Here is a 57,671-nt window from a genome sequence, read left to right as displayed (position 1 = left end):
CAGGAATATCGCTACGATTTAATAGGGTTAAGATCCGCAGTGCATTATTCAGGGTCTTATCTGGGGTTTGATTGCCCGCACTGGTGGTGACGGCTAGTGGTACAAGCTCTGGGTGGGCTAGGGCTAAGATCAGGGCGATAGCATCGTCATGGCCGGGATCGCAATCCAGAATAATATGGCGAGTCATACAGTTACTCCTTTAAACCGCTGTGATGGAGGCTTAGAATAGCACGCTGGTTATCGGCTGCTAGCCTACGCTTAGTTTTAGGGGCAAAGTGTGAGCTTTTTCCTATTTTTATCAATAGGCTGCTACAATAGCCCCGCTTAAGTTGTTACTAAGATAAGTCTTGAGTCACGACAGTTTTCAGCATCGATAATTTTCAACAATGATAGTTTTCAGCAATGACAGGGAAATAAGTTATGCAGTCTTATTCAATTCCTCGACCTTTGGCACCAACTTCTCGCCCTTTGGCATTCGTAGCGGCCTTAATCGTCCTGCAATTAACCGCTTGTAGTCAGCCTAAACCTTTAACCGTGTTCGAAAATGATAAGGAATCCTTATTGCAGTTTGATAATGGCAAACTGCTCCAATTTAAGGAAAATCCGAGTCCACAGTATCGCCATATTCCCTGTGATTTACCCGCCGTCGAGACTGTGGTCACCAATAGTTCGGCCTTTGCGGCGTTAACTCAATCCGCTGAGGTGATCACTTGGGGCGACAGTTATGCTGGCGGTGATAGCCGGGAAGTAACGGAGCAGCTTAAGCAAGTTAAGCAAATCGTCCCAGTGAAGGACGGGTTTGCCGCGCTACGTCAAGATGGCACTGTGGTTTACTGGGGTAATGCGGGGAAATTCAGCCTAGATAAAGCGCTACAAAATCGCATGACCAATATTACCAAGTTGTTCGCCAACCAAGAGGCCATTGCCGCGCTCGATGCCAACGGTAAGGTACACACTTGGGGTTATGGCCCCTATGGCGGTAATAGCTTACATGTGCAGGATCAATTAGTTGATGTCGTCGATATCTTTGCTAAGGGACGCAGTTTTGTCGCCCTCAAAAAAGAAGATAGCGCGGTGATTTGGGGGCAGGTTGAAGAGTCGACCAATATGAAAAAATTGCTCCCGCAGCTTAAGGATGTAGTGAAGATCGAATATTTTCAAAGCACCTATGCTGCCTTAAAAAAGGATGGCTCTGTGGTGAGCTGGGGCTGGCGCAGTGATACCTATCCTATTCGCAGCGCCTTAAAGGATGTGGCGAGTATGACGGCAAACAATTGTGCCTTTGCGATTTTAAGTCCTACGGGGGATGCGCATTTTTGGGGTGATGGGATTAACTGTGGTGTCGATTGGATTAAAAAAACCGATATCACAGGGGTAAAAGAGATTATCAGCATCGGCTCAGGCTTTTTATTACTGCGGGATAAGGCCGTGCCACAAATAGTGGCCGACGATACTGACTACGCTTATATGTTTGGCTTTCACTATGCCCAAGAAATTCTTGATAAATATTGGCAGGAAGGCAGCGTCATTACTCGAGGGCCAGCCTCCTTTGTGTTTACGCGTCCCGATGGCAAAGTGGTGCCAGTCGGTTATCGCGCCAACCGTGAAAATGTGGAGAAGTTAATGGCGCGGATTCCGCGCCTGACTTGGTTAGGCCGGGGAGATGAGGGTTATGTCGGCATCAGTGAAAAGGGCGAATGGGTGTCTTGGTCGATGAATCTGGCGATGTTCGACAAGTCGCCCGTACAACCTGCGGACTCCTTAGTGATTAAGCCGCTGGATTTTACTCCCACTGCCCAGTGCGAAACCCCAGAGCAACGTCAGGCGATTTTGAGCAAGGAAAGGCCGCAGCGTAAAGTGACTTGGTCATTTGATTAAGGCATATTTTAGCTGGGTAAATTTACCGTCACCGCGCGGGTAAATGGCATATTTCACTGTTATTGTTGGTGTTGCGGTGATTATTGCTGTTAAAGTTGTATTTAACCTGTGTTTTAACTGTTTTCCCGTTAAATTCTTGGCTAGAATGCAGGATGTTTTCTATTCAATTTCATAATTCGCTCAGGTTAGCGATACAAGGATGATAAATATGAAATTAGCATTGAGTGCTCGGGTGGGTGTAATTCAAGGCATAAGTGTATTGCTGCTCTGTGGTTTAATGGGATCTGAGTCCGCACAAGCGACCTTAGATAAGCCCAGAGGCGGGGATTATACTTCCCATAGCCATGTATTGCCGGTATTTGGTCAGCAGTTAGGATTTAATCTCCCCAGTGGTTGGAAGCAAGCCCACTATGAAGAGCGTGATGGCGTGTTTATGGCAGAGTTTGTGCCTGAGCTCGAAGCGCTCAACCAATGGAGCACGCTGTTTTGTGTGCAGGGCTTTAAGGGCATGGCCGAAAGCGCCAGCCCCAAGCAGTTTTTAGATGCGATGGCCGAGGCTTATCAAGCCGCCTGTGACGGTGAGGTGGTTTATCAAAAACTGGGTGCTACTCAAGTGGATGGTCACGAAGGCTTTCAGGCCATTCTCGGGTGTACCACAATGCCGCATGTCCATGGCGCGACCCAGTTTAATCCGAGTGCCTTTACCTCAAATCCCCAGGGTGAAATTGGTTATTACACTGTGGTAAGTGGTAATAAAGATTTGTATTTGCTGCATAAATCGATGCGTGGCGATGTTTTTTCTGCGGATAAACCACCCTTACAAGCGGCCAACAGTGCCGACTTTATCTCCGCCCTCGGGCCCTTTTCATTGAAGTAGCTGATATCCTTAGTGCGAGAGTCATGGACTTTCATCCGTATAGACGTCTATAATGCGCGCTCAGTGCCTAATGGTGCTGGGCAACACCGCTCTTCAAATATGCTTATCTAGCTTGATTGGTAGCTTGATTTGAGAGTGGAAGCAGATTTTTAGTCAACCTTCTGAGGTGCTTGCGTGCTAAGGCCGCGAGATAATCGGGAAGCCAGTGGAATTCTGGCACTGCCCCCGCAACGGTAAATGGTGAGAAACGGCCGCATTGGATAGCTATGTTCAAGATGAACTCTATCGGCTCAATGTGTAAAGGTTGGTTTCGCGTTAGTCCTTCGATTGATTGGATTAATATAGCCTAAGTCCGGAGACCGGCCCTGAAGGTGTTTTTGAGATTTCGGTGGGCAGATCTCAAAATGCGATAGTAGTGTCCGTATTTATACTGGAGCAACGGTATCGTGGCGCCAATGCCCCGTTTTCCTTCTGGAGTTAAAGGTAAAATGGGAACACATCCAACAAAAATCGCGCTGCTGATCGGCAGCCTTTGCAGTTTTTCTGTTATCGCGCCCGCCGTGGCTGCCGATGAAACCAACACAGCCAAAGTCGATGAACATCTGGTCGTGATCGGCCGCACCGACAACAGCCCCCTCAATATTGCCGCCAATGTGAATGTGATTGACGCCGCAGCGATTGAAATGAGTGGCGCCACCAGTGTGACCGATGTTTTACGTGGCCAAAGTGGGATCCAAATTTCCGATAATAATATCGGCACTAGTTTTGCGATGCGTGGTTTTAGTGCCAGCTCGGCCGTTAATAACACTTTGATTTTACTCGATGGTCGCCGCCTAAATAATATTGATATCGCCGCCCCTAGCTTAAATGCAATCCCCCTAAATCTTGTTGAACGGATTGAGATTTTATCCGGCAGTGCGGGTGTGCTCTACGGCGATCAGGCTGTCGGTGGGGTGATCAACATTGTCACTAAATCGCCTGAGAATACCGGCGGCAGTGTGCAATTATCCGGTGGTAGCTTTAATACCTACGAAGGCCGTGGCGATGTGTCCGGCGCGATCAACAAGGATTGGCGCTATTTCTTGACCGGTAGCTACAACCAAGGCGACAACTATCGCCAGCATAATGCCAACGAAACCGGCTCTATCCTTGGCCGCATTCAATATAAAACCGCAACAGACTCTTTCTTCGTTGAAACCAGCTATTACGACGATGACCGTGAAAATCCGGGGGCGTTGACCAAAGATCTGTTCAACAAAGACCCACGTCAGTCTTCCAATAGCAGCGAATATGTCCATGAGATGACCACAGCGGCGCGCAGCGGTTATCAGCATCAGCTTAACCAGAACTGGGCGTTAGCGGTGGATCTGGATTACAGCGATACCTTAGTCAGCTCCGTTAATTGGGGCGCGGGTAGCCATAACACCCGCTCGCTGTTGATGTTTAGTCCCAAAGCTTTAGCTAACTACAACACTCGCCAAGGCGAGCTAAACCTAGTGACAGGCTTAGATATCAGCCGTGGTAAGGCCGATTACGATTCTATGGCGCGAAGCAATGTGCAGGACATGCAAAGTGCTTACCTGCAAGCCACTGTGCCATTAAGCCACACCTTAAGTTATGTGGTGGGCGGACGTTATGCGCGGGTGACCGATGAGTTAGTCGATGGCAATGTCTATCCAAATGGCATCGATTTAGATGAAGATGCGACCGCATTCGAGTTGGGCCTAAACTATCGTCCGAGCACGGAGCACAGATTGTATCTACGCGGTGATGAAAACTTCCGTTTCGCTAAGGTCGATGAGCAAGCCTACACCCCGAAAGATGTGTATGGCCTAAAGCCGCAGACGGGCCGCTCCTATGAGGCGGGTTGGGATTGGACTCTGGCTAGCCAAAGCCTGCGCGTGAGCTTATATCGCCTCGATTTAGAAGATGAAATAGTCTTCGATCCGAGCGCCGAAAAGCCTGATGGCGGTAGCTTCCAAGGGGCGAACGTGAATGCCGATGCTTCACGCCGTTATGGTGCGAGTGCCGATTGGGATTGGCAGGTGACTCAAGCGCTGCAGTTAGGGCTGGAATATAACTATATCGATGCCGAATTTACCGACGGCGTGAATGAGGGCAAAGCCCTGTCTTGGGTGGCGGAGCACACGGGACGCGGTTATCTCAGTATGGATTTTTCCGAGCATTTCCAAGTATTTGCCGAGGCGATTTATACCGGCGAGCGCTTTGTTGAAGGGGATAACGGCAATGAAGGCGATAAACTTGCCAGTTATGTGCTCGGCAATTTAGCCCTTAATTACACCCGTGACGCTTGGTTAGCCAGCCTGCGTATCGATAACTTATTTGATAAAGATTATGTCAGTGCCGGCTATTATGCTGGTGGAACATATGATGGCTATTACGCTGGCCGTGGCCGGGATATTCGCTTTACGGTAGGTTACCGTTTCTAAGCTTGGGATTGATATTTAACCTTTTAAAGCCAGACTGAGTCTGGCTTTGTTATTTCTGGCGCCTGCACAGAGAAAAATCCACATTCAGGGTGTATTCTTTATCACTTAACCCTATATTTATGTGCAGCTTGTGCTGTGAATCTACGGCTCTTCAGGATTGTCACAATTATTCTGCGACTTAGGGCTGAAATTCTTTGTAGTTTGGGTATGATGTGAGCGGTATTCGAATCATCTTATAGCTAATTAACAGGTGTAAAGTGTCTTATGACAGATCTTGAGCAACAGGTTTTTACTCAAGTGAGAGCCATCATAGCGAATGAAGAGCAAGTGATTGGCCGCCGAGGAATTCTTATTCCGCTCAAAAAGGCGATCCTTGCCGAAGGCGATATTCGTAATGTGATCGATATTATTTCGAGCGATCCGGCATTGTCGGCGCATATGTTGATGCGTAGCAATTCGGCGCAGGCTTCTGGCGTAGTAAATCCTAAATCACGTTCCTTAAAAGATGCCCTAATCCGTTTAGGCCAAGTGAATATCTACCGCTATGCCTTCACGTTTTATTTGAAAGAACGCCTCGATGAATTGCCACAACCCTATAAGAAGTTAGTGCAAGGTTATTGGAAATTAACCGAAAATATCGCTACCGATGCGGTTGATAGTTTAGCCGAAATGAAGGGAATGGATGTCGATCCCGATGAAGTGCAAACCCTAGCGTTATTTAGTGTATTTGGCCAAATTATTGCACTCACCGCCTTTGCCTATCTGAATGCCAGTTCGGAGGAGTCTTTCCCGTTAAGCGTGATTAAGTCTTTGATTGATAACCAGCAGCAAACTTTAACCATAGAGGCCTTCGAGGCCTTAGATCTCGACCAAGATCTGCGCCAAGAGTTTATGATCGCCCATAATCTGCGCCAGACCCGTAACCCAAATTCGCCTGGGTTAATCCTGCGCCGAGTATTGTCAATGCGCGGTTTATTGCTTAATCCGCTCTAAGATATTTTGATAAAAACAAAGCCTGCGATTGCAGGCTTTTTTATTAAAGTGTCAAAAACTTAATTGGACTTTTGCTGACGAGCTAAGCCTTCACTCGCCACCAGCTGCAGCCAGTTTTGTACTAAGGCGGAATTCGCACTGTGGCGGCGATAGGCGCCGAATAAAGGACGTTTTAACCCTTCTTGCCCCAGTTTTACCGTAGTTAGGCTTAGGCCATGTCCTTCGTTGATTGACCAGTTTGGCAGGGCGGCGATACCGTCCTTACAGGCGATGCGCTGCAATAACATCATGGTCAAATCGCAGGTTTTTTGTTCACCAGCCTCGACGCCCGCGGGCTCTAAAAAGTGGCGGTAAATATCTAAACGCGCCAGTGGCACCGGATAGCTGATAATGGGTAAGCGCGCCAATTGCTTGGGCGTAACATAGGCTTCTTTTGCTAAGGGATGATCTTTGGCGACCACTAACTTCACTTCAAAATCAAACAAATGCTGATAGGCGAGCGAGTGCCCTGGCACGGGATCCGATGTCAGCACTATATCGAGTTCACCCATTTCTAGGGCATTGAGCGAGTCGAACAGATGACGGCTTGATAAGTCTAACTCGGCCTGCGGATGATCTTGCCTAAATTGCTCCATCACAGGCATTAACCAGCGAAAACAGCTGTGGCATTCAATCCCGACTCTGAGCTGATTGGTTTCTGTCTCCAAGCCATTTTTGAGATCGGTTTCCGTCTCCAACACCTTAGGCAAAATCTCTTCGGCGAGGTGCAATAGCCGTGCGCCTTCTTGAGTAAAGGAGAGGGGCTTACTTTTACGCACAAAAATGGGCGAGTTAATTCGTTGCTCTAACTCCTTAATTTGATGGGAGAGAGCGGATTGAGTGACAAAACGTTTTTTGGCTGCGCCCGCTAGGCTGCCACTTTCCTTCAGTGCCATTAAGGTTCGCAGATGTCTTAGTTCGATCATGATCACTCCAAGTGAATTTCGCTCATGTTGTGCTTGAAATCAATTCGGTTGCTGGCATAGAGACTATCACAATAAACTTCTAGACGTCCAGACGCCCATTGTGATTTATCTAGGCTTAAATGCGAAAAGTTGCCAAGAAAACACCATCTGCTGGGTGCTAGTGCCGAATATGGCTTATCTCAAATAAAGGAAGATATGGTATGCAATTAAACAGTCTTGGTTTTCCCCGTATCGGGCGTCGTCGTGAACTGAAGTTTGCCCTCGAAAAATACTGGCGTGGAGAAAGCACTCAAGCTGAGCTGCATGGAGTGGCCAAGGAGTTACGTCGTACCCATTGGCAATGGCAAGTGGCCGCCGGGATTGAGCAAGTGCCGGTAGGGGATTTTGCCTTTTACGATCAAGTGTTAACCCTGAGTGCGACTTTAAATGCCATCCCAGATCGCCACCGCGGTGAAGGCGCAATCGATCTTGATACCTTATTCCGCGTTGCCCGTGGCCGTGCGCCAACTGGCACCGATGCGCCAGCCTCGGAAATGACGAAGTATTTCAACACTAACTATCACTACTTAGTGCCAGAGCTTAAGCAAGACCAAGTGTTTTCTATCGCCTATGAGCAGTTTTTTGATGAAGTGGCCGAGGCGCAGGCGCTGGGTTATCAGGCCAAGCCCGTGTTACTAGGTCCCGTGAGTTACTTGTACCTGGCTAAAACCGTGGGTCAGGACTTCGATAAACTGAGTTTATTGCCTAATTTATTAAAGACTTATGCCGACATTCTTGCGCGTTTTGCTGCGCAGGGTGTGACTTGGGTACAGCTTGAAGAGCCGATCCTGGCGCTCGAATTAACTCACGAGTGGCAAGTGGCGATTAGCGATGCTTATCAAGCACTTAAAACGGCTCAAGTGAAGATTTTACTCACGAGTTACTATGGCAGCATTAGCCATCATCAGGCTTTGGTATCCGCGCTGCCCGTTGTCGGTCTGCACTTAGATCTTGTCACTGCGCCTGAGCAATTAGCCTTGTTTGCCAATGCCTTAAGGCAAGATCAGATTCTGTCTGTTGGTGTCATCAATGGTCGCAATGTGTGGGCGGCAGAGGTTGACCTGATTGTCGATCGTATCGGCAGTGTTGCCCGTGACTTATGTTCACCTGAGGGCTCACGCCTATGGATTGGCACCTCATGCTCACTGCTACACAGCCCTGTGGATTTAGAGGTCGAAACGACACTTGCCCCGACGCTGTGTCAGCAGCTTGCGTTTGCGAAGCAAAAGCTGCTGGAACTGGCCAATGTGCGCCAATTGCTGCTGGCACCTGAGTCTGTCGCGGCAAAGGAGATAGTTAACACCTGTGTGGCCCGCCGTGAGGCCAAGGCTCTGGCGGCAGATACTCAGGTGATCGCCCGTGTTGCTGCGCTGACTCAAGCCGATTATGAACGTGTTAGTGAGTTTAGTGAGCGCCAAGCGGTGCAGCAGCGCAAGTATCGTTTGCCATTGCTGCCGACGACCACTATTGGCTCCTTCCCACAAACGCCGGCTATCCGAGGCCTGCGCAGTCGCTGGCGTAAAGGAGAGTTGAGCGATGCGCAATATACCGAGCAGTTGCAGCAAGTGACCCGCGATACCATAGACCGTCAGCTCAAACTGGGTATTGATGTGCTGGTACACGGTGAGGCCGAGCGTAATGACATGGTGGAATACTTCGGCGAGCAACTCGAAGGTGTGGGCTTTACCAAAAATGGTTGGGTGCAGAGCTATGGTTCTCGCTGTGTTAAGCCGCCCTTGATTTATGGCGATGTGAGCCGCCCTAAGGCCATGACGGTTGATTGGGCTGAGTTTGCGCAGAGTCTCACCGACAAGCCGGTCAAAGGCATGTTAACGGGGCCGGTGACGATTCTGCATTGGTCATTCGCCCGTGAAGATATCAGCGGCGATACCATTGCCACCCAATTGGCGTTGGCGATTCGTGATGAAGTGGTCGATTTACAACATGCGGGCATTGGTATTATTCAAATTGATGAGCCCGCCTTCCGTGAAGGGCTGCCATTAAAGCAAAGCGAGTGGCAGGCTTACTTAGATTGGGCGGTCAATGCCTTTAAACTGAGTGCGGCAGGTGTGGTGGATGAAACCCAAATACACACTCACATGTGCTATAGCGAGTTTAACGACACGATTGCCGCGATTGCCGCCATGGATGCGGACGTGATCACCATAGAGACTTCGCGTTCACGCATGGAGCTGCTCAACGCCTTTGAAGATTTTGAATATCCAAATGAAATTGGCCCTGGCGTTTACGATATCCACTCGCCCAATACCCCAAGTGTTGAGGCCATGGTGCAGCTTATCGAAAAAGCCGCGCAAAAAGTGCCAGTGCGCCAACTCTGGGTTAACCCAGATTGCGGCCTTAAGACTCGCACCTGGGCTGAGGTAGAACCTGCGCTGAAAAATATGGTCGATGCGACCCGCGAACTGCGTCGCCGCCTTGGCTAAGGGGGTAGTTTTAGGCAGTAGGCATTATCCCCATAAAGCCAGATATTGATATATCTGGTTTTTTACTGCCATTTTAGCTTGTTAGGAAAATTGAGTTTGAATTTGAGTTTGAGTTTGAGCTTGAGCTTGAGCTTGAGTTTGAGCTTAGGCGTCCCGTGGTAAACCTTTCTCGATAATTCGCACTATGCGATCGGTTTTACGGCGGGCTTTTTGTTGGGCTGTTGCCTCGCTTTCGGCTAGGCGCAATTGCTGGGCCTTAAGTGCCCATTCGATATGCTCACGTACTATCTCATCGATATCTTCGCCGTCATTGCGGGCCTTAAGTGCGGTAATGATGGCGGGATTTGCTGGGGCATTACCCAGCGCAACGGCGATATTTCTCAGCCAGCGATTATGGCCGATGCGGCGAATAGCGCTGCCCTCTGTGTGTTTGAGAAACTCGGCTTCGCTCCATGCAAAAAGGTTGAGAAGTTCAGGCTGCTGTAACTTAGGACGAATGTGGAAGTCGGTTTCTTCCGTCAGCGGCGCCTCTCGATTGATGGGGCAAACGAGTTGGCAATCATCACAACCGTAGATTCGATTGCCCATCAGTGGCCGTAACTCCTCTGGGATAGACCCCTGCAGTTCTATGGTGAGATAGGAAATACAGCGTCGACCGTCGATCACATAGGGCTCGACAATCGCTCCCGTTGGGCAGGAGGTGATGCAGGCAACGCAAGTATTGCAGCCTTCGGCAATAGGGATATCGATTGGCAGAGGAAGGTTGATCAGTAGCTCCCCCAAAAAGAACCAACTGCCCGCATCATGGTTGAGTATGAGTGAGTGCTTACCCGTCCAGCCAATCCCGGCTTTTTCGGCTAAGGGCCGCTCGAGTATCGGGGCCGAATCGACAAAGGGGCGAAAATCGGCGGCATCGAAACCGAGGTTAATTAATTCGGCGCTGATCTGATCCCCTAGCTTTTTAAGTCGAGCGCGGATCAATTTATGATAGTCGCGCCCTCCGGCATAGCGGGAAATATAACCTAGATTGGGGTCGGTAAGATTCGTGGCAAAGCCTGCTTCTGGGGGCAAATAATCCATGCGTACCGCTATCACCCTCACAGTGCCTGGGTGCAATTCCTGTGGGCGCGCGCGCATCATTCCATGGTTAGCCATATAGGCCATTTCGCCGTGATAGCCCTTATCCAACCAAGCTTGAAGCTGGCTTTCCTGCGCGGTAAGGTCGGTATCACAAATCCCCACCTGTGCAAATCCGAGTGCTTTGCCCCATGTCTTTATCTGCAGTGCGAGCCTAGCGAGTTCGCGGGCATTGGGTTGGTTGGAGTTGCTATGGGTAACAATGGACATGAATGGGAAAAATGCGCTAGGTTTGATGGCGCTATGATAACAGTTTTCCTCCGTTGAGCACGATTTTCATCTGTTACAGTGAAGATAGGCGCTCCCTTGCAATGGGCATAGGTATATCTATGATTAGAGTAATTTCTGCCATTTTGGTAACCCTATGTTGAGTGTGTCGTTCTCAAGGCTCGTCTTGTTGGTGATGGGGCTGCTGCTCTTGTTGCCTAGCGATGGATCTGTGGCTGAGGAAAAATTGAAATTGGTCACCGAAGTGTGGCCGCCCATGAGCTATGAGCAAAATGGTATTCCCCAGGGGTTTGGCGTGGAGTTGGTTAATCTGCTCCAGGCCAGATTAGGCCAGCAGGAGAAAATTAATGTGCTCCCTTGGGCTCGGGCTTATTCGATTGCCAGTTCTTCGGCCAATGTGTTGCTGTTTGCGACCTCAATAGGGGATGAGCGTGAAAGCCTATTTGATTTTATTGGGCCAATAGCAACCAGTAAGATCGCTTTATATGCCAGAGCTGACGATCCGATAACGATTAATCATTTAGCCGAGGTCAAAACTGCGGGGCTGGTGGGGGTTTACCGTGAGTCCGCGGGTGCCCAGTTATTAGCCTTATCTGGCGTTAATAACCTGCTCGTCGCCAGTTTTCCCCAGCAATCTGCCAAACAATTATTATTTTCTCGGGTGCGTTTTTGGTGTCAGGCTGACCTTGCCGTCAAACATCTATTGGAGGAAATCGGTGCGAAGGAAGCAGATGTACAGCAAGTGTATGTGGTTTCGGAAATTAAGCTGTATCTCGCCTTTTCGAAAGGGACTGCCGCCGAACTGGTGTTAAGTTGGCAGGCGGAGCTTGAAAAAATGAAGAATTCTGGCGAGTTTAGCCGTTTATATCAACATTGGTTTGGGGATTTACCTCCGCCGTTAGAGCATCAGATTTTTTGGCATAAAAATACTTAAGCCTTAACTTAAACCTTAACTTAAGCGCTGGCATTGTCTGAGTCATCGTCCGGCTTATCGTCTAAGCCATCGGCTGATTTTACGCAGTTTCTCCCCGCATGTTTAGCGGCATAGAGGGCCTTGTCTGCCCGCTTCAGCAAGCTGGCAAAATCTTTATCTGGCGATTCTTTCCCTAGGGTGGCGACCCCGGCGCTCACTGTTAATGTCAGTTCATGGGGTAATTCTTGATGGCTGAATTCAGTAATTTTGCTTTGCAATTGATGGGCAAATTCCTTGGCTCGTTTAGCATCGGTATTGGGCAGTAGGATCAAAAACTCTTCACCACCGATACGGCCTAAATGGTCTTTATTTCCCGTAAGGGCTTGGCCCGCATTGGCTATAGTGATCAGCGCCCGATCGCCAATTTCATGGCCAAAGTTATCGTTGATTTGCTTGAAATGATCCGCATCGAAAATCATCACCGAGAATGGATGTTGCTGCTTTAACGCTTGCTGGAAATACTTGGCTGCTTGGGCATAAATATGCCGCCGATTCGGCAGTTGGGTCAGATAATCGGTTAGGGCAATGGCTTGCAGCTGACGATTTCGATGTACTTGTTTATAGGCGAAAAGAGAGACTATAACGAGTATGCAGACAGTTAGCAGCAAGATGATGTATTGCAATGACTTATTCTGCTCAAGTAGGGCAAGTTCCTGCTCTTTCAGTGTTTGATTTTCAATGAGCCGTTCATTTTCTAAGGTTATGCGGCTGGTATCGAATTTAACTTTTAATTCAGTGGTTTGTAGGTCGAGTGAGTTACCATCCACTTTTTTTGTGATGACCATAAACTCCTGTAATGCACCATAGGCTGCGGGTAAATTATCCATGGCGGCATACACCTCACTCTTTAACTGCAGGAGCTGAACCAATCCCCGATCATTATGCAGGGAACGAAAGGCTTCTTCTCCTTCAGTGAGCTCGATAAGGGCCTCGGCATAGTGACCCCGTTTAAATTGAATTTCCCCCATAAACAGTTTCATAAAACTGTAGGCTGTGGGTTCTTTTTCGGTGATAACCGCCGCGGCTTCGGCTAAATAACGCTCGGCTTCGTCGAGGCGATTGAGTTGAATTAAGCTGTATGCAATATTCGTCGCGGCAATGGCGGCGGCAACTGTCTGCTGATGTTCCTTATAATAGCGGTAACTTATCAGAAATTGCTCTATCGCTTGCTGGTGCTCACCGAGTTCATCTAAGGCTAAGCCAATATCTGAGATGACTAAGATAGCTTGGTCTTGGTTGTTGTTTTTTAAATAAACATCTTTAAGTTTATTGTAATAACGAATGGCGCTCTTTGGATCGCCGTAGCGTCTAAAGCTGGTGGCTACATCGGCAAGGTTGAAATTGGCCCAGCCCGTTAAATTTAATGATTCGTACAGATCCTGCGCTGTCACTAGATCTTCTAATGCCGAAGAAAAATCACCAATATAAGAATATAGGGAGCCACGAAGACTGCGTGAGTCGGCGATAAGCTTTAGGTCTTCATACTCATAGGCGCGTTTCACGCTCAGATCGTAGCCTTCCATCGCACCTTTCATATCGCCACTTAAATACAAATACCAAGCATGGCAGAGGGTTAAGTCTGTGACATAGTGAGGGCTGGCGTTTGGGGGAATATTGGCCAGGGCGTGGGTCGTATAGGCAAGCGCTGAATTCACCTCCTGCTCGGTTTCAGCGGCCTGATTCCAGCATTTTAACAACTGCAATTTTTCGGTTCGAATAACATCATCGGCGGGGATCAGTTTGCTTAGTTGCGCAATATCCTCTTTGACCGCTTCAGGAGTCATAGTGTCGCCGCGTTCATGCTTTGCAAATATTTTATCAACCAGTGTTTTTTCTTCGGCCATGGCAAAGGGTTGCGTAAAGAGTAGCAACAAAAGGAGTGATAAATAGCGCACTGGATGTGACAAAGTGAATAATTCCTATCCGCGTTGAAATCAATAGCTAATCATCATCTTAGCATAGTCTTTTTCGTCACAGCTGATATAAAACAAGTACAATTTTGCATTCCCGTGACTATCAAGGTATAAACGTCGCCTTGGAATTTACCCGAAAAGGAATCATCGGTGAAAAAGTTATTCTGTGTACTGTTAGTCATTCTCAGTGGCACCAGTTGGGCCAGCTCAGATTTAGAAACTTCGGGCGATGTACTGCATTTGATGTTGCCAGCTACGGCGATGGGGGCCACCTTATTTTATGAGGACGGCTACGATGGCAGTTGGCAATTAATACAGGCGGCGGTATCGAGCCGTTTAGTGGTCGAAGGCCTAAAGTATGGGGTGAGTAAGGATAGACCCGATGGCAGTGGCGATGACTCTTTTCCATCGGGCCACACCTCGGATAGCTTTATGGCGGCGACCTTTATCCAGCAGCGTTATGGTTGGCAATATGGTTTACCCGCCTATATCGTCGCCTCCTACGTAGGTTACACTCGAGTGGCGAGTGACCAACATTATTTAGAAGATGTGCTCGCGGGCGCCGCGATTGGGGCATTAGCGGGTTGGTATTTTACTGACCCCTATAAAGGGATTACAGTGACGCCCTTAGCGGGTAATGGTATTTACGGTGTGTATATTAGTGGCCGGTTTTAGCCACTGTCATTAGTCAAGATTAGAGAGTGTTTATGAGCGAATTATCAGCCGCTTATCGTGAAACTGCCGAGCAGATTTCCCACAATGTCGCCAATAAAGTGTTACCTATGGCGAAATTGCCCGAGAGCTTATTAGCGGCCTATCAAGGTTTATGTGCCGAGCTGTTAGAAGATAGAGAAGCTAAATTTAGCCAAGCTTGGGATGCGTTGCCCGCCAGTGCGCGTAATCTCATGTCACAGGCTGAGTTCCATGGTTTTTATATTGCTAACGCTTGGTTGCAATTAAGCCGAGTCGCGCAGGAAATTTCTGAGCAGGCGGATACGGACGAAGCGATTAACGAGAAGGAATACAACGGGATATTTACCCGTTTGGCCGATGAGTCGCTCAAGGAAAGCCTGCGTAAGTTGAAAAAGGCCCGCACCGATCGTTCTATGCTCAATAGCTTTAAACAGGTGATGGCGCCTTAAAGCATCAGATTGTGTCAGATAGCAAAAGCCCGTCATTCGACGGGCTTTTTACTTAGCGTTGAAGCTCAACGGTTAGAACGACGTGCGCTTATAGCGGCGGTATTCAGGTTTCCAGAAATTATCTTCAATCGCCTGCTTAAGTAGCTCATCACTTGCAGGTAAGGATAAACCCTGCTCAATCGCCACTTTACCAACGGCAAAGGCGATATGTTTACTGACCGAATGAATATCTTCCAGTTTTGGCAGTAATGGGCCGCTGCCATTAATGGCCAAAGGTGAGCATTCGGCGAGGGCGCGACTCGAGGCCATTAGCATGGCGTCCGATACGTGGCGCGCACCCGAGGCTAACACACCTAAACCAATACCAGGGAAGATAAAGCTGTTGTTACACTGGGCGATCTCATAGGTTTCACCTTCGACAACCACTGGCTCAAATGGGCTACCTGTGGCAACTAAGGCTTGGCCTGAAGTCCAGTGCAGAATGTCTTTTGGCGTCGCTTCGACGCGGCTAGTCGGGTTAGACAGCGGGAAAATAATCGGCCGCGCACAGTGGCTGTGCATAGCGCGGATAATTTCCTCGGTGAAAAGCCCCGGCGCGCCAGACACACCAATCAGCACTGTGGGCTTGGCGTTGTTGACGACATCGAGCAACGAAATATTGTCGCTAAAGTTGCTCCAGTTGCTGATGTCGGCGCATTTTTGTGCCAGTTTTTGCTGGAAGGGCAACAGGTTCGGCATGTTGTCCAGCAGCAGTCCCCAGCGGTCAACCATGCAGACTTGGCTGCGAGCTTGCTCGTCGCTTATCCCCTCGGACACCATCTGTGCCACTATGGCTTCGGCGATACCACAACCTGCGCTGCCCGCACCTAAGAAGGCAATACGTTGTTGATTCAGTTCTGTCCCCGCGGCTTTACAGGCGGCGAGTAAGGAACCGACAGTGACAGCCGCAGTACCTTGAATATCATCGTTAAAACAGCAGTAACGATCCTTATAACGCTCAAGGATTGGCATCGCATTCTTTTGGGCGAAGTCTTCAAATTGGATCAGGGTATCTGGCCAGCGTACATGTACGGCTTGCATAAAGGCTTCGATAAACTCGGCATATTCTTCACCGCCAATACGGGGATGGCGCCAACCCATGTACATAGGATCTTCCAACAATTGTGGATTATCGGTGCCTACGTCTAAGGTGATGGGCAGGGTATATGCGGGGCTGATCCCACCACAGCTAGTGTAGAGCGACAACTTACCAATCGGGATCCCCATGCCGCCAATGCCCTGATCGCCTAAACCTAAGATACGTTCACCGTCGGTCACGACGATGATCTTTACCTTTTGGCGCGTCGAGTTATTGAGGATGTCATCGATCCTGTCCTTGTTCGGGTAGGAGATGAACAGACCGCGGTTACGGCGATAGTTTTTCGAGAAGCGCTCACAGGCCAAACCTACCGTCGGGGTGTAGATGATTGGCATCATTTCACTGATGTGATTTTGCACTAAACGATAAAACAGGGTTTCGTTGGTGTCTTGGATATTGCGTAGGTAAATATGCTTGTCGAGATCGTTATTGAAACTTCTGAACTGATCGTAGGCGCGTGACGCCTGTTCTTCAATCGTTTCAATGGCGTAGGGGACTAAGCCTTCGAGGTTAAAGAAAATACGCTCTTCTTCAGAAAATGCACTGCCCTTGTTAATCAATGGGGCTTCAAGAATGGCAGGTCCTGCAAACGGAAGATAGAGGGGGCGTTTATTATCGTCCATGGGTAACCTTTGAGTTATTGTGTAAGTGGTTCGATACGTGCTGTAAGTCACGTAAGGTTATCATGAAATGTGATCTTTGTTGCCCGTGTCGTGAGGTATTTGTGGTTTTTTTTGCACCACAGCCAAGTACCTTTGTTTAAAACGAGATTCAGTAACGCGATTGTCGGCGGCCTTTTAGGGTTTTAGGCCGTTTGTGGGCGGAGGGGATAAACAAAAAACGCAGCCTAGGCTGCGTTTGATTTTATCGACGAAACTGCGCGTTATGCGCCGCGATACTTGAGGGATAAACCACGGATAAAGTTACGCAGAATTTGATCGCCACACTCTTTGAAGTTTTTATGATCAGGGTTTCTAAAGAGGGCGCTCAGTTCTGATTTTGACATTTGCACTTCGGCAAGGGCTAGGGTTGCCACTATATCTTCTTCACGCATTTCGAGGGCGACTCTGAGCTTTTTGAAGATTAAGTTGTTATTTAAGCGTGACACTGGCTTTGGTATTTCAGCCCCTTCACGTAAACCACGTTTCTCTATGATAAGACCATCTAAAAACTGACATAGTGTCGTGTCGTTGCAAGCCTTATAACCTTCTTCCTCTTCTTTACGCAGAAGATTAATCATCTCTTCGACGGGCACTTCTTTTCCGGCTTTGGCAAAAATTTTAATCATTTTGGCATTGCTGAAATCAAACACGAAGCGCAAACGGCGCAAAATATCATTGTTAATCATGGTCATCTCTTGGCGCGGCTGCGCTGTCTGGTTTAAGAGCCGACATTATATACTTAAAGTCACAGAAAAGCAGGAAAGTCTAGTGCGGATGATTTTGCGGCTGTGCGGCATGGGCTCTAGTCGATATCTCATGCTCCGGTTTGTCAAACTACACTTTAACCACTAGATACCAGTAAATAAAAAGCACAGCAAAAATAAGTAAATAGCTTAAACCAAACCAAGATAGCAGCTTCATTTTAAGGCCGTATCTTTCATCCTCTGGGAGTTGTGTGCTGGTCATTAAGCGGTAGTTTAGCCACGCAAACACGACCGTAGTCATAAAGGCCAAAATCATCACAAATTCAAGCAAGGGCAGTAATGCCCCCTTAAAGAACAGGATCAGTAATAAACCTAGGGCGCTCACGGCAAGCATTATTCCTGTGAGAGCTCGGTCGTTACTTTTATCGAGGGATGCGGGGCGAGCCAATAATCGCCAGCCCATATCTAAGGTGCGACTGTAGCCATCGATAACGGTGACAGTTGTGCTGAATATGCATAAAAAGGCTACTATACCAATAAGATAGCGGCTATCTTCACCCATGGCTTGGCTATATAAATTAATCAATTGCTGGGCAAATTGCGCGCCAGAATCAGAGAAACCCTCGCCACTGCCGTGCATCACCAATGCGCCAAGTGCGAGGAATACGATGGCGAGGAGCGCGGTGACTATATAGCCCAAATTGAAATCCAGTAGGGCTTGGGATTTAGTGACTTGTTCGGTTTTTTGTTTTTCCAGTAGCCAGAGTGAGTTCCAGGCGCTGACCTCAATGGGAGCTGGCATCCATCCCATCATAGCGACAAGAAAACCCACATAGGCCCATTGCCAAGGTGAGGGAGAAACAAAATTGCTCGCTAATGGCTGAGCATGATCCCACGCTAATGTGGCGGCAATTAATGTGGTGAGCGTCAGGGCGAACATAATGATTTTTGTCAGTTTGTCTAGCAGTCGATAGTGACCAAAAATAAGTAAAATCAATGAACTGATTAACACTAACAGGGCCAACCAATCAATCGGCAATGGGATAAATTGCGTCAGCATGGCAGCCGTTAGCATGCAAACGCCCGCCGTACTGGCGATGGCGGCAATTACATTGAGTCCCGTAAATAGCCAGAGATAGCCACGGCCTTGTTTCAAGTAACCGTGCAGTAAACTTTCTCCCGTGGCGGCGGTGTAACGCGCTCCAGCGGCAAAGAAGGGATACTTCAATAAATTCACCCCTAAAATAACCCAAGCGAGTTGCCAGCCAAATTCGGCCCCTGCACGGGTGGATGCAACTAAGTGGGATGCACCAATGGCAGCCGCGGCCATCAAGACACCGGGGCCCATGGCCTTGATGCCGAGGGCAAGTCGGGTGGACCAAGTGGTTACGGGAGCGGTTATTAAAGATTGAGTCATGTCGTTATCTAATGTTGCCTATTTGATGGGGGGCCATTTGATATATTTTTTATCAATTGGTGATTAATCAATTTTGTAGAAAACCTTGGGCTAGCCACCGAGTTTTTGGCTGAGTAGGGCTTCAATCCGTTTTAAGCTCGCCGTGATTTCTGCCACATTATGAATGAGCGGATCATGGGGTGCTAAGGGTGAATTAGCCTGGGAAGCTTGGGGGATCAGACGCTCTTTTTGTGTTAGCACTAAGCTCCTAAACTTTGGTGCATCGACCACGCCAACTAAGCTAATCAAGGCCCCCGAACCCGATTGGCCTGCCGTTTCAACGGTTAGTTTATACAGGCCCATGAGTCGCATTATCGGGCCTTGGATCAGTGCCATATCGGTAATTTTATCTAAGGGAACCGTGTTTTCGGTGCGCGTTAATATTCCCCTGCATACGATAAGTTTATTGTTCGTTAAGCGTGCGCTCATATTGCTAATATAACGACGTGTTCCCCATAACCCAATTGGAAACCATAGTAATAACAAAGGAATGCCTATAATACTTAGGCTGAAATAGGCCGCCCCAGAGAGTAGCCAATACCAGCCTAAATTGTCCTCAAATTCTGCTTCATAAATGATTTTGTCTTCCATAGGTATCTCTTCAGTCCTGTATGCGCGCATCGCTATCTTGGAATATCTTGCTGGGAAAATACATTATTTTAATATGTAACAAAAGTTTAACTTTTTTCAGTCCCCCATTGACTTTGGCTTGTAACCCATTACCTTGTAATTGTTAAATTTAGGTTTCAATTAAGTAAATATAATTTTAATAAAAACAACAATACTAGGGAATGTAAATGAAAAGACCTCAAATTCTACCCAGTGCTTGCGCAATTGCGATTGCCATGGCATTTGCCCCAACTGTTGCCCATGCCGCTGATAACGGTGCAGAAAAAGTTGAACGTATTGAAGTAACGGGCTCCCGTATTAAGCGAACGGATATCGAAGGGCCTTCACCCATTCAGTCGATCAGTAAAGATGATATCGCCAATATGGGCTTTGATAACCTGCAGCAATTGCTCGAACGTATGCCTGCAAACGGCGCCGGAGCCTTCTCGACCCGAGGAAACAGCCAAGATTCTACCGCCAACGGTGGCGCGTCTATCAGTTTGCGCGGCTTAGGCCCTGATGCAACACTGGTGCTCATTAACGGTCGCCGTGTTGCGGCGAGTGCTTTTGCCGAAGGTATTACTAATTCCTTCGTCGATATTAACAATATCCCCGTTTCAGCTATTGAACGTATCGATATCCTTAAGGATGGCGCTTCGGCGATTTATGGTTCCGATGCGATCGCGGGTGTGGTGAACATAGTTCTGAAGAAAGACATTGAGGGTATTGAGGTTAACGTCGGCTACGGTGAAACCTCGGGCACAGGTTATGATGAAACCACGGCTAATTTAGTCTGGGGTATAAAGGCTGATAAGGGCAGTGCCTCGGTTATTCTCGATTACTTTAAAAACGATACGCTTTCAGCGACGGACTTAGGGCGTTTTGGCGTTGCTAATCAATCGCCTTACGGTGGTGAAGATTTCCGTTCTTCACGCGGTTTTCCTGGTTATTTTTATGTCGATGGCGTGAAAACCATAGATCCTGCTTGTCCTCCCGATAGCGCAACCTCGAGTGGTAGCTGCCTATTTGAATATGGTCCATACAATCTAGTGGTGCCAGCAGCGGAACGTATCGGCGCTATTGGTCAATTTGATTATCACTTCAACGATGATTTAACCGCTTTCCTCGAACTCGCTGCGCAGCACAATACTTCGATTGCGGGAGGTGCACCAACGCCACTCGATGAGGATGCAGGATTAACGGTTCCTGGTACTCATCCGAATAACCCTTGGGGCAAAGATATCGAAATTGGTCGTTTCCGTACTGTGGACGCGGGAGCGCGCCGTTGGGATATTGAATCCGATACCCTACGCATAGTGGCGGGTTTACGTGGCACAGTAAAAGAATGGGATTGGGAAGCCACAGTACAACGTGGGCGCAGCGAATCGACTCAAACGGGCGATCGTAGCCAAGGTTGGGTGAGAACCGATTATCTTCAGGCTGAAATCGATGCGGGTCGTTACAACCCATTCGGTGGCACAATGAATTCCCAGGAAGTGATTGATGCCATTACCACTAGCCTAGTGCGTCAAGGTTTATCCACCATGACCTCCTATGCGGCCAATATCACAGGCCAAGCGTTCACGCTGGCCGATCGCGATATCATGATGGCGGCGGGTGTTGAATACCGTGAAGAAAGCGTGAGTGATGTACCCGATGAGCAGTTCCAACGTGGATTGATTTTTGGTACTGAAGCCGTATCTGCCGCCGCATCTCGCGATCAGTATGCGGGTTATGTGGAGTTTTCGATTCCGGTTACCGAGAGCTTCGAATTACAACTCGCGGGTCGATATGACAACTATAGCGATTTCGGCTCAACGACTAACCCTAAGGTCGCTTTCCAATGGGGGATTACCGATGAACTCACTACCCGTGGTTCTTGGTCTACGGGGTTCCGTGCTCCGTCATTGGCGCAAATCGGTTTAGGCCCTTCACGTGAAAGTAGTTTCTTTATCGATACTTACCGCTGCGCTGCCGATGGTGTTGATTGTGAAGCATTGGATTACAACACTGAGTTCCAAGGTAACTCTGAGTTGGATGCTGAAGAGTCTGAGACTTGGAACGTCGGCATGATCTGGGCACCTAGCCAGCAGTTCGATATAGGTTTTGATATCTTCAGTATCACCCAAGATAATAAGATTGATAAGCAGCCCTTGGGCGATATCTATACTGCGAACTGTAATGACCAAAGCAGCACAGTGTGTGAGCGTTTAGCGCCACAGGCGGGGCAAACCTTAGGTCCAATCAGTATCATCCATTCAAGCTTTATCAACTTAAGTTCACAGGATGTGCAAGGTGCGGATATTTCAACCCACTACGGACTCGAATTGGATTCCTTTGGTGATTTGAAATTTGGCCTAGAGTACAGCTACTTACATAACTTCGAGAAAGATGGCCTCGAGTACACTGGCGAGTACAAGTTCCCTCAACACCGTTGGTTACTGACCAACAATTGGACTATGGATAACTTTGCTGCCAACGTGAACGTAAGTTATATCGGTGAATTTGAAGATACACCCGATATTGACTTTGATGGCGTGCTTGACTTCGAAAGCAACACATCACGTACGATTGAGGCGCAGATATTAGTCGATATGTCAGGATCTTATCGCTTTAATGAGATGTTTAAACTGACCTTAGGGGTGAACAACGTATTCGATGAAGAGCCACCCTTCGCCATCGGTGACGGTGACACTGATCTTTATGGCTATGTTATTTCAGTACATAACCCTATGGGTCGTTATATCTACACTAAACTGACGATGAATTTCTAATCTAAGGTTAACTTAGCTCACGCTATGCAGTATTAGCTAAGAGTGTTGCGAGATAAAAACGGCGCCTAGTGCGCCGTTTTTTATGCCATATCCCGAGCCGAGCATTCGGGGTACCTGGGCATTAGAGCTGAGTGGCCGCCCATTTAGCGCGGCTTTCACGGCTTTCGCTTAAACCATTTTGCTCACGGTAAGCCTTATAGGCTTCCACATCTAAGGCAATTAGGCTGACATCCACTTCGAGCACTAACTTACATTCCTTTTTGATCCGCCAAGCGGCGGTGTTATATAACTCGGTCAGCGGCAGGGAGCTTAAAAATTCCGGATTATATTGGGTGTAAATCCCTTGGGTAGGATAGACCACAAAGGCGAGTCGACGTTTAGGTTCTTTCTTAAACAGAGCTTCGATACCATCGCTGGTATTGAGCACTTGCATCTCGATAATGTCATCGATTTCTAATAGTTTCTTCTGGGCCAGTTCTGGCACGGGCGACTCGCCGTTTTCCCAGGACAATACGTCGGCTTCGCTGTGATTGGTGAGTTGGCCCACTTGCGCCACACTAAGGCTAAGTGATTGGCGTAGGTAGCTCATTTCGATGGCGTTCAAGCCAATATTTTTAGACATAATGCGGTTCTCAAGTTCGATATAAATAAGTTTAGTATTTAATTTTTAACCAAATATCTTCGACCCACTCCCAAAAGGATTCCCAATAGATATCGGCAAAGTCGCCATCCTTCCAAAAATGCACTTGGCCATCTTGGTCGATGCAGTAAAAATCGTCACCCAGCTGGCAGATGGCAATCATGTCCCTTGGCATACCGATTGACCAAGCATAGCAGGTCACTTCGGGTAAATAGGTGTGGGAATAGGGATCGGCCACTGTGACGGGTTCTATGGCGCCATAAATAACATCGCTGGCATAGAGCAGGTATTCCTTTAACTCCCGCGGCAGCGAGATCAAAATCTGCTCTTCCACTTCGACCAATTGCTCGAATGTGGGCAATTCGAGCGGCACGGGCACGGTTTCACTGCGTTCTTGGAGCTGCTCAATAATATCGTGCATGGCGTTTCCTGACTGTGGCATTGGGCTGTGACTGGGACTATGGCGCGGGATTATATACCCAAGCACCCCTTAGATGCGAATTTCAGCTTGCCTAGGATTTTAGATTCAAGACGTGTTAATGGCTAAATGTGGGTCCGCATTTGAATGGACTCGGAATGACTCGGGATAGATTGTAAAAGTCTTAGCTAAAAAAAGCGCTGGTATCTTTGCAGATAACCAGCGCAAGAGTGGAAGCGGTTGCTTAAGCCACGGCGGCTCTTAATAAACTGGCATTATCGACCCGTTTATAGTTAAGCCACGTTTTATGGTAGAGCTTATGCGATTTTTGGCGTAATTGGGCGATTTGCGCTAATTCAAACTCGCTTAAAGGGCGTTGTTGTTTGATGGCGTTGGCTTCAATTAATTGCACTTTTTCATAAACCTGATGCTCTGGGCCACTTTTGATCTGGGCAATGTCCTTAAGGTGTAACTGGACTTCGGCAATCATACCTGTGCTGGGTAAACGTACCAGTAAGTTTAAGTCACGGTAACCTGAGGCCTTAGGTTCGGCAAAACGGTTTTTCTGTTTAACGACTTGGGTTTGTTCTGTGAGTATATGATAAGCCTGCATCAGTTCTTGAATGCTATCTGTGACTATGCTGGCTCTCGCAAGATCGGTGAGTTGGCTGGCATCCCCTTTAAATTTTGTCGCTACTTTTTGTGCTGCGCGTGGGTAACTTTTAACCGGGGGAATAATGATCTGTGAGCCTGACTGCGCGGCGATGTTTTGCAGTAATTGGCTTAATTCCGCTTGGGCATAGTGGGCGTTGGCATATAAGTTTGCTAAGTCGCTTGAGGTTTGGCGTGGTGTGTCGAAGGTTTGGCTGCTAATGGCATAAAGACCTTCTAAATCGTGGCTATGTGTCTGTCTTGCACTGTAATTACCACGTTCGGCCTTAGCATCATTGATATCAAGGGGATTGGCTACTGCGGCGCGGGTCGATAATAAGAGTAGAAAAATAAAAAAGGTACGAAATAACTTATTCATAACGGCCTACTTCCTTATTGAAGTGATACACATCACAGTGACCACCTTAGGCTGCTATGGCTTAATTAGAGCTGAATCAATGATGAAGCTTTATTCATCTTCATCTTCATCTTGGGCTTATCCCCTTCGCCCGAGCCAATAAAAATGGCGCCACCCATTACAGGTCGCGCCATTTTGTGGCTCTGCCAAGGTGGCAGAGTTATGACTTAATTTGGCTTACCAAATTTTTACGCGTTTTTCTGGGGCGATATACATAGCATCACCGGGTTTTACTTCATAGGTAGTGTAAAACTCTGGCATGTTAGATAACGCACCTAAGGCGCGGAATTCCGCAGGTGAGTGTGGATCGGTCGCTACGCGGTTACGCAGTGCTTCTTCCTTGGCTTTGGCACGCCAAATTTGGGTGAAGCCGATGAAGAAACGTTGATCGCCAGTCAAACCGTCGATAACCGGCGCTTCTTTACCGTTCAGAGACTTCTTGTATGCGCGGTAAGCGATGGTCACACCTGATAGGTCACCAATGTTCTCGCCTAAGGTCAAGCTGCCATTGACATGCAGATCGTCAAATACTGCGTAACCGTCGTACTGGGCGATAAGTGCTTGGCCGCGGGCTGAGAACTCTTTTAAGTCCTGCGCTGTCCACCAGTCACGCATATTGCCTTCACCATCGAACTTGGCACCTTGGTCGTCGAAACCATGGCCCATTTCGTGACCGATAACCGCACCGATACCACCGTAGTTCACCGCATCATCCGCTTCCATGTTGAAGAAAGGAGGTTGCAGAATAGCCGCAGGGAACACGATTTCATTCATGGTTGGGTTGTAGTAAGCATTGACCGTTTGTGGTGTCATATGCCATTCATCTTTATCGATTGGCGCACCGAGTTTAGCCAGAGACTTAGCGTGCTCAACTTCACTGGCACGCATAGCGTTACCGATTAAGTCATCGGCCTTGATGGTCAGCTTGCTGTAATCTTCCCATTTGTTGGGGTAACCAATTTTAGGGTTAAATTTGGCTAACTTATCCGCCGCAGCCACTTTAGTGCTCTCGCTCATCCAAGTTAAATCTTTGATGCTGTCGCCGTAAGCGCCACGCAGATTTTCAACTAGGGCTTGCATACGCTCTTTGGCTTCAGGCGTAAAATGACGCTTCACGTACACTTTGCCGACGACTTCACCGAGAACAGCGTTAACAGCGGCTACACCGCGTTTCCAGCGAGGCTCTTGTTCTTCTTGGCCGTTTAAGGTTTTAGCGAAGAAGGCAAAGTTTTCGTTATCGAGTTCTTCGCTTAAGTTGCTTGCGGCGTGGGTCAGTACCTGCCACTGCATATAGGTCTTCCAAGTGGCGAGATCCGTTGTCTTGAGGATTTCGTTCAGGCCTTGGATATAGCTAGGTTGATTAACGATAATATCGGTTTGCTTATCGGCACCTAACGCGGCTAAGTAACCTGCCCAATCGATATCCGGCGCTAAGGTCGCCAGATCTTTTACTTGGTATAGGTTGTATGTCTTAGTGCTGTCACGGGTTTCTACAACATCCCAGTGCTTAGCGGCAATGGCGGTTTCTAGGGCTAGGATAGCTTCTGCGCTAGCCTTAGGATTTGCAAGGCCAGCTAGGGTAAACATTTTTTCGATGTGGGCGACATAAGCCTTACGAATATTAACGAAGCGCTCTGACTCGTTAAAGTAGTAGTCTTTTTCCGGCAGGCTTAAACCGTATTGCCATAGGTGAGTCGCATAGCGGCTCGAATTCTTGGCATCGATATCGATATAAAATGCCATCGGAGTCCCTGCGCCCGCGATTTGGCTGTGGGCGAAGTATTTTACTAATTCATTTTTATCTTTTAGGGCATTAATGGCATCAAATTCACCTTGGATTGGTGTCACGCCCAGTTTGTTGAGTGTGGCGGTATCCATAAATGAGCGATATAAATCGGCCACTTTTTGCTCGTCTGTACCAGCGGCTAAATTGGGTGTCGCAGCCACTTCTTCGATAATGGCTTTTACGTCATCACGGGATTTTTCACGTAGATCGTAAAAGGCGCCAATACTCGTGCGATCCCCTGGGATTTCAGTGTTTTTTAACCAAGTGCCATTGACATATTTGTAGAAATCGTCCTGTGGACGAACCGCTTTATCAAAATGAGCAAATTCAATGCCTGAGCCTAAGGCTTTTGTTACGGCGGCGGCAGTCGCGGATTTATTGATTTCTGCTTCTGGGGTTTTCACATCAGCGGGTTTGTCATTACAGGCAGTCAGGCCTGCAATAAGTGAGGCACATAGTCCCCCAATGAGTACTTTTCTCATGTCGTTTCCTTCGAGTTTATTATAGTGCCCATAATTGGGCTTTTTATTGGTAAAAACTGGGATTGCTTCAGGCGCAATGGGACCTATGTTAATGCTTTAAGGGGAAGCTAAACAAGGTGATTACACTTTTTATCGCGGATTTATCTTCAGTCATATGTAACTAAAGGTTACCAGTTGTCGTATTCGCCTCTTCAGCGTCAAAGTTACCGTATGCGAGCCTTTTCAGGTAAGCGAGTACTTAGTTTTATCTTTTTTAATGAACTTAAATGAGTTGCCTAATGGGCTTTGCTGGATTACCTGCGACCACGGTTTTGGCTGCCACATTTTTTGTGACTAGGGCTCCTGCGCCTATGATGGCGTCATCACCAATAGTGACACCTGGCATTATGATTGCGCCGCCACCAATCCATACCCGTTTACCGACCTTAATGGCTTTGGCGGTTTCTAACCCTGAGCAACGTAGCTCGGCATCGAGTGGATGACTCGAGGTGTAAAACTGCACATTGGGGCCGACCATAGTTTGCTCGCCAATATCAATGGGCGCATTGTCCTGTAAGGTGACATTCACATTGATAAACACTTTGTCGGCAAGGGTGAGATTGATGCCGTAACTGATAAAAATAGGCGTGGAGATAATCGCAGTGGGTGATTTATGGGGAATGAGTTGCTGACAGAGTTGGCTGTATTCTATGTTGTCTTGGTCAATAGTTTGATTTAATTGTCTATTTATTTGCTGTTGTTGGGCTCTTAAACTTAAGAGTTCGCTGGCAAGGCAGTTATATTCTTGGCCTGTGATCATCTTTTGGAACTCAGTCATGTCATTTTTCCCTATGTGACTGCTGTCAATGCCTAAGGGCTAAATAGGAACGCATCTCGTGTTCTGCAGCAATTCTTTGCCCTTTGTTATGCTCGGCCCCATAATACGGCAGTTTTCATTTATTAAGTTGAGTAATAACGTGCGTTTAGACAAATTTATCTGTGAAAGTACCTCGCTGACTCGAACACTGGCCAAAAAAGCTTTACACCGTGGCGATGTGAGTTGCGATGGCGTTATTGTCAAAGACTCGGGTTTTAAGGTGACCGATGGCATGCAGATTTGCCTCGAAGGTGAGCCTATAACCTTAGTGGGCGAGCGCTATTTGATGCTGAATAAACCAGTCGATACTATTTGCTCAACCATAGATGAAGCCTATCCCTCTGTCTTGAGTCTGCTTGAACTGGCAAAACCTGAAACACTGCATATTGCTGGTCGTTTAGATGCCGATACCACAGGGCTAGTGTTGATCACGAGTGATGGCCAGTGGTCACACCGGATCACCTCTCCGAAAAAAGACTGCGGTAAGCGCTATTTAGTGCAATTAGCCGAACCGGTCGATGCTGGCTTAATCGAGGTTTTTGCTGCCGGCGTTGAGCTTAGAAATGAAGAGGGACTGACCAAACCTGCGGTACTTGAGATCATTGAACCGCAATGTGTACGCTTAACTATCACCGAAGGCAAATATCACCAAGTGAAGCGGATGTTCGCCGCCGTGGGAAACCATGTCGTAGGTTTACACCGTGAGAGTATTGGACAAATCGAGTTGGACCCGGATTTAGCCCTAGGGGAGTGGCGTTACTTAACCGCCGAAGAGATAGCTTCAATCTGAAAGATTCCATAAACGGAAGCACGCTATAAAAAATGCCGCCTAAGTTTGGGCGGCATTTTTGTTACTAAGTCTTGATTAACCTTGCTTTAGGCTCAGGTTACCGCTGACGGTATTCATCCTGACATCCGCAGTGCCTGTGCCCGTTTGGAAGCTGAGGGATTCATTTGATACGTATTTTTGTTTTTGCGGTACATCCTGGCTTAGGCCATTTTTAATTTTGCCACCTGGACCTCCGTTTAAATCAAAACTGGCATCGGGCATGGCCGCGAAGGTGACGGTAATATCACCACTGACGCTTTCTAGGCTCGCTCTATCGAAGGTTTTTGCCAGTGATACTTGGCTGTCGCCGCTCACGGTTCTGAGAGTGATATCTTTTGCGGCGCTAAAGTTGGCGGTCACTTCACCCGACACTTGTTCAACTTTGACCTTTTCAGCTAGTGTTTGGCTGTTAAGATCGCCGCTCACGAGACGGTACTTGATTTCACCTTTGCTTTCCGTGTCGTTAATTTCACCGGATACAGTGTTTAGCAGGATTTTGCCATCTAATCCTTTGGTGTTGATATCCCCAGAGACAGAGTTCAGCGATGGATTACCGCTAAGGCCATCGGCGCTGATGTTGCCACTGACGGTATTTAAATCCAGTTCACCTTGCGTCTGAGTTATCTGTAGATTTGCCGAAATAGTGTCGGCACTGAGTTTAACTGTTTTGGGGACCATAATCGTCAGTTTTGAGCCGTTATTATCGCTGCCATTGTAATGTTGTGGCATTTTATCCTCGATATTCAGGTTATTACCTTTTTGCTCGAAGATAAAACCTTCGCTCAGTTCATCGAGGGTTCCGGTCACGCTCACCTCATTTTTATCCCAACTTTGGATCTGTACTTCACCACGCTGGATCTTGATTTGCAGTTGAGTCCCACTGCTGATACTCAATTGTTTGTCCACACTCTGGGCGGCAAACACTGTGCCCATTAAACCGAGGTAGAAAGTTGACACTAATAGACTGGTCTTGGTCAGGTTCATGTTGCTCATAGGGTGTTTCCTTGTGTTGAGTTTTTAATGGGCAGTTTTTGGCCTTGCTGCAGTAGTTCGAGTTCACGCTGCTGCACCCAAAGCCAGAGTTGCCAAAGTTGTTTATCGGTTGGATTCGCTTGTAATGCTTGATAAATCTGCGCACCTGCGCGCCTAAGTTCTTCTAATCCCTGCTCCAGTGGAGCACTTAAATGACGGGTCTGCCATATAAGCGCATTGGGCGTGTGTTCGAGAGCATCGACTTGCCCTTGGTGCATGGTGGCTATTTGCGTCAATAGAGTTTGCAAAGCCTTATCGCTGTCCTTTGGTGCTTGCTGCGCCGTGTTCTGTGTTGTGGGGGTTATCCCTTGGTATTGGTAGCCGAAAAATACCGCCAACAATATCGTCGCCGCCATGGCCCACTGCGGCCACAGTGGGCGACCGTATTTAGAGATATCCGCTTTGGGGCTCAATGGTTTATCCATGCGTTTTTCTATGGTCAACCAAAGGTCTCGTTCTGGGGCTAAGCCTTTAGGTGCCTTTGCGACCAATTGCTCGAGTTGTTCTTCACGGGAACGCGGCGTTAATGTCATTACAGCATCTCCTGTAGTAATTGCTTCGCTCTGTGGTATTGCGTCTTACTGGTGCCGACGGCAATGCCGAGTAAGTCGGCTATTTCCTCGTGTTGATAGCCTTCTATGGCACAAAGGACGAACACGATACGAGCCCGTTCTGGCAGCCTAAGGATCAATTTATCTAACCCTTGATAGTCCTCATCTGTGCCTGGGAACTGATGGTCGTTTTCCAGCGGTATAAAACGCGCCCAAAAGGATTTTTGCTTGCGAATACTGCTTAGGGCCTGATTTACACAAATGCTGTGTAACCAAGTTGAAAATTGGCTATCTCCCCGAAACTGCGGCAACTTTTGCCATACAAGAATAAAACACTCCTGGGTGACTTCTTCGGCCTGGGCCGCCTGGCCACACAAACGTAGAGAGAGCGCATAAATACGTTGATGATGGTTTAAGTACAGTTGCTTAAATGCTGAGCGATCGCCTTGTCCTGCTAAGGTAACAAGATCAAAGTCCGACGCTGTGCTATTGAGTGGGAGTATCCCTGCCGTCACTGTACTTTCCTGTCGTTATGGTTATTTGTTGTAGTTTTGACGCTATGGAAAGGTCAAAAGGTTTGGATCATTTTAAAAAATATTTATGTTGCACATTTTAGAGCATGTTGGCGTTTCAAGAATGTAGTAGAATTTATTGACAATAAGAGCGCTAAGTTTATGAAGTAAAATGTTTTATACAGAATGCTATCGTGAATAATGCGCCCCAAAATGTTCAATGTTATATAGTAACTCAATCAAATAGAAATAAATGAATTGGGCGCATTATGTGGCCCGCTATGCGGGGCGATATATGGGCTGGGAATGTTGAATAGGGGAATAAATCGGCAAGGATTATTGTATAAAAATGAACTTTTGATGTACTGGGAAACTTTTACTGCTAAAGGCCAAACTCCCAGCTATCTTTTTAAGAGACATTATATTTATTAGGGACTTTCTATGTTAATCCGCTCTAAGCTGCTACTCAGTGCAGCTGTATCCATCACTGCATTAATTGGAATGTTTGGGCTGCAGCTCCATTCCAATTCGGTGAGTTCGGAACTCGCTAATGCGGCCCAAGACGTGCTCGAGTTAGAGCGAGACGTTTTGTTGTTGCGTAAGAATGAGAAGGATTTCTTTGCCCGTAAAGATTTACAGTATTTTGAAAAGCATAAGGAAATACATTCCCAAATCGATAAAATCATCTCCGAATTAGAGCAAACCTTTAATAAATATGCCGTGGCTACCAGTTCGCTTGAAAATTTTGATCGTAATTTAAACCAGTACCAATCGGCTTTTAATGAAGTTGCTCAATTACAGCAAGAAATAGGATTAACGCCTAAAACTGGGTTATATGGCACCCTTAGATCCGCAGTGCATAATGTCGAAACACTGTTGAAGGAGTACGACCAATTATCCTTGCAGGTCGCAATGCTGCAATTAAGGCGTAACGAAAAGGATTTTATGCTACGCCGAGAGCTCAGTTATGTTGATACCTTCGACGCTAACATTGCCTTATTTAATAGCAGTTTACTGACATCCAGTCTCGATAGCGCGACCCAAGCTAAAATAGCCACCCTGATAAACCAATATCAAAAGGACTTCAAAAGTTTAGTGAGCAAGGAGCAGCAATTTGGGCTCAGTGAAAAAGATGGCACTATGGCGCAACTGATCGCGGCCAACAGGTTAACCGAATCGAGTGCGATTGAGCTGCATACCCTTGCGCTTAAAGCCATTGATGAGGCTGAGAGTGACAGTGTCAATATTGGTATTATGGTGTTTATCCTGATAGCCGTGCTGCTTAGCGTCATAACTTATTTTATTATTCGTAGCATTATCGCCCCCGTCGAACGCATCACTCAGGTGATTTCCCGTATTGAGGCCAGTAAAGATCTTACCCTAAGATGCGATACCTCTACTCAGGATGAGTTGGGGGAAATTGCTAAACACTTCAATAGTATGGTCGATACTTTTCAGCAGTTAATCGAACAGGTTATCGAGTCGGTCGCCACGATTAATACCTCCTGCAAACGTGTCTCAGAAAATGCAATCCAAGCATCCCAAGGGGTAACGCAGCAGCTCAATGAAACCGATATGGTGGCAACGGCGATTACCGAAATGGGCGCGACTATCGATGAAATTGCCAAGACCACTGAGCTTGCGGCCCTCAAGGCGGGTAAAACCCATGACAATGCCCAAATGGGGCAAAATGAGGTTATGCAGACCATTCAGAAAATTGAGCAATTGGCGCAGCAAATTAATGATAGTGCGTCTGTGGTTGATGAACTCGAGCGCGACAGTGAGACTATCGGTAGCGTGCTCGATGTGATCCGTGGCATTGCCGAGCAAACTAATCTCCTTGCGCTTAATGCGGCGATTGAGGCGGCGCGGGCCGGTGAACAAGGCCGTGGTTTTGCGGTGGTGGCCGATGAGGTGCGTAGCCTAGCGATGCGCACTCAATCATCGACACAGGAGATTGCTAATATTATCCAAACACTCCAGAGCCGTACCCGCTCAATCGTGCAATTGATGGATGCGAGTCAAAAACAAGGAGCCGAGAGTGCCGAACAGGCCGCGGCAGCGGGCGCATTACTGAAGCTTATCAATACCGATGTGCGTAATATTATGGATATGAGTACACAGATCGCCGCCGCCATTGAGGAGCAGAGCATGGTGGCTGCCGAGGTGAATAAGAATGTGGTGGTGATTCGGGATATTGCCCAGGAATCATCCGAGGCGGCGGATGCCAACGCATCGGCATCGGACGAGCTTAAGGCACAGGCCGAGTATCTGCATCGCGCAGTCAGTAATTTTAAAATTTAAGCTCTTAAAACCTAAGTTTTTAAAATCTAAGCCGCCTTTGGCACAAATAAAAAACGCACTCAATCGAGTGCGTTTTTTTATCATCACGAGCTAGCCTATTAGTGGCTAAACATCGCAGAGATAGACTCTTCGTTGCTGACGCGACGAATGGCTTCAGCCAATACAGCTGACATAGTTAGCTGAGTCACTTTAGCCACTTTAAGCATTTCAGGGCTTAAAGGCACAGTGTCTGTGACTATCACTTCATCGATCACTGAGTTTTCGATATTTTCAGCCGCTTTGCCAGAGAACACTGGGTGAGTCGCGTAGGCAAATACGCGGTTTGCGCCATGTTCTTTTAGGGCTTCAGCCGCTTTACACAGAGTGCCGCCTGTGTCGATCATATCGTCAACGATAATGCAGTCACGGCCTTGAACATCACCGATAATATGCATGACTTGGGCAACGTTCGCCTGTGGGCGACGTTTATCGATAATGGCTAGATCAGAATCATCTAAAAGTTTTGCCACTGCACGAGCGCGAACAACGCCACCAATATCCGGTGAAACTACCACAGGATTATCGAGTTTCTTGGCTAACATATCTTCCAGTAGCACTGGGCTACCGAATACGTTATCCACAGGAACATCGAAGAAACCTTGGATTTGCTCAGCATGCAGGTCACAGGTCAGAACACGGTCAACACCGACGCTTGATAGGAAATCGGCAACCACTTTGGCGGTAATAGGTACACGGGCGCTACGAACGCGACGGTCTTGACGTGCATAACCAAAGTAAGGGATCACTGCGGTGATACGACCCGCAGATGCACGGCGCAGAGCATCAACCATCACGATGAGTTCCATCAGATTGTCGTTGGTCGGCGCACAGGTGGATTGGATGATAAACACATCGGCTCCACGTACATTTTCGTTAATTTGGACACTGATTTCACCATCGCTGAAACGACCAACCACTGCGTCTCCGAGTTTGCAAAATAGACGATCGGCTATCTTCTTAGCGAGACTGGGGGTGGCGTTCCCAGCAAAGAGCTTGATGTCGGGCACTGTATGAACCTCAGGCGTTTGCTTTATATTTTAGTGGCTAGGGTAACGACGATATAGGGACGGGAGGACCCGAGGCGTTATCGTATATGAGCTACCCTAGAAGAATGTAGTTTATGGATGACTGAGTCGCGTGATGAGCGGCGAAATATTCATCCCTTTTGCAACAAATCCTTGCATATCAGACGGTAACTTCGCCAAGGCTGCGAGAGCTTGTTGCTGTTGTGTAAATTCCCCAAACACGCATGCGCCTGTTCCGGTCATTCTCGACGGCGCATATTCTAGCAGCCAGCCTAAGGCCTTGGCAACTTGAGGGTATTTAGATACGACCAGTTTTTGACAATCATTTGCCCAAGGTTGGCTTAGTAAAGTGTCGATGGCCAGTTTGGGGGTATTACGCGGCAACAGGGGATCTTGAAAGACGGCGGCGGTCGAAACGTGAACGTCGGGTGCGATAACTAAATACCAAGGCTCACTCGGATTTACCGCTTGTAAGCGTTCACCTACGCCTTCGGCAAAAGCGGCGAAACCATGAATAAAAACAGGAATATCGGCACCAAGCTTCAGTCCAATTGTCGCTAAATCTTCGGTCGATAATTGGGTGTCCCACAGCTTGTTTAAGGCCACTAAGGTGGTCGCAGCATCGGAGGAACCGCCCCCTAAACCGCCGCCCATTGGCAGACGCTTATCGAGCCAGATCTCCGCTCCGCCCTTAAAGCCTGTCACTTGTTGGAGTGATTTTGCGGCTCGCAGAATTAAGTTATCGCTATCTGCGACAACAGCCGACATATTGGAGTGCAAAATCAGTTCATCGCTATCGGTTACTTTGAAATCTAGCATGTCGCAGCAATCGATAAATTGAAACAAGGTCTGCAATTCATGGTAGCCGTCGCTACGGCGGCCAGTGATATGTAAAAACAAATTAAGCTTGGCTGGTGCGGGCCAATGACGGGAAATGGCGTCTGACATGCTAAGGTTTTTCTCCTATCATCACTGTGGGTTTTCCGAGTGCTTGCCATTGATTCAGTTGTAGTTTTAGTTGTAAATCACCGCGTTCAAGCTTGAGTTGATGGGGGACAGTCGTCCCACTTTGGGATTGCCAACGTAAAAATGCGACTTGCCAAGGTGGTGGGGTTTGGGTATTGGTCAGTAGTTTAGGTTTGCCTTGGCTATCGCGTTCGATGACCTGATCATCTCGGCCAATTTGGCCTGTTATCCATAAAGGTAAATCGGCTAAGGGAATTGACCAACCGCTAACCCGTTCGAGTAATGCTTGGGCGTTATTGTCTTTAAAATCTTTGCCATCGATATGCAAATGGGCCGAGTCTGGGGTAGCCTCTAGGGTTAAGACTGTGGTGCCTAACATGGTGGTGAGGGTTAACTTGTCGTGGGTTTCGGTATGGCGCCAATAAAGGTTGGCGCTGAGCTTGTCATCGGGGGTTTTAATGGCGAGTTTGCCCTGAAGCTCCCAGGCGCTCGCTTGCTTGGCATCACTGACTGTGATGGGGCTTAAGTCGTCCAAGGGTGGTCGTGTTTGACAACCAGCTAAAAAGAGTAAGACACTCAAGGCGATATAAGAGAAAATGGATTTTGTGAGGCGCTTCAAATTATTCATCTATGACTGATATACCAAAGTCCTTATGATACGAGGGCTTGGAAAGAATACCAATGCCATTCGTAAAATTTCCATCGGTGGTCACTTAGGTTTGCCTCGCAAAGACAATCCTTACTTAGCTAGATTGATAGAAAATTTAGGTAAGAAGTTAGACCTTTATTCGGTTTTGTTAAGCGTATTCTGTTTTTAGTTGGGCCAATTCAGTAGAATGCCCTTAATAAGATAGACGCCAAGAATCTAGAAAGAGTCAGATGAGCCTTGTAGCAATCGGTATTAACCATAAAACAGCCACGGTAGACCTGCGTGAGAAAGTCGCCTTCTCTCCGGACAAAATTCATGATGCCATGAAGAGTCTGGCCAGTCGTACACGCTCGGGTGAAGCCGTTATTGTCTCGACCTGTAATCGCACTGAGTTGTATTGCAACAATGGCGACGAGGCCGATATCATCGAATGGCTTGAACAATATCATGGCCTAGATCATAAAGATGTGGCGCCTTGCCTCTACAATTACCACGGCCAAACCGCGGTCAAACATTTAATGCGCGTCGCCTCTGGGCTCGACTCGTTGATTTTAGGTGAGCCGCAAATTCTGGGGCAGGTGAAGCAAGCCTTCGCGAAAGCCAAAGAAGCTGGCACAGTTGCCTTAACCATAGACCGCTTATTCCAAAATACCTTTTCGGTGGCTAAAAAAGTGCGCACCGAAACGGAAATTGGCGCCGCCGCTGTATCTGTGGCCTTTGCCGCTGTGAGCATGGCGAAACATATCTTCTCATCACTGTCGACCACTAAGGTATTGCTTATCGGTGCGGGTGAAACCATTGAGCTGGTGGCCAAACATTTAAAAGACAATGGTGTGGCCTCTATGGTGGTGGCAAACCGGACTCTAGAACGCGCCCAAGGCATGTGCGAAGAATTTGGCGCTACAGCAATTACACTGGCACAGATACCAGATTTTCTCCCTAAAGCCGATATCGTGATATCCTCTACCGCCAGCCCGCTACCAATCCTTGGTAAAGGCATGGTCGAAAAAGCGCTAAAGCAGCGTCGCCATCAACCTATGTTATTGGTTGATATAGCAGTTCCCCGGGATATTGAACCGGAAGTCGCCGATTTGGATGACGCGTTTCTGTATACAGTGGACGACCTGCATAGCATTATTGAACAGAATATGGCTTCTCGAAAAGAAGCCGCCGAGCAAGCTGAATTAATTACTGAAGAACAATCTTACCTATTTATGGATTGGGTGCGTTCTTTAGAGTCGGTCGACAGTATTCGTGAGTATCGCAATCAGAGCATGGCGATAAAAGATGAGTTAGTGGAACGCGCCCTGAATAAATTAGCCCAGGGGAGCGACACTGAGCAGGTATTGATTGAACTAGCCAATCGCCTGACCAACAAACTTATCCACGCACCTACCCAAGCCCTCACGGCGGCGAGCCGTCAGGGGGATTTGAATACACTAGGTCAGTTAAGAACAGCGCTTGGATTAGATAAAAACTAAGGTTAGCGAGTTAAATGAAGGAATCCGTTATCCGCAAGCTGGAAGGCTTGCTCGAGCGCAATGAAGAAGTATTGGCTTTGCTTGGTGATGCGTCGGTTATCGCAGATCAAGACAGGTTTCGCGCATTATCCAAAGAATATTCTCAGCTAGAAGAAGTGGTTGCAGGCTTTAAAGCCTATCAGCAAGCACTGGCTGATCTCGACTCCGCAAAGGAAATGTTGGAAGAAGATGACGCCGAAATGCGCGAGATGGCCCAAGAAGAAATGAAGGCCGCAAAAGCACAGCTTGAGCGACTCGAAGCTGAGCTGCAGATCCTACTGCTGCCAAAGGATCCCAACGATGATACTAACGCCTTTATCGAAATCCGAGCCGGTGCGGGTGGCGATGAAGCGGCGATTTTTGCGGGCGATTTGTTCCGTATGTATAGCCGTTATGCCGAAGCGAATCGTTGGCAGTTAGAAATCATGAGCAGCAACGAAGGCGAACACGGCGGCTTTAAAGAAATCATCGTTAAAGTGAGCGGTGAAGGTGCCTACGGTAAGCTTAAATTTGAATCCGGCGGTCACCGTGTGCAACGTGTGCCAGAAACCGAATCCCAGGGCCGTGTGCATACCTCGGCGGTGACTGTGGTTGTCATGCATGAAGTGCCTGAAGCAGAAGCGATTTCCATTAACCCTGCAGATCTGAAGGTCGATACCTTCCGTTCATCGGGCGCCGGTGGTCAGCACGTTAACAAAACCGACTCGGCGATTCGTATTACCCATATCCCGACTGGGATTGTGGTGGAATGCCAAGATCAACGCTCACAACATAAGAACCGCGCCCAAGCCATGAGCGTTCTGGCCGCCCGTATTCAAGCGGTTGAAGACGAAAAGCGCCGTAGCGCGGAAGAATCGACCCGCCGTAGCCTTGTCGCCAGTGGTGATCGCTCCGAGCGCGTGCGTACCTACAACTTCCCCCAAGGCCGGGTGAGTGAACATCGTATCAACTTAACTTTGTATCGCTTAAATGAAGTGATGGAAGGGGATTTAGACGCGATTCTGGCTCCCTTGATGCAAGAGCATCAGGCCGATCTGTTGGCCGCACTGGCTGACGAGCAGGGGTAATTTTGTCACAACAATCTAGCATCGCCGAAGCCCTACAATGGGCTTATGTGCAGTTAGCGCCAACCTCTGAATCCGCCCATTTGGATGCAGAGGTTTTACTCCTGTACAGCCTCAATAAAAGCCGTGCTTATTTATACACTTGGCCGGAAAAAGCCTTGACGGTTGAGCAGTGGAAACGCTTCGTACAAATGGTGCAAAAGCGCCAGAAAGGCGTACCAGTTGCGCATATTGTCGGGGAACGAGAGTTTTGGTCACTGCCGTTTATCGTGAATGACACGACCTTGATCCCACGGCCAGACACGGAAATCTTGGTTGAAACCGCGCTAAATCTCCCCCTATCGACCTATGCGAAAGTGCTCGATTTAGGCACAGGCACAGGCGCTATTGCCTTGGCGCTGGCGTCTGAACGTGAGTCATGGGAAATCACCGCGGTCGATAAAGTTGATGATGCCGTAGCACTGGCGATCGCCAACCGCGAAAACTTAAAATTGCCGCAGGTTGAAATCCTCCAGAGCGATTGGTTTAGTGCGGTAAAGTCGCGGGATTTTGACTTAATCGTCTCAAACCCGCCCTATATCGATGAAGCGGATGAGCATTTGCACCAAGGCGATGTACGCTTCGAGCCACAGAGTGCATTAACCGCCGCCGAGGAAGGCTTTGCCGATCTCTACTATATCGCCAAAACCGCCCGGGATTATTTAAAACCTAACGGTTATATCCTGCTCGAACACGGTTTTGAACAGGCGGTCAAACTCAGGGCAAAGCTTATCGAGTTAGGCTATGAGAATGTCGCCACTGTGCGGGATTTTGGTAGCAACGATAGATGCACTATGGGCAAATGGGCGGAGTAATTCGCCCTTGTTTTTAGTGCTTTTTAGTCAAAATACATGCGCGTTATCCCAACTCTGTAAAGATAAAATTTCTAAAATTAATGACTTAAATTTTATGCCGATTAGATAATCGGTTTGGGAAACGCGCATGTGCGTTTTTCCGTATAGTGTATTTGATAAAAAGCTGATAAGTTCCTTTTATTACAAGTTATTAAATATGCGCATTTTTACTGGTCTAATAAGGTAAATGCGCACTATACAAAGGTTAACTGTCTCCGTAAATTTCAGGAGTGTCTCAAATTAAAATTTATATTTCGTTATTTACTATTGCAGTAGTTTCCTTTGGTTTTGCGTTTTATGCGCCTATTGCAGAGGTCTTTAAAGGTATTGTAGTGATGCCTGCTGTCGGTGCAATGTTTGCGGCAATCTTCCAATTAATTAGGGATGATGCTGCTCATGTTCGTAGAAAAGAGATTTTAATTAAAGAGCAACATTATTCATTAGCTGCATCTTCCCATATGGCAAATGTTGTATTTGATAAGCAAGTTGAGTTTTCTGATAAATATACTTCTGAAGTATTAAAAGCATTCCATACATTGATGCCAAAAAATGACTGGCAAGAGGCTCATAGTTTTGCAAAGAATCTTACATTTATTAGACTCGAATATATGTGCTGGTTAACTACTGAAATTGATGAAAACTTAGAAGAATTCGAAAAGAAACTACGTACTTTAGGGGCAAATAGCTCTTATATTAGAATGCCCAAAGGTGAAGGTACTATCCAAGAGCACCGAGATGAAGCTGCTCGTGAAATGTTAGAAATACAAGCTGCCTTTTTATACATTTTAGAGAAAACAGATAACCACTCAGAGGTGAGATTATCTTCTCTATCAAAGAAAATGAGGAAAATGCTAAATGTTGAAGAGCTAGCAACATTAAAAAACAAACTAGTTGATAGTTCTTTGCAGTCAAACAGTTAGTAAGTAGTTTAAACGGAAAAACACTTGGCTATTGTTCGTTCATCACAAAATTATAGCCAACAATTTTTGTCCGCTTAAGTGGGCGTTAGTACCCATCAGGAAAGTTGTATGGATAGAGCGAAATCTCTAGAAGTTTTGGCTGTATTGATTTGAAACTTTAACAATCGGCTTATTAACATCGCTTAACCGCAATGTTTTTGCGGTTAAGCTTGATATTTCTGGCATCCTATTCATTGGCAGAATGAACGTTAATGACGACTTTGCCTTTGGAACGTCCATTCTCAACATAGGCCATTGCTGCTGGCGTTGCTTCGAACGGGAATACTCGGTCAATCACCGGACGAATGACTCCTGAGTCTATAAGTGCGGCGATCTTTTCTAGCTGTTTTCCGTTGGCCTTCATGAATAGAAATGAATAGCTAATCTGGCGGTGTTTGGCTTTTTTGCAAGTGCTAGCACTTAAGAGTCGCATGACTTGTTTAATAAGCCATGGCGCTTTTATCTCTTCGCCGAATGCAGGATCCGGTGGGCCTGAGATAGAGATCAGTTTGCCGCTTGGCTTAAGGACATTAAGGGACTTTGACAGTGTTTTACTATCCTGACTGTTTAGGACAACATCATAATCTCGCAGAATATTTTCGAAATCATCCTGTTTGTAGTCGATGACAAGGTCGGCCCCGAGTTTTTTCACCCAAGCCACATTTTCCGTGCTCGTGGTGGTTGCAACGTAAGCGCCTAGGTGTTTTGCCAGCTGTATGGCAAATGTACCTACGCCACCAGAGCCTGCTTGAATAAACACCTTTTGCCCTGGACCTAGATTGGCTTTTTCCACTAACGCTTGCCAAGCGGTCAAACCGACTAAAGGTATGGAGGCCGCCGCTTGCATATTCACAGTGGTTGGTTTAATAGCCACCGAACTTGCTTTAATTGCAATAAATTCAGCAAAAGTACCGATACGGAAATCATCTGCTCGGGCATAAACTTCATCTCCGACCTTCACATTGTGCACTTTAGGCCCAACGCTAACGACGACTCCAGCGACATCATGGCCAAGGATGAGTGGTAACGGGTAGGGGAGAATTAGCTTGAACTCGCCATTTTTAATCTTAGCGTCCAGTACGTTTACCCCCGCAGCATGGACTTTGACCATGACTTCATCATCACTAAGCCTTGGTTCGGGGACGTCGGCAAAATCGAGGCGACTCTTTTTTCCGTATTGTTTGAGCATAAATGCTTTCATAGGGTTACCTTCCGACTTCAATTTTTAGGCTTCAAGCCCAAGGTCTTTTCGTACGCCGACTTCTAGCACGCGTGCGGGCGCAAATCTGCGGAGTAATTGCAAGCGCTTGGCTAATCCTGGGGCGTAATGGATATTGGGATGTTTTACCTGAGCTACTTTAACGACCATTTTTGCGACTACTTCGGGGCCATCTGCACTTACAAGCACTTGCTTGACTCTTTTCTCTATTAATTCACAAATCTTACGATACACATCCATAGGGCTATCGGGTTTCATCAGGTTAGTATCGAATGGTGTATTGATATAAGCCGGTTCAATGACCGAGACTCGGATATTCATTGTTCGTAACTCATGGTCGAGCGATTCTGAATATCCAGCCACTGCGTGTTTAGTCGCTGAATACAATGCCATATATGGCATTGGTAAAAAGCCTAATACTGAGCCGATATTGATAATGCGGCCACTCTGTTGTTGTCGCATATAGGGCAGGACTGCACGGGTCATACGTACAATGCCGAAGAAATTAGTATCAAATATAGCCTGAGCTTGCTCGAGTGAGCTTTCCTCGGCCCCAGCAGGTGAAACGCCAACGCCAGCATTATTAACCAGAAGGTCGATTCGGCCAGATTTATCTATGACTTGGCTAATCAAAGCCTCTACAGATCCCTCGTCGGTCACGTCTAGTGGCAGTATTTCGAATAATCCATTGCTCGCTGCGTTAGCTCGTCTACTCGTGCCGTACACTTTATAGCCCGCTTTAGCGAGATGCTCTGCGGTTGCGGCACCTATACCGGAAGAGGCTCCGGTAACCAAAGCAACGGGTTGATCATAATTACTCATAAATTGGCACTCTCTCAAGGATGGAATATTGGATTGCAAACTGTTACTATCAGTTCGATACTAACTTACTACCTTTTTGATAGTTAGTCACTACTGAAATGATATTAACATGGAAAATTTATCGCATATGTCTTGTCCTATTGCTCGCAGTCTCGCGGTTCTTGGTGATTCCTGGAGCATTTTGATCCTGCGTGATGCCCATGCAGGCCTCACTCGTTTCGACCAGTTCCGCAAAAGTCTTGGCATTGCACCGACTATGCTCACCAAACGATTAGCGGCGTTAACCGAGGAGGGGTTGCTAGAACGGCGGCGATATCAAGAGAATCCTCCCCGTGATGAATACTTGCTAACTTTAGCGGGCCAGGATTTTTTGCCAGTGCTGTTTATGATTGGAGCTTGGGGCTCTAAGTACAGGGGCGATGGAAATTTGGTGCGTTTTGTTGATGCTGAAATGGGGACTGAAATTGTACCTGTGGCTGTGGATGATGTTACGGGGGCAAAGATAGGCACTCGTCCGATACGTGTCGTCATGCCAGACGAAAGCGAATAGCAATAGTATTAAATATCTGTTTAATCAGCTGCAACGGGTAAGTTGCAGCTGTTTTTTATGAACTGTCAGCTATACCGCTACTGAGCTATAGGGGCTTGGTAGACTAGTTTGCCATCAAAAATAGTGGTTAATACCTGCGTCTCTGACACATCGTAAACCTTAGCCGGATCGTCGCTTTCAGCCAATTCGACAATATTGCGGTCGAGAATAATTAAATCGGCTCGCTTGCCCACTTCTATCGAACCGACAATATCATCCTGACGCATAGCCTTGGCACCATTGATGGTATAGGCCGCAATCAACTCATGGACGCTTAAGGTCTGATTGGCATTTAAGGCAAAAACATCATCCCCAACCAGATTATTACGGGTCATGCCTGTGGCTATGTGTGAAAAAGGCACGGGTTCTCTGGTATCAACTGGGGCATCACTGCCTGCGATCAATACTGCCCCGGCATTTTTGGCCGTTTTTGTCGGATAGGTTGCCTGAATATAGTAATTCGCCTCGTTGTATAGGGTTTCAGGTTCAAGATTGGGCAGTTCCTCCACGAAGGGGATCACACTGAGATCATAGAAATAATCGGGAATCGCCCAACCATAAGTAAAGGCTAGGTAGATCCCAAGTTCACCTAGGCGCTGTTGATCATCAGGATGAACCACTTGCATATGGGCAATGGTGTGGGGTAGCGAACTATTTTTATTGCTCTTTTTTGCAATTTCAATGGCATCAATTGCCGATCTAACCGCGCCATCGCCAACGGCATGCATATGCACAACAAAGCCTGCGCTATCTAACTTAGTCACAAAGTTGTTCAAAAATTCAACCGCCGATACGCCCTCTTGATCTAAAGTTAGAGTGTCGCCATTGGCGGCGAGCAGGTCACCTTTCTTCATAAGGCACTGGGAAGGATGGTAATTATGGGTGGCCATAAAGGCATTGATCTCATCTTGATCATCATAATTGTTTGACTGTTCCCGCACCATTTGGCAAAGCTGGCCTTGTAAATCCACGTATCCATTGAGGGTGATGAGCCCTTCATCCAGCGCCGACAGATCCACAATTGGCTGTTTAAAGTGATCGACCATTACTGATGTCGGCAGTGTGGGCGGCACTTCAATAAGACTACCTTCCTGTACCCCATCAATCATAATTTTGACTGCATCCGCTTTCATATAGGGATAATCGCCTAAGCTATCCCGGGTGGCTTCTGCCTTGGCGATTAATGCGGAATAATTGACTTGCCCCCCTTGTACATATCCCTCGGCGCTGTAAGCCTGAGCCGCTGTTAATCTGAAGCTCATTTGGCCGCTATTGGCCAATGTTTTATATAAAGTTAATTCATCATCGCCAACCCAGGCATCTTGCACCGAAGTGATGCCGTATTTATTGAGTTTTTGAGCGATTTTGGGTAACTCTTGCGGATTTTGCTGCAGTGGATAGAGAAAATTAGGCACGCCGACTAAGTGAACCGCTGACTCGGTCAGGTTCCCATTAGGATTTCCTTCGGCATCAACCCCTACAAAGGGTTTAAATTGGCTAAATTCATTCGCGAGTGTGGTTTTATTGAGGCCGACGACTTTTCCTTGGGCATCTTTCACTTGGGCAAAGGCATAGGAATTGGCAGCGGCTGAATGACCATCTGGCCCCGCGAGATAAACGGGTTGAGTCGTTGAAATAGCATCTAATGCCTTAATTAGATTTGAATAGTTTGCTGTCGGTTCGTTGCCAACATAGGAGTTCCACTGGAGAGCGAAAATGATCTCTTTGTCATCGTATTGGTATTTAACCTGGCAGGCGGTCAATGCGGCAACAAGCTTATCGAGATCCATAGATTCAACGCCTAAATCACATACATCGACATCGACAATGCCTGTGGGGTGAATATGTGAATCGTGTAGCCCGGGTAACATCATTTTTCTTTCTAAATCGTGTACTTTTGTATTTTCCCCGATAAACTTTTTCGCCCCTTGGGTATTACCAACGTAAATAATTTCACCCGCTTTGATTGCTACAGCTTCGGCAACGGACTGGTGACTATCAACTGTGTAGATATAGCCATTCTGATACACATCATCAGCAGCGATTTCTTTATCATCGTCACACGCCGTCAATAAACCTAAGATTGCAACAGCCATGGCACTGGTTATTTTTTTCATCCTTGCTTCTCCGTGTTTTTTCAGTAATTACTGAAATAACCTACAAGGTTTTGAATGTTTTTCAAGCTATTTGTTGCCAATATTTTACATTTTTAACATTAAAGCTTAATTTTGTTCGATTTTATACACAGGAAAATGACGTCAAATCTTCAAATAAAATATGATAGAGTGGGTTTTTATTGGAGGGGTTATCTTGATCGAATTAGCAGTTCCAGTGCATTTGCAATTACGCAAGCAACCTAAGCAAAAACGCACCCAAGCGTTAATAGAACACATAAAAATCTGCACAGAGACCTTAGTGCAAGAGCTGGGTTATCAAGCGGTTAACACTAATGCTATTGCTCAGCTTGCTAATATTAACGTCAAATCCCTCTATGAGTTTTTCCCCAATAAAGAATCGATCTTGTATCACATTGCCGATCAGTGGTTATTGTCGCTACGCAAACTGTGTGTCGAATATGAATCGGAAAAATACATGGCCTTAGATTGGCGCAGTTATTTTTTTCAACTCCATAACGCCTGTCGGGCGGATGGCAATTACGAAAAAAATTACAATTCATTGCAGGGCTTATGGGATCTCATGCCTGAATTCATTGCACTAGATGAATTTCATCGCCGGTTCCTGATTGATTTCCACATAAGGCAATTTCGCCGCTTTGGCGCGCATCAGTCAGATGAAGTGTTAACGACTTTATGCTATTTCTTGATGGGGATAGAAGATGGACTCGGGCTGATTTTGGCCCATGTGAGCGAGGAACAGGTGTCGCAATTATCGCAATTACATTTCGATACTATCTGCTTCCACCTCGAGAAAATTTTAGAAAATTAAATGGCTTAGCAAAAGCTAGGCCGTATTCGTGCTTAAGTTAGACAACGCTTGGGTATCCATTCAGTGTGGAATGGTTCGCGTGGGCGGTAACGAGTCTGTGCCGAAAAGCTGGGCCTAGGAATGCATCATAACGCTTTGACCATAAAGAATTTACTGCCGGTTTCTGGGTAGGCTTGTTGTATCCATTGCACATGGTAACCGTGGCGTTCGTAGAAGGGTTTGGCTTGAAAATCTAAAGTGTCGAGTAGGGCAAATTGGCAGCCACGTGCCTTGGCCTTGAGTTCTGCCTCCAATAATAACTGCGAACCGATTTTTTGATGTCTTAGGGATTCATCGACCCAGAGATAATCAATTAAAAACCAGTTGCCGAAGGTTTTTCCGCTAATGCCCGCTAACAGTTTGCCCTCTGAGTCCTGCAATTTCAGCCCGAGATTTTTACGGCTAAGCCCTTGCCATTGTACTTGATTAAAGGCGACGATTTTTTGTCTTACCGCTTCGGCAAAGTCGGTCGATTCATCGTCAATTAGCAGTAAATTCATTATTATTTCCTATCAATTTATGAATTGAATTGAGTGCGTTAATCTACAGCCTTAGGCATTGGTCTGGCGTAATGATTAGGGTAAACTAGCGCCTTTGTCACTGGCCATAAGTATCAAAATGGAAACTTTTTACAGTCTATATCCCGCGGTTAAGCATCTGCATTTAACCTTAATTGCCCTAAGTGTGCTGTTTTTTATCGTTCGTTTTGTGCTGCATTTACGTCAGTCTGCACTGATGGATAAGAAATTGGTCAAGATCGCTCCCCATGTGATCGACACTTTCTTACTGCTTTCGGGCTTAACCTTGTGTTTTATGATCAAGCAATATCCCTTTGTCGATCCTTGGTTGACCGAGAAAATTGGTGCAGTTGTGGCTTATATTGCCCTAGGCGTGATTGCGATAAAAGCGAATAGAAACAAACTTTTCAAAGTATTCGCCTTCCTCGGCGCTATAGGTTGGTTAGTCTACGCTGCTAAATTGGCGCATTTTAAACAAGCGGTATTATTGGGGTAATGGGTAAATACACTCTGCAAGATGGCATTTCATTGCCCGAGTCGGCATTGGATTTAGGTGCTCACCTTGGCTTTTCAAACCTTAAGGCGGCGCAGTGGGCTTGGTTTGAATTGGCGGGAGCCGTATTAAGTCATTACTTGGTTGATCAGCAGCAGCGGTTAAATGCACTGCTGCATTGGTTTTATCAAGATCTTGGTTTTTGCGTTCGAGACAATTACTTCAGTGTGGAAGCGGCGGACTTAGGCACTTGCCTTATCAGTAAGCAAGGCAATAGCACCACGCTTTCTATGGTATTGATGTTACTGGCAAAACAGCTAGATCTAGAACTTGAGCCGCTGTTATTACCGGGTAATACAGTGCTAAGAAGCAAGATTGCGAGCGAGGTGCGCTATCTCGATCCTTTAACGGGTAATGAGCTGACAAAACACCAATTACATGTGTTAGTCCGCGGTGAGTTAGGTAACTCGGCCGAGTTAAAGCCGAGTTATTTAAAGGCGGCATCGGTCAAAAAGCTGATTTCCCGCATGTTGCACGAGCTTAAAGCGGGTTGCATCGTTTCCCATCAATTTGAGGCGGCGATGGAATGCTGTAGCTTGTTATTGCAGTGGCATCCCGATGATGTGCACCTTAATCGTGAGCGCGCTTTTATTGCCCAGCAACTTGGCTGTATCAATGTGGCTGCCGCAGATTTGCAGCATTTTGTCGATAACAGCCCGCACGATCCGGTAATTGAAATTGTAAAAATGCAGCTCAAAGAGTTAAACGAGCACGCCGAGATCTATCATTAAAAGGAGAGCCTTTCGGGGCTCTTTCTTATTTATTGTTGAATTTAATACAAAAATAACACTGGGCAGATGGGAAGTTTGACTCAGGGCTGCAACATGCAGTTATAACCATAAATACAATAAACTGTACCAAACAGGGAGACATTAGCATGACAGGCACAGCATTAGTTACTAATGACGCGGTGGCGCTCGGGATACTCGCCACAATATTAGGTTTTGTTTTTTATACCAGTAGCAGTCATCATCCGTTCTGGCAAAAATTTTACCGTTTTATTCCAGCATTATTATTGTGTTATTTCCTGCCGTCATTGTTAAATACCTTTGGGGTGATAGATGGTCATACATCACAATTGTACTTTGTCGCGTCCCGCTATCTCTTGCCTGCTTGTTTAGTTTTACTGATTTTAAGCGTTGATTTAAAAGCTATTTTAGGTCTTGGCCCTAAGGCTGTGATCATGTTTTTAACGGGAACCGTGGGGATAGTTATCGGTGGGCCCATTGCGTTGCTTGCAGTGTCATTTATCGAGCCATCGCTGATTGGCGTCGATGGCCCAGATGCGGTGTGGCGCGGCATGACAACCCTTGCGGGGAGTTGGATTGGCGGCGGCGCAAACCAAGCTGCGATGAAAGAAATCTATGAAGTGGGCGGCAATATTTTCTCTGTAATGGTGACAGTCGATGTGATTGTGGCCAATATTTGGATGGCGGTATTGCTGTTTATGGCATCGAAAGCCAAAGAGATAGACGCAAAGACTGGCGCCGATACCTCAGCTATCGAGACCTTAAAAAACAAAGTTGAAAAATATCATGCTGAAAATGCGCGTATTCCTAACCTACGGGATTTGATGCTCATTGTTGCAGTGGGTTTTGGTATTACGGGTGTCGCCCATATTGCCGCGGATTTTCTGGGGCCATTTTTCGAGGCCAACTATCCTTGGACTGAGGATTACAGTTTTACCTCTAAGTTCTTCTGGTTAGTGGTCATAGTGACAACCATAGGTTTAGCCATGTCCTTCAGCCCGGTGCGCCACTTAGAAGCGGCTGGGGCATCTAAGGTTGCATCGGCCTTTCTCTATATTCTAGTGGCAACCATAGGTTTGCATATGGATGTCAGTAAAGTGCTCGACACGCCGCTGTACTTTTTGGTGGGCATTATTTGGATGATAGTGCATGCGGGCTTTATGTTATTGGTGGCTAAACTGATTAAGGCTCCTTTGTTTTATATGGCGGTGGGCAGCCAAGCCAACGTCGGTGGCGCTGCGTCGGCACCTGTCGTTGCGGCGGCATTTCACCCCGCATTAGCCCCTGTGGGGGTATTGTTAGCCGTATTTGGTTATGTTTTAGGCACTTATATGGCGTGGATTTGTGGTCAAATTTTACAGTTAGTTGCGGTATAGCCGCCTTAGCTCCTATTCACCGCTGGCAAGGTTCCAGCATTTTAGAGAGAAGTTGCGATGAGTAATAAAATCATAAGCTTAGGTTCAATCGAGATTGCAAACGATAAACCTTTTGTGTTGTTTGGCGGCATGAACGTGCTTGAGTCTCGCGACCTCGCTATGTCGATTGCTGAAACTTACGCCGAAGTGACCCAAAAATTGGGGATCCCCTATGTATTTAAGGCATCCTTCGATAAGGCGAATCGCTCTTCTATTAACTCTTACCGTGGTCCAGGCATGGAGGAAGGATTGAAGATTTTTGAAGAAATCAAGAAAACCTTCAACCTGCCACTGATCACCGATGTGCATGAAACCTACCAGTGTGCCCCCGTTGCCGAAGTGGTCGATATCATTCAGCTGCCCGCCTTCCTTGCCCGTCAAACGGATCTGGTTGTGGCCATGGCGAAAACCGGCGCCATCATTAACGTGAAAAAGCCGCAGTTTTTAGCGCCCCACGAGATGCGCCATATCATTACTAAATTTAATGAAGCGGGTAACGACGAAATCATCCTCTGCGAACGTGGTTCATGTTTTGGCTACAACAACTTAGTCGTCGATATGCTTGGTATGGATGAGATGAAACAATCTGGCTATCCAGTGATTTTCGATGCGACCCATGCGCTGCAACGTCCTGGCGGTCGTAGCGACTCAGCGGGTGGCCGTCGTGCGCAGGCGACAGAATTAGCCCGCAGTGGCATGGCATTAGGTTTAGCGGGTCTGTTTATTGAAGCCCACCCCGATCCCGATAATGCGAAGTGTGATGGCCCCTGTGCGCTGCCTTTACATCAGTTAGAAAATTATCTGAAGCAAATGAAAGCGATTGATGATCTGGTTAAATCATTCGAACCCATTGACACTAGTAAGTAAGCATAAAAAAGAGAGGTTGAATAACCTCTCAAAAATAGCAGGGGAGTTTTTAATGCTCGGGCAATAAAGTAAATTGCCAATATTTACGATGAAAAAGACGAAGGATAAGATGTATTTACTTAAATGAGATCTTAAGAATACATCTAAGGTAATACATATAAGTACAGATAAAATGAGAGACCTGTTGATCTCTCATTTTAATATCACCACTACTTTTGGTTTAGTGCGTGTTTTGCTGCATTTGTACCCGCAATTTTGCCAAAAATTACAGTGTCAGCGACGGCATTACCACCTAAGCGATTATATCCATGCACACCACCTGTGACTTCGCCCGCTGCAAATAAGCCAACCAACGGTTTACTTTGAATATTCAGCACCTCGGCTTTGGTATCAATTGCGACACCACCCATAGTATGGTGAATACCGGGAGCCACTTTTACGGCATAAAAAGGGGCCTTTTCTAGTGGTAATGGCATTTGTTCGCGAGCAAAATCTTCATCCTTACCTTGTTTAAAATAGCGATTGTAGTTTGAAATCGTTTTTTCTAATGCGTTTTCTTTCATACCTGTGATTTTTGCAAGTTCAGAAACCGTATTTGCTTTTTCCAGCATATTTAAATGGTCATATCCTTGAACCATTTTTGCTTTTTTATAAAGCTCATTATCGAAGACTAACCAAGCATATTGTTCAGGTTGTTTGAGAATGGCATCGGATGCTTTATCGCGAGTAGTTAATTCGCTGATAAAACGATTGCCATCTTTATTGACCATAATAGCACCTACACCCCGAACGGTTTCCGAGATTAAAATGCGGCTATCTTTTCCCACAGTCGGATGAGCTTGTACCCAATCAATATCTGTCATACTCGCACCGATTGCCTTGGCAAGTTCAATACCATCACCTGTTGAAGTGATATTGTTTGAACTCGTCATACCTTTAAATGTTGGGCGATAAAATGCGACCATTTCTTTGTTAAAACCATATCCTCCCGTCGCAAGAACAACTGATTTTGCTGCAACCATATAATGGCCGGAGTGTTTACCGTGGACGACAACGCCGACAATTTTTTGGTCTTCATCAATAACCAGTTTGACGACTTTAGAGTTGAGTCTTGTATCAACACCTTCATTTACAGATGCTTTTCTAAGTACATCGATAATATGTGGACCGACACTTAAACCACCAGATGGACGATGTGTTCTATCGACTCTAGCGCCGCCAGAACGCTTCAAATCGTCCATATTGGCGCCTAAAGATTCTAACCATTTAATACCATCAGCCGATTGCTCCGCTAATATTTGTACCAATTTAGGATCGTTAGCATATCGACCGCCTTTCATTGTATCTTCGACATACCATTCGATTTTATCATCGACTTTATGGTCTTTTTGCTGAGCAGTCCCGACGGCATTATATCCGCCTGCGGCGAGCATAGAGTTACCACCACTAAATGGCGCTTTATCGAGTAATATAACGTTAGCGCCTGCCTTTTTAGCGGCGATTGCAGCATTAAACCCGGCACTACCAGCTCCAACAACAATCACATCCGTTGTTTCTTTAGCGCCTGCAGCAATCGCTTTATTTATTGCCTCATTATCCCAACCCTTATCCCAAGGTTCTTTGGATTTTGCTTGATTAAAAGGCATGTCGAGCCCTTCAAATGAATGGCATTCGTTACAATATAGCTTTGGTTGTTCATGCCCTTTATGGCAAGAGGTACAGTTAATATCGCCTAAATGTGAAGAGTGTGGATCGATTTCTAGTTTAGGGTTTGCTAGTTTTGCATAATCACCATGACAGGATTTACATTGTTGATTTTCAAAAGTTTCACTATCACTTACCTTGTTAGGTGTTGCATGACAGGTTTTGCAGCCATCGATACTTTTATGAAAAGAGGCTAAATCATTTTTATTATCCGTAGCAGCCCATGATGAAGCCGTTAGAATTGAACATATAAATATGCTCAAATATTTTATTTTCATACATTTCTCCAGATGTGTCTTTATCAGTTTTATATCATGATAGTTATATTTCATCCTGAAATAGTGATGTTGCGCAATGAATCGATGTTGTTAAATATAATTTAATTGATTTTAAGTTATATTTAACTGTGTGAATTTGTTGGTTAGTTGTGATCTAAGGCTGAGATGTGTTGGATTAAATCACTAATATGGAATTGTTTTTATATTCTAAAAAGGTGATTTCAATGAAAACTGTTAAATATACTTGTCTTGGTGCAATTTTAATTTGTTCTACTCAAGTTGTATCTGAACCACTAGACTTTTATGGACGATTATGGCTTGGTGTTGCAAACTCAAGTAATGGTCTTTCTGGTAATGAAAAGGTTGATGGTTTTTCCCTTGAAAATTATGCATCGTATTTAGGCGTTAAAGGAGAATATGGTGTATATGATAATTTTAGTTTGCTATATAAATTTGAAGCAGGGATAGAAAGTTTTGATAACGATGATACCAATATTTTTAAACCGAGGAACTCTTACTTAGGTTTTAAAACTAATTATGGATCAGCTGTGTTCGGACGAAATGATACTGTCTTTAAAAGTGCTGAAGGAAAAGTGGATTTATTTAATATTACATCAAGCGATATGAATATGATCATTGCGGGTAACGATAGATTAGGTGATTCAGTAACATTGAATAGTGCTAAAGTTGCTGGTGTGACCATGGGTGTCAGTTATGTTTTTGATAAAGATTTTAATAAAAAAAATCCAGAACTATCTGATGAACAAAATAATTATGCAGTTAGCTTAACCTTAGGTGATGCATCACTTAAGAAAAATAATCACTATGTTTCAATTGCTTATGCGGATGGTTTGAATCTGCTAGAGGCAACGAGATTGGTCGGTGGTCTTTCCATTGCATCGGTAAAATTGGGTGCTATGTACCAACATTCAGAATCTAGTCTTTATGACAATATTAAAGGAAACTCTTATCTATTAAGTATGAGTGTTCCAATTGATAAATATGATATAAAGCTTCAATATTTAAAAGATGATGCAGGGCTTGGTAAAGTTACAAAAAATGCTGGAGCAGATCTAAAAACGTTGAAAGAAAGCGATGCAAGTCAATATTCGCTAGGTGTTGACTTTAAGGCTCAGAAGGATTTGACATTTGGGGTAGGTATTTCCTATTTTGATGGTGATTATACCGATGCCAAAGGACATACTGAGTTTGACGATACCCTTGTTTTTGTATCTACAAAATATCTGTTTTAATCAATATATAAAGCGGCCTAAATGGCTGCTTTATGAAAATTAGATACTTATCATGTTTACTTGTGAGGGTTTTGAACTATGATACTGCTAATAAATTGATTTTATCCCACGGAGTATATGATGCGGATAACACTAAGGCAGCTAATGATCTTTAAAGCCATACATTCTGAGAGGCAGATCTCAAAAGCGGCAAAAGTGCTTCATATGTCAACTCCTGCAGTAAGTATGGCGCTTAAAGAGTTAGAGAGCTCTTTAGGGTGTAGATTATTTGAGCGTGTTGCTGGTGGTTTGGTTGTGAATGCTCATGGTGAAATCATATTACCCTATGCAAATGAAATGCTCTGTAAAGGAAAGGAATTAGAGAATATATTTTCATTTTCTGAACATGGTATTAAGGGAACTCTAACTATTGGGAGCAGTAAAACTGCGGGTAACTATGTGTTATCTAAAAAAATCCCTTTATTTAAGAGTCAATATCCAGATGTAAAAATAAAACTAGTCATTGATAATAGCTTAGTTATTGAAAAAATGGTTTCAGAAAGGGAGCTTGATTTAGGCTTTATTGATGCAAAACCTGCGAGTAAAAATCTCATTTGTGAGCACTGGTTGCAAGATAATCTTTGTCTTGTGAGTGGTGCAACTCATCCTGCGGCTAGTGATGTAAATACAAAGGCATGGCTTAGTGAACAATTATGGATATTCGACCATGAGGCATCGCTTTCTCGAATTCGTTCAATTCAATTACTAAAAAGTTTAAATATTCATGTTCGTGATGAAATATGCATGTCAACAATAGGAGCAATTAAAAGGGCTATTGGAACTGGTATAGGTTTGAGTGTACTACCTATGTTAGCAATCGATGCTGAATTAGCTAGAGAGGACCTTATTTTATTGTCTGTGGATGGATGGGACTATAAAAGAACTTATTGGTCAATTCAGCGTGAAGGAGAAGAATTGTCTGCACTAAGCATGAGTTTTTTAGCTTTTAGTAAGCAGCCATATAACCCTCTGTGCTAATTATTCTAGTAGGTGAACTAATTTGCTTTCGTCAGATCTTGAAATAGGAGTTTTTTTAGTACTTTTACTATGGGGTGTTTTTTATACACACACATCATCGATAAATTTTTTCAAAAAATTTTACAAAATTTTCCCTTTAATGTTAGTGTGTTATATTTTTCCTGCTATTTTTAGCTCGTTAAATATTATTAATGCGAGTAATAATCATCTTAGCGATATGGCAAAAACACACTTTATGCCAAGTTGTTTATTTTTATTGATCTTAAGTACAGACTTTTTCGCTTTAAGCTTAGTGGGCAAAAAGCTACTGGGTATGTTTGTGTTAGGTGCTGTGAGCATTTGCGTCGGTGGTCCATTGAGCCTATGGCTTGGTTCTATATTTTTCCCGCATGAGCTTGCTTGGCAGGGAGATAATGCCGCATGGAAAGGGATGTCAACCTTGATGGCAAACTGGCTTGGTGGGACAGCTAATCAATTAGCAATAAAAGAAATTCATCATGTTGGTGATGCAATATTTGCAGTAATGATGGCAATTAATATTATTTTTTCCAGTATATGGATGGTGATATTACTTTTTATTGCTGAGCGTCAGGATAAAATCGATGATTTTCTTAAAGCTGATAAAAGTTATAGGCCGACATTTTGTACTGATGTTAAGCATAAAGTCATAGGTAGACGGGAAAGATATTATTGGATATCAATATTGATTGGGGTTTTATTTATGGTGATGTTCTTTAGTAAAGATCTGTCATCTATACTTGCTAAAACTACGGTTTACTATTTTCCCTCTTTATTTAAGTATAATCTTGCTTCTGAATTTTTTTGGTCAGTGTTAATTGCCACCTTTTTCGGATTATTATTTTCATTAACAAATGCAAGGCATGTCTTAGTTAAGGAAACACATAAAACAGCTCTTTTTTTGATCTACATTATGATTATGCTGATGGGATTGAATTTTGATGTTAGTGCATTGGGGGCTGCCCCTTACTACATTTGTATAGGATTTATTTGGTTTTCTATACATATCATCATCTTACTGATCTTTACTGTATTTTTTCGTTTACCTATCATGTATTTAGCAGTTGCGAGCCAATGCAATATTGGTGGTGCTGCTTCTGCACCCGTTATCGCTAGTGCTTTTCATCCAAGATTAGCTTCCGCAGCTGTATTGATGGCTGTTTGGGGCTACACTTGGGCTTCTTTATTTGCATGGTATATCGGCTTTTTAATGCAATCTATTCAACCCTAATATTTTGATTAATATAGATTGTTGTTATCTTGTTTTTAATCATGCTGAATGTCTTTAACTGTTTTTTGAGCATTTGCAAGATTCACGGTTAAACTACATATTGTTACAGCAATATAATAAGGGATTTGCTAGGATGCTGACCCGTTTAAACTTTATACAAAAAAGCATGCGCCAATTACTGAGCACTTTTAGCCTGACATTCAAGCAATGGGGATTATTGCTGTCGCTGCCCATTTTACTGTCCTTGGGGATAAGTTATGCCATCACTAACTATGTTGTGCATGACAAAGCGCGGGAAGTGGGAAACTTTAATTTAGAACGTCTTGATGAGTTATTGCTGCAGTCGGACGGCATTAGTGAATTTGCCATGACCCTCAAGGAAGGCGACTGTGGCAAACTCGGCGAGTATATGAAGTTTAGGCCCTATTATCGTGGCGTGCTCTTATTTAACGATAAAGCATTTTATTGCTCTTCAATGACAGGGGATATTGAGCTACCGCTTAATTCACTCTTGCCTGAGTATCAACTTAAGGACTCTGCCCGCTATATAGTGCCCGAAACCCCGGCTCGGCTAGGGGTTCCTGCCATTATCGCCATCTCTAAGGATGCACAGAGCCACCGTGGTGCCATTGTGGTGCTCGAAGGGCAGTATCTTATTGATAGTTTTATTCAACCTGAAGTATTTCCTCGTCCCGTTAGCACAGTTGTGCTTGGCATGCATGGGGCAACATTACCCAGTGTGCCTCAGTTCGGGGAGGGTGAAATCGTCACTGTATTGGCCGATGATAAGGAATTCCTCGTTTTATTGGAGGTGTCCAATGCATTCTTCATGCATTTCTTTTGGATTTATTTTGGGTTGTTACTGCCCGTGCTCTTTATCTTCGTCCTGTTGTTTGGGTTGTTGCTTTGGCGTAAAAATAGCCGCCATTCCCTCGTCGACGATATTCGTAGTGGGATAGAAAACCAAGAGTTCTTCTTAGTTTACCAACCCGTAATAGGCACTGAGGATGGTAAGGTTCAAGGGGTTGAGGCGTTAGTGCGTTGGCAACACCCACAAATGGGTTTAGTGCGACCAGATTTGTTTATTCACATTGCAGAGGAAAATCAGCTTATTGTTCCTCTTACGAATTATATCTTTGAGCGGGCGCTGGCGGATTTTGCCAATATGACTGTGGCCGCCGGGTTTAAAATTGGCTTCAACGTGGCCCCAGAGCATTTTACCCAGGATGATATCGAAGCTAAGTTTATACACCTGCGTGATTCACTCGCTCGTATTGGTGTTAAACCTCTGATTGAAATCACCGAGCGGCAGTTGCTGACAGTCGATATTTGCCAACGTATTGAAGGGTTAAGGCAATTGGGTATTTTAGTGGCAATCGATGACTTTGGAACAGGGCAAACCACTTTATCTTTGCTGCAAACCATGCAGCTAGATTATTTAAAAATTGATAAATGTTTTATCGATACCATAGGGCAGGAATCGGTGACTTCCCATGTGCTCGATACCATTATCGAGCTCTCCCACAAGATGAATTATGTTGTGGTGGCTGAGGGGGTTGAAACCCAGGAGCAGGCGGATTATTTAACCCATCGCCAAGTGCATTTTTTGCAGGGTTATCTCTTTGCTAAGCCAATGAAGCTAGAAGATTTAAAATTGTGGTTAGCGGCAGAGCGGAGCTAGTGCCGCGTTGATATGCAATAGTTCGGGGCATCTTGGTGCCCCGGATTCTATTACAGGCTGTAGCCTGTTTCTTGGTGCTCGGATAGGTCTAGGACTTAACCTCTTGCTCAGTGCTCAGCCCTCCCTGCATTTTGCGGATAATGACAAACAATAGTTAAGCCACTATGGCGGTATAGATGAATGTGGCTGCAATCCCGATGATTTGTGCCCCAAGCTGGTCAATCATAATGCGGTATTGGCCCCATTGACTTGTGCATTATCGGCCAAGGCGGTGGAAATGGTGCAGATAAACAGCGTCAAAGGTGCTTTGAGGCCGAGTTTTAGCGGGGATAAAATTATATTGCATCCACTCCTTCTTCCGAGGTGCGAATACGTACGACTTGCTCTAGAGCTGTCACAAAAATCTTGCCATCGCCCACTTTCCCCGTATGTGCAGCGGTCACAATGGCTTCGAGCACGGCTTCTTCCTGCTCGGCATGAATCGCGATTTCGAGCTTGATCTTAGGTAAAAAATCGACGGCGTATTCGGCGCCGCGATAGAGTTCGGTGTGTCCCTTTTGGCGACCGAAGCCACGAACTTCGGTGACTGTCATACCATGGACGCCAAGTTGAGTAAGGGCTTCGCGTACGTCGTCTAATTTGAAGGGCTTAATAATAGCGCTGACCAGTTTCAACTTTATTCTCCAGCAGACATAGGACTCAAGTTGAGCGGTTAAAGCAGGAATTGGGCCATAAGCATAAAGTTTTTATTATCATTGCGTTAACTTTCTATGCACCTAAGTAGTCTGAAATTTTG

50 protein-coding genes and 1 riboswitch (1 of these 51 running past the window's edge) are annotated in these 57,671 nt (G+C 46.0%); of the genes, 25 read left to right on the top strand and 25 right to left on the bottom strand.

Translation table 11 applies throughout. The features are described from left to right. A protein-coding gene (rihA, locus tag JFT56_RS16060) for a pyrimidine-specific ribonucleoside hydrolase RihA (RefSeq protein ID WP_198781006.1) crosses the window boundary here: on the bottom strand, positions 1-187 show its 5' portion. The gene continues 770 nt to the left of window position 1, outside the view; 187 of the gene's 957 nt are visible here — the first part of the coding sequence; it begins with the start codon at positions 185-187; its stop codon lies off the left edge, out of view. 233 nt (positions 188-420) lie between these two features. Here rihA and JFT56_RS16055 point away from each other — a divergent pair, with 233 nt between their 5' ends. From JFT56_RS16055 to JFT56_RS16040, 4 genes are all read left to right on the top strand, one after another. After that, the gene (locus JFT56_RS16055; protein WP_198781005.1) at positions 421-1,878 is read left to right on the top strand and encodes a hypothetical protein; all 1,458 of its coding nucleotides are present in this window, start codon (positions 421-423) and stop codon (positions 1,876-1,878) included. 208 nt (positions 1,879-2,086) lie between these two features. Then, entirely contained in the window at positions 2,087-2,755 is a 669-nt protein-coding gene (locus JFT56_RS16050) for a hypothetical protein (protein WP_198781004.1), read from the top strand. A 147-nt stretch (positions 2,756-2,902) separates the two neighbouring features. Beyond that, positions 2,903-3,138: riboswitch (cobalamin riboswitch) on the top strand. A 105-nt stretch (positions 3,139-3,243) separates the two neighbouring features. Further along, positions 3,244-5,205, top strand: a complete 1,962-nt coding sequence (locus JFT56_RS16045) for a TonB-dependent receptor (RefSeq protein WP_198781003.1) — start codon at positions 3,244-3,246, stop codon at positions 5,203-5,205. 264 nt (positions 5,206-5,469) lie between these two features. After that, complete coding sequence (locus tag JFT56_RS16040; RefSeq protein ID WP_198781002.1) at positions 5,470-6,198, top strand: HDOD domain-containing protein; 729 nt, start codon at positions 5,470-5,472, stop codon at positions 6,196-6,198. 59 nt (positions 6,199-6,257) lie between these two features. On the opposite strand, the gene JFT56_RS16035 is transcribed toward JFT56_RS16040, so the two are convergent. Next, positions 6,258-7,163, bottom strand: coding sequence for a LysR family transcriptional regulator (locus tag JFT56_RS16035; protein WP_198781001.1), 906 nt, complete (start codon positions 7,161-7,163; stop codon positions 6,258-6,260). Positions 7,164-7,363: 200 nt separating this feature from the next. On the opposite strand from JFT56_RS16035, the gene metE reads away from it, so the two are divergent. Beyond that, positions 7,364-9,646, top strand: a complete 2,283-nt coding sequence (gene metE / locus JFT56_RS16030; RefSeq protein WP_198781000.1) for a 5-methyltetrahydropteroyltriglutamate--homocysteine S-methyltransferase — start codon at positions 7,364-7,366, stop codon at positions 9,644-9,646. A gap of 144 nt (positions 9,647-9,790) precedes the next feature. Here the strand turns inward: metE and queG are convergent, their stop codons facing one another. Beyond that, a complete protein-coding gene (queG, locus tag JFT56_RS16025) occupies positions 9,791-10,993 on the bottom strand; it encodes a tRNA epoxyqueuosine(34) reductase QueG (RefSeq protein WP_198780999.1) in 1,203 nt (400 codons plus the stop codon). 154 nt (positions 10,994-11,147) lie between these two features. On the opposite strand from queG, the gene JFT56_RS16020 reads away from it, so the two are divergent. After that, positions 11,148-11,945, top strand: a complete 798-nt coding sequence (locus tag JFT56_RS16020; RefSeq protein WP_198780998.1) for a substrate-binding periplasmic protein — start codon at positions 11,148-11,150, stop codon at positions 11,943-11,945. A 20-nt stretch (positions 11,946-11,965) separates the two neighbouring features. Here JFT56_RS16020 and JFT56_RS16015 read toward each other — a convergent pair whose 3' ends face one another. Then, positions 11,966-13,828 (bottom strand): diguanylate cyclase domain-containing protein, encoded by a 1,863-nt coding sequence (locus tag JFT56_RS16015; protein WP_420136028.1) that lies wholly within the window; start codon positions 13,826-13,828, stop codon positions 11,966-11,968. A 219-nt stretch (positions 13,829-14,047) separates the two neighbouring features. On the opposite strand from JFT56_RS16015, the gene JFT56_RS16010 reads away from it, so the two are divergent. Further along, positions 14,048-14,572 carry a phosphatase PAP2 family protein gene (locus JFT56_RS16010; RefSeq protein ID WP_198780996.1) on the top strand — a complete coding sequence of 175 codons (525 nt, stop codon included), beginning with the start codon at positions 14,048-14,050 and terminating at the stop codon, positions 14,570-14,572. A 32-nt stretch (positions 14,573-14,604) separates the two neighbouring features. Next, entirely contained in the window at positions 14,605-15,039 is a 435-nt protein-coding gene (locus JFT56_RS16005) for a DUF3069 domain-containing protein (RefSeq protein ID WP_198780995.1), read from the top strand. A gap of 72 nt (positions 15,040-15,111) precedes the next feature. Here the strand turns inward: JFT56_RS16005 and JFT56_RS16000 are convergent, their stop codons facing one another. The 4 genes from JFT56_RS16000 to JFT56_RS15985 form a co-directional block, all read right to left on the bottom strand. Beyond that, positions 15,112-16,800: an NAD-dependent malic enzyme gene (locus JFT56_RS16000; RefSeq protein WP_198780994.1), complete on the bottom strand. Its 1,689-nt coding sequence runs from the start codon at positions 16,798-16,800 to the stop codon at positions 15,112-15,114. Positions 16,801-17,060: 260 nt separating this feature from the next. Beyond that, positions 17,061-17,525 carry a DUF1456 family protein gene (locus JFT56_RS15995; protein ID WP_198780993.1) on the bottom strand — a complete coding sequence of 155 codons (465 nt, stop codon included), beginning with the start codon at positions 17,523-17,525 and terminating at the stop codon, positions 17,061-17,063. Between the two features lie 148 nt (positions 17,526-17,673). After that, entirely contained in the window at positions 17,674-18,960 is a 1,287-nt protein-coding gene (locus tag JFT56_RS15990) for an Nramp family divalent metal transporter (protein WP_198780992.1), read from the bottom strand. A gap of 90 nt (positions 18,961-19,050) precedes the next feature. Beyond that, the gene (locus JFT56_RS15985; RefSeq protein ID WP_198780991.1) at positions 19,051-19,590 is read right to left on the bottom strand and encodes a PH domain-containing protein; all 540 of its coding nucleotides are present in this window, start codon (positions 19,588-19,590) and stop codon (positions 19,051-19,053) included. Positions 19,591-19,796: 206 nt separating this feature from the next. Between JFT56_RS15985 and JFT56_RS15980 the strand changes: the two genes are divergently transcribed. Further along, a complete protein-coding gene (locus JFT56_RS15980; protein ID WP_198780990.1) occupies positions 19,797-22,382 on the top strand; it encodes a TonB-dependent receptor in 2,586 nt (861 codons plus the stop codon). Positions 22,383-22,503: 121 nt separating this feature from the next. On the opposite strand, the gene JFT56_RS15975 is transcribed toward JFT56_RS15980, so the two are convergent. The 5 genes from JFT56_RS15975 to JFT56_RS15955 form a co-directional block, all read right to left on the bottom strand. Further along, the gene (locus JFT56_RS15975; RefSeq protein ID WP_198780989.1) at positions 22,504-23,004 is read right to left on the bottom strand and encodes a DUF4447 family protein; all 501 of its coding nucleotides are present in this window, start codon (positions 23,002-23,004) and stop codon (positions 22,504-22,506) included. A gap of 31 nt (positions 23,005-23,035) precedes the next feature. Next, positions 23,036-23,443: an SMI1/KNR4 family protein gene (locus JFT56_RS15970; protein WP_007645391.1), complete on the bottom strand. Its 408-nt coding sequence runs from the start codon at positions 23,441-23,443 to the stop codon at positions 23,036-23,038. Between the two features lie 241 nt (positions 23,444-23,684). Next, positions 23,685-24,470 (bottom strand): RelA/SpoT domain-containing protein, encoded by a 786-nt coding sequence (locus JFT56_RS15965; protein ID WP_198780988.1) that lies wholly within the window; start codon positions 24,468-24,470, stop codon positions 23,685-23,687. Positions 24,471-24,686: 216 nt separating this feature from the next. After that, complete coding sequence (locus JFT56_RS15960) at positions 24,687-26,777, bottom strand: M13 family metallopeptidase (protein WP_198780987.1); 2,091 nt, start codon at positions 26,775-26,777, stop codon at positions 24,687-24,689. A 262-nt stretch (positions 26,778-27,039) separates the two neighbouring features. Further along, entirely contained in the window at positions 27,040-27,594 is a 555-nt protein-coding gene (locus JFT56_RS15955; protein ID WP_198780986.1) for a sugar O-acetyltransferase, read from the bottom strand. An 88-nt stretch (positions 27,595-27,682) separates the two neighbouring features. Between JFT56_RS15955 and rsuA the strand changes: the two genes are divergently transcribed. Beyond that, positions 27,683-28,423: a 16S rRNA pseudouridine(516) synthase RsuA gene (gene rsuA / locus JFT56_RS15950; RefSeq protein WP_198783611.1), complete on the top strand. Its 741-nt coding sequence runs from the start codon at positions 27,683-27,685 to the stop codon at positions 28,421-28,423. Between the two features lie 75 nt (positions 28,424-28,498). Here the strand turns inward: rsuA and JFT56_RS15945 are convergent, their stop codons facing one another. Genes JFT56_RS15945 through JFT56_RS15935 form a run of 3 tightly spaced genes read right to left on the bottom strand, consistent with a single transcriptional unit; the run spans position 28,499 to position 30,560 of the window. Then, the gene (locus tag JFT56_RS15945; protein ID WP_198780985.1) at positions 28,499-29,455 is read right to left on the bottom strand and encodes a DUF4097 family beta strand repeat-containing protein; all 957 of its coding nucleotides are present in this window, start codon (positions 29,453-29,455) and stop codon (positions 28,499-28,501) included. Next, on the bottom strand, positions 29,452-30,027 hold the full coding sequence (locus JFT56_RS15940) for an anti-sigma factor (protein WP_198780984.1): 576 nt from the start codon (positions 30,025-30,027) through the stop codon (positions 29,452-29,454). Before JFT56_RS15940 ends, JFT56_RS15945 begins: the two co-directional genes overlap by 4 nt. After that, positions 30,027-30,560: an RNA polymerase sigma factor gene (locus JFT56_RS15935; RefSeq protein WP_198780983.1), complete on the bottom strand. Its 534-nt coding sequence runs from the start codon at positions 30,558-30,560 to the stop codon at positions 30,027-30,029. Before JFT56_RS15935 ends, JFT56_RS15940 begins: the two co-directional genes overlap by 1 nt. A gap of 438 nt (positions 30,561-30,998) precedes the next feature. Between JFT56_RS15935 and JFT56_RS15930 the strand changes: the two genes are divergently transcribed. Beyond that, entirely contained in the window at positions 30,999-32,861 is a 1,863-nt protein-coding gene (locus tag JFT56_RS15930) for a methyl-accepting chemotaxis protein (protein ID WP_198780982.1), read from the top strand. 98 nt (positions 32,862-32,959) lie between these two features. Here JFT56_RS15930 and JFT56_RS15925 read toward each other — a convergent pair whose 3' ends face one another. From JFT56_RS15925 to lolB, 3 genes are all read right to left on the bottom strand, one after another. Continuing rightward, positions 32,960-33,907, bottom strand: a complete 948-nt coding sequence (locus tag JFT56_RS15925) for a ribose-phosphate pyrophosphokinase (RefSeq protein WP_011623915.1) — start codon at positions 33,905-33,907, stop codon at positions 32,960-32,962. 111 nt (positions 33,908-34,018) lie between these two features. Further along, on the bottom strand, positions 34,019-34,873 hold the full coding sequence (gene ispE, locus JFT56_RS15920; RefSeq protein ID WP_198780981.1) for a 4-(cytidine 5'-diphospho)-2-C-methyl-D-erythritol kinase: 855 nt from the start codon (positions 34,871-34,873) through the stop codon (positions 34,019-34,021). A gap of 1 nt (position 34,874) precedes the next feature. Next, positions 34,875-35,519: a lipoprotein insertase outer membrane protein LolB gene (lolB, locus tag JFT56_RS15915; protein ID WP_198780980.1), complete on the bottom strand. Its 645-nt coding sequence runs from the start codon at positions 35,517-35,519 to the stop codon at positions 34,875-34,877. A gap of 251 nt (positions 35,520-35,770) precedes the next feature. Here lolB and hemA point away from each other — a divergent pair, with 251 nt between their 5' ends. From hemA to JFT56_RS15895, 4 genes are all read left to right on the top strand, one after another. Continuing rightward, a complete protein-coding gene (gene hemA, locus JFT56_RS15910; protein WP_198780979.1) occupies positions 35,771-37,021 on the top strand; it encodes a glutamyl-tRNA reductase in 1,251 nt (416 codons plus the stop codon). A gap of 14 nt (positions 37,022-37,035) precedes the next feature. Then, positions 37,036-38,127, top strand: a complete 1,092-nt coding sequence (prfA, locus tag JFT56_RS15905) for a peptide chain release factor 1 (RefSeq protein ID WP_198780978.1) — start codon at positions 37,036-37,038, stop codon at positions 38,125-38,127. Positions 38,128-38,129: 2 nt separating this feature from the next. After that, positions 38,130-38,978: a peptide chain release factor N(5)-glutamine methyltransferase gene (gene prmC, locus JFT56_RS15900; protein WP_198780977.1), complete on the top strand. Its 849-nt coding sequence runs from the start codon at positions 38,130-38,132 to the stop codon at positions 38,976-38,978. Positions 38,979-39,247: 269 nt separating this feature from the next. Further along, positions 39,248-39,937, top strand: coding sequence for a hypothetical protein (locus tag JFT56_RS15895; protein WP_198780976.1), 690 nt, complete (start codon positions 39,248-39,250; stop codon positions 39,935-39,937). 226 nt (positions 39,938-40,163) lie between these two features. Here JFT56_RS15895 and JFT56_RS15890 read toward each other — a convergent pair whose 3' ends face one another. Next, complete coding sequence (locus JFT56_RS15890) at positions 40,164-41,177, bottom strand: NADP-dependent oxidoreductase (protein WP_198780975.1); 1,014 nt, start codon at positions 41,175-41,177, stop codon at positions 40,164-40,166. Between the two features lie 24 nt (positions 41,178-41,201). After that, positions 41,202-42,017, bottom strand: a complete 816-nt coding sequence (locus tag JFT56_RS15885; RefSeq protein ID WP_198780974.1) for an oxidoreductase — start codon at positions 42,015-42,017, stop codon at positions 41,202-41,204. Between the two features lie 109 nt (positions 42,018-42,126). Here JFT56_RS15885 and JFT56_RS15880 point away from each other — a divergent pair, with 109 nt between their 5' ends. After that, positions 42,127-42,567, top strand: a complete 441-nt coding sequence (locus tag JFT56_RS15880; RefSeq protein ID WP_198780973.1) for a winged helix-turn-helix transcriptional regulator — start codon at positions 42,127-42,129, stop codon at positions 42,565-42,567. A gap of 77 nt (positions 42,568-42,644) precedes the next feature. Here JFT56_RS15880 and JFT56_RS15875 read toward each other — a convergent pair whose 3' ends face one another. Next, positions 42,645-44,723 carry an amidohydrolase gene (locus JFT56_RS15875; RefSeq protein WP_198780972.1) on the bottom strand — a complete coding sequence of 693 codons (2,079 nt, stop codon included), beginning with the start codon at positions 44,721-44,723 and terminating at the stop codon, positions 42,645-42,647. A 193-nt stretch (positions 44,724-44,916) separates the two neighbouring features. On the opposite strand from JFT56_RS15875, the gene JFT56_RS15870 reads away from it, so the two are divergent. After that, the gene (locus JFT56_RS15870; RefSeq protein ID WP_198780971.1) at positions 44,917-45,552 is read left to right on the top strand and encodes a TetR/AcrR family transcriptional regulator; all 636 of its coding nucleotides are present in this window, start codon (positions 44,917-44,919) and stop codon (positions 45,550-45,552) included. Between the two features lie 125 nt (positions 45,553-45,677). On the opposite strand, the gene JFT56_RS15865 is transcribed toward JFT56_RS15870, so the two are convergent. Beyond that, positions 45,678-46,091 carry a GNAT family N-acetyltransferase gene (locus tag JFT56_RS15865; protein ID WP_198780970.1) on the bottom strand — a complete coding sequence of 138 codons (414 nt, stop codon included), beginning with the start codon at positions 46,089-46,091 and terminating at the stop codon, positions 45,678-45,680. A gap of 118 nt (positions 46,092-46,209) precedes the next feature. Between JFT56_RS15865 and JFT56_RS15860 the strand changes: the two genes are divergently transcribed. The 4 genes from JFT56_RS15860 to kdsA all read left to right on the top strand — a co-directional run bounded on the left by JFT56_RS15860 (position 46,210) and on the right by kdsA (position 49,693). After that, positions 46,210-46,605, top strand: a complete 396-nt coding sequence (locus JFT56_RS15860) for a SirB2 family protein (protein ID WP_198780969.1) — start codon at positions 46,210-46,212, stop codon at positions 46,603-46,605. Next, positions 46,605-47,393, top strand: a complete 789-nt coding sequence (locus JFT56_RS15855) for a tetratricopeptide repeat protein (protein ID WP_198780968.1) — start codon at positions 46,605-46,607, stop codon at positions 47,391-47,393. Before JFT56_RS15860 ends, JFT56_RS15855 begins: the two co-directional genes overlap by 1 nt. A gap of 146 nt (positions 47,394-47,539) precedes the next feature. Further along, positions 47,540-48,787: a DUF819 domain-containing protein gene (locus JFT56_RS15850; protein ID WP_198780967.1), complete on the top strand. Its 1,248-nt coding sequence runs from the start codon at positions 47,540-47,542 to the stop codon at positions 48,785-48,787. Between the two features lie 57 nt (positions 48,788-48,844). Then, on the top strand, positions 48,845-49,693 hold the full coding sequence (gene kdsA / locus JFT56_RS15845; protein ID WP_198780966.1) for a 3-deoxy-8-phosphooctulonate synthase: 849 nt from the start codon (positions 48,845-48,847) through the stop codon (positions 49,691-49,693). A 209-nt stretch (positions 49,694-49,902) separates the two neighbouring features. On the opposite strand, the gene JFT56_RS15840 is transcribed toward kdsA, so the two are convergent. Further along, complete coding sequence (locus tag JFT56_RS15840) at positions 49,903-51,675, bottom strand: flavocytochrome c (protein WP_198780965.1); 1,773 nt, start codon at positions 51,673-51,675, stop codon at positions 49,903-49,905. Positions 51,676-51,899: 224 nt separating this feature from the next. Between JFT56_RS15840 and JFT56_RS15835 the strand changes: the two genes are divergently transcribed. From JFT56_RS15835 to JFT56_RS15820, 4 genes are all read left to right on the top strand, one after another. Continuing rightward, complete coding sequence (locus JFT56_RS15835; RefSeq protein WP_198780964.1) at positions 51,900-52,928, top strand: porin; 1,029 nt, start codon at positions 51,900-51,902, stop codon at positions 52,926-52,928. Between the two features lie 117 nt (positions 52,929-53,045). Continuing rightward, a complete protein-coding gene (locus tag JFT56_RS15830) occupies positions 53,046-53,945 on the top strand; it encodes a LysR family transcriptional regulator (RefSeq protein WP_332874924.1) in 900 nt (299 codons plus the stop codon). A gap of 22 nt (positions 53,946-53,967) precedes the next feature. Beyond that, positions 53,968-55,194, top strand: a complete 1,227-nt coding sequence (locus tag JFT56_RS15825; protein WP_198780963.1) for a DUF819 domain-containing protein — start codon at positions 53,968-53,970, stop codon at positions 55,192-55,194. 133 nt (positions 55,195-55,327) lie between these two features. Beyond that, positions 55,328-56,875, top strand: coding sequence for an EAL domain-containing protein (locus JFT56_RS15820; RefSeq protein WP_198780962.1), 1,548 nt, complete (start codon positions 55,328-55,330; stop codon positions 56,873-56,875). 335 nt (positions 56,876-57,210) lie between these two features. On the opposite strand, the gene JFT56_RS15815 is transcribed toward JFT56_RS15820, so the two are convergent. Next, a complete protein-coding gene (locus JFT56_RS15815; protein WP_198780961.1) occupies positions 57,211-57,549 on the bottom strand; it encodes a P-II family nitrogen regulator in 339 nt (112 codons plus the stop codon). Positions 57,550-57,671: the final 122 nt, after the last annotated feature.

It is taken from the genome of Shewanella putrefaciens, from assembly GCF_016406305.1.
GTDB lineage: Bacteria > Pseudomonadota > Gammaproteobacteria > Enterobacterales > Shewanellaceae > Shewanella > Shewanella putrefaciens_C.
This window is presented reverse-complemented; position numbering and strand designations above follow the sequence as displayed.

What these genes read in the sequence shown, in the direction of transcription:
- JFT56_RS15945 (WP_198780985.1), bottom strand. Translation starts at nt 29,455, where the DNA reads ATGAGCAACATGAACCTGACCAAGACCAGTCTATTAGTGTCAACTTTC.
- JFT56_RS15965 (WP_198780988.1), bottom strand. Translation starts at nt 24,470, where the DNA reads ATGAATAAGTTATTTCGTACCTTTTTTATTTTTCTACTCTTATTATCG.
- JFT56_RS15820 (WP_198780962.1), top strand. Translation starts at nt 55,328, where the DNA reads ATGCTGACCCGTTTAAACTTTATACAAAAAAGCATGCGCCAATTACTG.
- JFT56_RS15960 (WP_198780987.1), bottom strand. Translation starts at nt 26,777, where the DNA reads ATGAGAAAAGTACTCATTGGGGGACTATGTGCCTCACTTATTGCAGGC.
- JFT56_RS15835 (WP_198780964.1), top strand. Translation starts at nt 51,900, where the DNA reads ATGAAAACTGTTAAATATACTTGTCTTGGTGCAATTTTAATTTGTTCT.
- JFT56_RS15865 (WP_198780970.1), bottom strand. Translation starts at nt 46,091, where the DNA reads ATGAATTTACTGCTAATTGACGATGAATCGACCGACTTTGCCGAAGCG.
- JFT56_RS16045 (WP_198781003.1), top strand. Translation starts at nt 3,244, where the DNA reads ATGGGAACACATCCAACAAAAATCGCGCTGCTGATCGGCAGCCTTTGC.
- JFT56_RS16020 (WP_198780998.1), top strand. Translation starts at nt 11,148, where the DNA reads ATGTTGAGTGTGTCGTTCTCAAGGCTCGTCTTGTTGGTGATGGGGCTG.
- JFT56_RS15830 (WP_332874924.1), top strand. Translation starts at nt 53,046, where the DNA reads ATGATGCGGATAACACTAAGGCAGCTAATGATCTTTAAAGCCATACAT.
- JFT56_RS15875 (WP_198780972.1), bottom strand. Translation starts at nt 44,723, where the DNA reads ATGAAAAAAATAACCAGTGCCATGGCTGTTGCAATCTTAGGTTTATTG.
- JFT56_RS16005 (WP_198780995.1), top strand. Translation starts at nt 14,605, where the DNA reads ATGAGCGAATTATCAGCCGCTTATCGTGAAACTGCCGAGCAGATTTCC.
- JFT56_RS15885 (WP_198780974.1), bottom strand. Translation starts at nt 42,017, where the DNA reads ATGAGTAATTATGATCAACCCGTTGCTTTGGTTACCGGAGCCTCTTCC.
- JFT56_RS16000 (WP_198780994.1), bottom strand. Translation starts at nt 16,800, where the DNA reads ATGGACGATAATAAACGCCCCCTCTATCTTCCGTTTGCAGGACCTGCC.
- rsuA (WP_198783611.1), top strand. Translation starts at nt 27,683, where the DNA reads ATGCTCGGCCCCATAATACGGCAGTTTTCATTTATTAAGTTGAGTAAT.
- JFT56_RS15860 (WP_198780969.1), top strand. Translation starts at nt 46,210, where the DNA reads ATGGAAACTTTTTACAGTCTATATCCCGCGGTTAAGCATCTGCATTTA.
- JFT56_RS15840 (WP_198780965.1), bottom strand. Translation starts at nt 51,675, where the DNA reads ATGAAAATAAAATATTTGAGCATATTTATATGTTCAATTCTAACGGCT.
- JFT56_RS15970 (WP_007645391.1), bottom strand. Translation starts at nt 23,443, where the DNA reads ATGCACGATATTATTGAGCAGCTCCAAGAACGCAGTGAAACCGTGCCC.
- JFT56_RS15990 (WP_198780992.1), bottom strand. Translation starts at nt 18,960, where the DNA reads ATGACTCAATCTTTAATAACCGCTCCCGTAACCACTTGGTCCACCCGA.
- JFT56_RS16040 (WP_198781002.1), top strand. Translation starts at nt 5,470, where the DNA reads ATGACAGATCTTGAGCAACAGGTTTTTACTCAAGTGAGAGCCATCATA.
- JFT56_RS16055 (WP_198781005.1), top strand. Translation starts at nt 421, where the DNA reads ATGCAGTCTTATTCAATTCCTCGACCTTTGGCACCAACTTCTCGCCCT.
- JFT56_RS15940 (WP_198780984.1), bottom strand. Translation starts at nt 30,027, where the DNA reads ATGACATTAACGCCGCGTTCCCGTGAAGAACAACTCGAGCAATTGGTC.
- prfA (WP_198780978.1), top strand. Translation starts at nt 37,036, where the DNA reads ATGAAGGAATCCGTTATCCGCAAGCTGGAAGGCTTGCTCGAGCGCAAT.
- ispE (WP_198780981.1), bottom strand. Translation starts at nt 34,873, where the DNA reads ATGTCAGACGCCATTTCCCGTCATTGGCCCGCACCAGCCAAGCTTAAT.
- metE (WP_198781000.1), top strand. Translation starts at nt 7,364, where the DNA reads ATGCAATTAAACAGTCTTGGTTTTCCCCGTATCGGGCGTCGTCGTGAA.
- JFT56_RS15855 (WP_198780968.1), top strand. Translation starts at nt 46,605, where the DNA reads ATGGGTAAATACACTCTGCAAGATGGCATTTCATTGCCCGAGTCGGCA.
- JFT56_RS15980 (WP_198780990.1), top strand. Translation starts at nt 19,797, where the DNA reads ATGAAAAGACCTCAAATTCTACCCAGTGCTTGCGCAATTGCGATTGCC.
- JFT56_RS15880 (WP_198780973.1), top strand. Translation starts at nt 42,127, where the DNA reads ATGGAAAATTTATCGCATATGTCTTGTCCTATTGCTCGCAGTCTCGCG.
- queG (WP_198780999.1), bottom strand. Translation starts at nt 10,993, where the DNA reads ATGTCCATTGTTACCCATAGCAACTCCAACCAACCCAATGCCCGCGAA.
- JFT56_RS15930 (WP_198780982.1), top strand. Translation starts at nt 30,999, where the DNA reads ATGTTAATCCGCTCTAAGCTGCTACTCAGTGCAGCTGTATCCATCACT.
- JFT56_RS15850 (WP_198780967.1), top strand. Translation starts at nt 47,540, where the DNA reads ATGACAGGCACAGCATTAGTTACTAATGACGCGGTGGCGCTCGGGATA.
- hemA (WP_198780979.1), top strand. Translation starts at nt 35,771, where the DNA reads ATGAGCCTTGTAGCAATCGGTATTAACCATAAAACAGCCACGGTAGAC.
- JFT56_RS15985 (WP_198780991.1), bottom strand. Translation starts at nt 19,590, where the DNA reads ATGGAAGACAAAATCATTTATGAAGCAGAATTTGAGGACAATTTAGGC.
- JFT56_RS15995 (WP_198780993.1), bottom strand. Translation starts at nt 17,525, where the DNA reads ATGATTAACAATGATATTTTGCGCCGTTTGCGCTTCGTGTTTGATTTC.
- JFT56_RS16050 (WP_198781004.1), top strand. Translation starts at nt 2,087, where the DNA reads ATGAAATTAGCATTGAGTGCTCGGGTGGGTGTAATTCAAGGCATAAGT.
- lolB (WP_198780980.1), bottom strand. Translation starts at nt 35,519, where the DNA reads ATGAATAATTTGAAGCGCCTCACAAAATCCATTTTCTCTTATATCGCC.
- JFT56_RS16015 (WP_420136028.1), bottom strand. Translation starts at nt 13,828, where the DNA reads ATGGCCGAAGAAAAAACACTGGTTGATAAAATATTTGCAAAGCATGAA.
- JFT56_RS15890 (WP_198780975.1), bottom strand. Translation starts at nt 41,177, where the DNA reads ATGAAAGCATTTATGCTCAAACAATACGGAAAAAAGAGTCGCCTCGAT.
- kdsA (WP_198780966.1), top strand. Translation starts at nt 48,845, where the DNA reads ATGAGTAATAAAATCATAAGCTTAGGTTCAATCGAGATTGCAAACGAT.
- JFT56_RS16035 (WP_198781001.1), bottom strand. Translation starts at nt 7,163, where the DNA reads ATGATCGAACTAAGACATCTGCGAACCTTAATGGCACTGAAGGAAAGT.
- JFT56_RS15975 (WP_198780989.1), bottom strand. Translation starts at nt 23,004, where the DNA reads ATGTCTAAAAATATTGGCTTGAACGCCATCGAAATGAGCTACCTACGC.
- JFT56_RS15955 (WP_198780986.1), bottom strand. Translation starts at nt 27,594, where the DNA reads ATGACTGAGTTCCAAAAGATGATCACAGGCCAAGAATATAACTGCCTT.